This window comes from Moraxella sp. K23 (assembly GCF_041154765.1).
GTDB classification, from domain to species: Bacteria; Pseudomonadota; Gammaproteobacteria; order Pseudomonadales; family Moraxellaceae; genus Faucicola; species Faucicola tetraodonis.
The window spans coordinates 519,044-576,714 of sequence record NZ_AP031595.1 but is presented as its reverse complement, the minus strand read 5'-3'; the positions used below and the strand labels follow the sequence as shown (position 1 = coordinate 576,714).

General features: G+C 44.5%; 51 protein-coding genes (1 of these 51 cut by a window edge). 20 read left to right on the top strand and 31 right to left on the bottom strand.

Translation table 11 applies throughout. The annotated features are described in order from the left end of the window. Window positions 1-88 precede the first annotated feature (88 nt). Together fusA and tuf are read left to right on the top strand one after the other, a co-directional pair. Entirely contained in the window at window positions 89-2,215 is a 2,127-nt protein-coding gene (fusA, locus tag ACAM37_RS02560; protein WP_353551037.1) for an elongation factor G, read from the top strand. Window positions 2,216-2,403: 188 nt separating this feature from the next. Beyond that, window positions 2,404-3,594 (top strand): elongation factor Tu, encoded by a 1,191-nt coding sequence (gene tuf, locus ACAM37_RS02555; RefSeq protein WP_007117403.1) that lies wholly within the window; start codon window positions 2,404-2,406, stop codon window positions 3,592-3,594. 163 nt (window positions 3,595-3,757) lie between these two features. Here tuf and ACAM37_RS02550 read toward each other — a convergent pair whose 3' ends face one another. Next, window positions 3,758-4,426: a c-type cytochrome gene (locus ACAM37_RS02550; RefSeq protein WP_099808361.1), complete on the bottom strand. Its 669-nt coding sequence runs from the start codon at window positions 4,424-4,426 to the stop codon at window positions 3,758-3,760. A 489-nt stretch (window positions 4,427-4,915) separates the two neighbouring features. On the opposite strand from ACAM37_RS02550, the gene yihA reads away from it, so the two are divergent. After that, on the top strand, window positions 4,916-5,617 hold the full coding sequence (gene yihA / locus ACAM37_RS02545; protein WP_264755010.1) for a ribosome biogenesis GTP-binding protein YihA/YsxC: 702 nt from the start codon (window positions 4,916-4,918) through the stop codon (window positions 5,615-5,617). Window positions 5,618-5,620: 3 nt separating this feature from the next. Here yihA and ACAM37_RS02540 read toward each other — a convergent pair whose 3' ends face one another. Next, a complete protein-coding gene (locus ACAM37_RS02540) occupies window positions 5,621-7,240 on the bottom strand; it encodes a M48 family metalloprotease (RefSeq protein WP_369626468.1) in 1,620 nt (539 codons plus the stop codon). 287 nt (window positions 7,241-7,527) lie between these two features. Here ACAM37_RS02540 and ACAM37_RS02535 point away from each other — a divergent pair, with 287 nt between their 5' ends. The 4 genes from ACAM37_RS02535 (at window position 7,528) to thiS (ending at window position 9,783) form a co-directional block, all read left to right on the top strand. Then, window positions 7,528-7,890, top strand: a complete 363-nt coding sequence (locus ACAM37_RS02535) for a sulfurtransferase TusA family protein (RefSeq protein ID WP_369626467.1) — start codon at window positions 7,528-7,530, stop codon at window positions 7,888-7,890. A gap of 74 nt (window positions 7,891-7,964) precedes the next feature. Beyond that, on the top strand, window positions 7,965-9,161 hold the full coding sequence (gene rpoH, locus ACAM37_RS02530) for an RNA polymerase sigma factor RpoH (protein ID WP_369626466.1): 1,197 nt from the start codon (window positions 7,965-7,967) through the stop codon (window positions 9,159-9,161). Between the two features lie 5 nt (window positions 9,162-9,166). Further along, window positions 9,167-9,535, top strand: a complete 369-nt coding sequence (locus ACAM37_RS02525; RefSeq protein ID WP_159676581.1) for a DUF423 domain-containing protein — start codon at window positions 9,167-9,169, stop codon at window positions 9,533-9,535. A 47-nt stretch (window positions 9,536-9,582) separates the two neighbouring features. Continuing rightward, window positions 9,583-9,783, top strand: a complete 201-nt coding sequence (gene thiS, locus ACAM37_RS02520; protein WP_060995472.1) for a sulfur carrier protein ThiS — start codon at window positions 9,583-9,585, stop codon at window positions 9,781-9,783. A gap of 56 nt (window positions 9,784-9,839) precedes the next feature. On the opposite strand, the gene ACAM37_RS02515 is transcribed toward thiS, so the two are convergent. Continuing rightward, on the bottom strand, window positions 9,840-11,078 hold the full coding sequence (locus tag ACAM37_RS02515) for a cation:proton antiporter (RefSeq protein WP_369626465.1): 1,239 nt from the start codon (window positions 11,076-11,078) through the stop codon (window positions 9,840-9,842). 336 nt (window positions 11,079-11,414) lie between these two features. Continuing rightward, window positions 11,415-13,172, bottom strand: coding sequence for an RNA polymerase factor sigma-54 (locus ACAM37_RS02510; RefSeq protein WP_369626464.1), 1,758 nt, complete (start codon window positions 13,170-13,172; stop codon window positions 11,415-11,417). 228 nt (window positions 13,173-13,400) lie between these two features. Between ACAM37_RS02510 and ACAM37_RS02505 the strand changes: the two genes are divergently transcribed. Next, window positions 13,401-14,438, top strand: a complete 1,038-nt coding sequence (locus ACAM37_RS02505) for a nitrilase-related carbon-nitrogen hydrolase (protein WP_369626463.1) — start codon at window positions 13,401-13,403, stop codon at window positions 14,436-14,438. Between the two features lie 17 nt (window positions 14,439-14,455). Next, complete coding sequence (locus ACAM37_RS02500) at window positions 14,456-14,914, top strand: cyclic nucleotide-binding domain-containing protein (protein WP_096489230.1); 459 nt, start codon at window positions 14,456-14,458, stop codon at window positions 14,912-14,914. A gap of 85 nt (window positions 14,915-14,999) precedes the next feature. Here ACAM37_RS02500 and ACAM37_RS02495 read toward each other — a convergent pair whose 3' ends face one another. The 4 genes from ACAM37_RS02495 to lptM form a co-directional block, all read right to left on the bottom strand. Then, complete coding sequence (locus tag ACAM37_RS02495; RefSeq protein WP_369626462.1) at window positions 15,000-16,034, bottom strand: tyrosine recombinase XerC; 1,035 nt, start codon at window positions 16,032-16,034, stop codon at window positions 15,000-15,002. A gap of 24 nt (window positions 16,035-16,058) precedes the next feature. Beyond that, window positions 16,059-16,991, bottom strand: coding sequence for a diaminopimelate epimerase (gene dapF / locus ACAM37_RS02490; RefSeq protein WP_096489232.1), 933 nt, complete (start codon window positions 16,989-16,991; stop codon window positions 16,059-16,061). Between the two features lie 214 nt (window positions 16,992-17,205). Further along, window positions 17,206-18,513: a diaminopimelate decarboxylase gene (gene lysA, locus ACAM37_RS02485; protein WP_472826321.1), complete on the bottom strand. Its 1,308-nt coding sequence runs from the start codon at window positions 18,511-18,513 to the stop codon at window positions 17,206-17,208. Continuing rightward, window positions 18,503-18,814: an LPS translocon maturation chaperone LptM gene (gene lptM, locus ACAM37_RS02480; RefSeq protein ID WP_369626461.1), complete on the bottom strand. Its 312-nt coding sequence runs from the start codon at window positions 18,812-18,814 to the stop codon at window positions 18,503-18,505. The genes lysA and lptM overlap by 11 nt, the downstream gene beginning before the upstream one ends. 349 nt (window positions 18,815-19,163) lie before the next feature. Here lptM and ACAM37_RS02475 point away from each other — a divergent pair, with 349 nt between their 5' ends. From ACAM37_RS02475 to rsfS, 4 genes are all read left to right on the top strand, one after another. Continuing rightward, the gene (locus ACAM37_RS02475; protein ID WP_369626460.1) at window positions 19,164-20,339 is read left to right on the top strand and encodes an acetate/propionate family kinase; all 1,176 of its coding nucleotides are present in this window, start codon (window positions 19,164-19,166) and stop codon (window positions 20,337-20,339) included. A gap of 64 nt (window positions 20,340-20,403) precedes the next feature. Continuing rightward, complete coding sequence (gene pta, locus ACAM37_RS02470; protein WP_369626459.1) at window positions 20,404-22,548, top strand: phosphate acetyltransferase; 2,145 nt, start codon at window positions 20,404-20,406, stop codon at window positions 22,546-22,548. 322 nt (window positions 22,549-22,870) lie between these two features. Next, window positions 22,871-23,623: a nicotinate (nicotinamide) nucleotide adenylyltransferase gene (gene nadD / locus ACAM37_RS02465; RefSeq protein ID WP_369626458.1), complete on the top strand. Its 753-nt coding sequence runs from the start codon at window positions 22,871-22,873 to the stop codon at window positions 23,621-23,623. A 144-nt stretch (window positions 23,624-23,767) separates the two neighbouring features. Continuing rightward, a complete protein-coding gene (gene rsfS / locus ACAM37_RS02460; protein WP_050324756.1) occupies window positions 23,768-24,169 on the top strand; it encodes a ribosome silencing factor in 402 nt (133 codons plus the stop codon). A gap of 141 nt (window positions 24,170-24,310) precedes the next feature. Here rsfS and ACAM37_RS02455 read toward each other — a convergent pair whose 3' ends face one another. The 16 genes from ACAM37_RS02455 to ACAM37_RS02380 form a co-directional block, all read right to left on the bottom strand. After that, window positions 24,311-26,107 (bottom strand): FTR1 family iron permease, encoded by a 1,797-nt coding sequence (locus tag ACAM37_RS02455; RefSeq protein ID WP_369626457.1) that lies wholly within the window; start codon window positions 26,105-26,107, stop codon window positions 24,311-24,313. Between the two features lie 115 nt (window positions 26,108-26,222). Continuing rightward, on the bottom strand, window positions 26,223-27,563 hold the full coding sequence (efeB, locus tag ACAM37_RS02450) for an iron uptake transporter deferrochelatase/peroxidase subunit (protein WP_369626456.1): 1,341 nt from the start codon (window positions 27,561-27,563) through the stop codon (window positions 26,223-26,225). Between the two features lie 79 nt (window positions 27,564-27,642). Then, window positions 27,643-28,527, bottom strand: coding sequence for an iron uptake system protein EfeO (efeO, locus tag ACAM37_RS02445; protein WP_369626455.1), 885 nt, complete (start codon window positions 28,525-28,527; stop codon window positions 27,643-27,645). Between the two features lie 203 nt (window positions 28,528-28,730). Then, window positions 28,731-29,486: a phosphate ABC transporter ATP-binding protein PstB gene (pstB, locus tag ACAM37_RS02440; RefSeq protein WP_219299031.1), complete on the bottom strand. Its 756-nt coding sequence runs from the start codon at window positions 29,484-29,486 to the stop codon at window positions 28,731-28,733. A gap of 61 nt (window positions 29,487-29,547) precedes the next feature. Then, a complete protein-coding gene (gene pstA, locus ACAM37_RS02435; RefSeq protein ID WP_201665913.1) occupies window positions 29,548-30,417 on the bottom strand; it encodes a phosphate ABC transporter permease PstA in 870 nt (289 codons plus the stop codon). A gap of 17 nt (window positions 30,418-30,434) precedes the next feature. After that, the gene (gene pstC, locus ACAM37_RS02430; RefSeq protein ID WP_278932237.1) at window positions 30,435-31,385 is read right to left on the bottom strand and encodes a phosphate ABC transporter permease subunit PstC; all 951 of its coding nucleotides are present in this window, start codon (window positions 31,383-31,385) and stop codon (window positions 30,435-30,437) included. Window positions 31,386-31,523: 138 nt separating this feature from the next. Beyond that, window positions 31,524-32,684, bottom strand: a complete 1,161-nt coding sequence (gene pstS, locus ACAM37_RS02425) for a phosphate ABC transporter substrate-binding protein PstS (RefSeq protein WP_369626454.1) — start codon at window positions 32,682-32,684, stop codon at window positions 31,524-31,526. A gap of 386 nt (window positions 32,685-33,070) precedes the next feature. Further along, window positions 33,071-33,430: a fluoride efflux transporter CrcB gene (gene crcB / locus ACAM37_RS02420; protein ID WP_369626453.1), complete on the bottom strand. Its 360-nt coding sequence runs from the start codon at window positions 33,428-33,430 to the stop codon at window positions 33,071-33,073. Between the two features lie 19 nt (window positions 33,431-33,449). Next, window positions 33,450-34,511, bottom strand: a complete 1,062-nt coding sequence (gene tsaD, locus ACAM37_RS02415; RefSeq protein ID WP_369626452.1) for a tRNA (adenosine(37)-N6)-threonylcarbamoyltransferase complex transferase subunit TsaD — start codon at window positions 34,509-34,511, stop codon at window positions 33,450-33,452. Between the two features lie 50 nt (window positions 34,512-34,561). After that, entirely contained in the window at window positions 34,562-35,134 is a 573-nt protein-coding gene (locus ACAM37_RS02410; RefSeq protein ID WP_369626451.1) for a hypothetical protein, read from the bottom strand. Window positions 35,135-35,201: 67 nt separating this feature from the next. After that, entirely contained in the window at window positions 35,202-35,927 is a 726-nt protein-coding gene (locus tag ACAM37_RS02405) for an ABC transporter permease (protein WP_369626450.1), read from the bottom strand. Window positions 35,928-35,938: 11 nt separating this feature from the next. Continuing rightward, on the bottom strand, window positions 35,939-36,658 hold the full coding sequence (locus ACAM37_RS02400) for an ABC transporter permease (RefSeq protein WP_007117180.1): 720 nt from the start codon (window positions 36,656-36,658) through the stop codon (window positions 35,939-35,941). A 229-nt stretch (window positions 36,659-36,887) separates the two neighbouring features. Continuing rightward, window positions 36,888-37,820, bottom strand: a complete 933-nt coding sequence (locus ACAM37_RS02395; RefSeq protein ID WP_369626449.1) for a transporter substrate-binding domain-containing protein — start codon at window positions 37,818-37,820, stop codon at window positions 36,888-36,890. A gap of 90 nt (window positions 37,821-37,910) precedes the next feature. After that, on the bottom strand, window positions 37,911-38,717 hold the full coding sequence (locus ACAM37_RS02390; protein ID WP_369626448.1) for an ABC transporter substrate-binding protein: 807 nt from the start codon (window positions 38,715-38,717) through the stop codon (window positions 37,911-37,913). Between the two features lie 77 nt (window positions 38,718-38,794). Then, window positions 38,795-39,601: a transporter substrate-binding domain-containing protein gene (locus ACAM37_RS02385; RefSeq protein ID WP_353551057.1), complete on the bottom strand. Its 807-nt coding sequence runs from the start codon at window positions 39,599-39,601 to the stop codon at window positions 38,795-38,797. Between the two features lie 255 nt (window positions 39,602-39,856). Next, on the bottom strand, window positions 39,857-40,651 hold the full coding sequence (locus ACAM37_RS02380; protein ID WP_186303395.1) for an ABC transporter ATP-binding protein: 795 nt from the start codon (window positions 40,649-40,651) through the stop codon (window positions 39,857-39,859). A 231-nt stretch (window positions 40,652-40,882) separates the two neighbouring features. Here ACAM37_RS02380 and ACAM37_RS02375 point away from each other — a divergent pair, with 231 nt between their 5' ends. After that, window positions 40,883-42,178 carry a glutamate-5-semialdehyde dehydrogenase gene (locus tag ACAM37_RS02375; RefSeq protein WP_472826320.1) on the top strand — a complete coding sequence of 432 codons (1,296 nt, stop codon included), beginning with the start codon at window positions 40,883-40,885 and terminating at the stop codon, window positions 42,176-42,178. 77 nt (window positions 42,179-42,255) lie between these two features. On the opposite strand, the gene ACAM37_RS02370 is transcribed toward ACAM37_RS02375, so the two are convergent. From ACAM37_RS02370 to ACAM37_RS02360, 3 genes are all read right to left on the bottom strand, one after another. Beyond that, window positions 42,256-43,359 (bottom strand): RNA-guided endonuclease InsQ/TnpB family protein, encoded by a 1,104-nt coding sequence (locus ACAM37_RS02370; RefSeq protein ID WP_050324743.1) that lies wholly within the window; start codon window positions 43,357-43,359, stop codon window positions 42,256-42,258. A gap of 116 nt (window positions 43,360-43,475) precedes the next feature. Then, window positions 43,476-44,003: an META domain-containing protein gene (locus ACAM37_RS02365; RefSeq protein ID WP_369626447.1), complete on the bottom strand. Its 528-nt coding sequence runs from the start codon at window positions 44,001-44,003 to the stop codon at window positions 43,476-43,478. Window positions 44,004-44,097: 94 nt separating this feature from the next. Further along, window positions 44,098-44,724, bottom strand: a complete 627-nt coding sequence (locus ACAM37_RS02360; protein ID WP_369626446.1) for a GNAT family N-acetyltransferase — start codon at window positions 44,722-44,724, stop codon at window positions 44,098-44,100. Between the two features lie 316 nt (window positions 44,725-45,040). On the opposite strand from ACAM37_RS02360, the gene truD reads away from it, so the two are divergent. Continuing rightward, window positions 45,041-46,108, top strand: a complete 1,068-nt coding sequence (gene truD, locus ACAM37_RS02355) for a tRNA pseudouridine(13) synthase TruD (protein ID WP_369626445.1) — start codon at window positions 45,041-45,043, stop codon at window positions 46,106-46,108. A 29-nt stretch (window positions 46,109-46,137) separates the two neighbouring features. On the opposite strand, the gene ACAM37_RS02350 is transcribed toward truD, so the two are convergent. From ACAM37_RS02350 to ACAM37_RS02340, 3 genes are all read right to left on the bottom strand, one after another. Continuing rightward, window positions 46,138-47,487, bottom strand: coding sequence for a GGDEF domain-containing protein (locus ACAM37_RS02350; RefSeq protein ID WP_369626444.1), 1,350 nt, complete (start codon window positions 47,485-47,487; stop codon window positions 46,138-46,140). A 346-nt stretch (window positions 47,488-47,833) separates the two neighbouring features. Next, window positions 47,834-48,358, bottom strand: a complete 525-nt coding sequence (locus ACAM37_RS02345; protein ID WP_369626443.1) for a C40 family peptidase — start codon at window positions 48,356-48,358, stop codon at window positions 47,834-47,836. 425 nt (window positions 48,359-48,783) lie between these two features. Beyond that, a complete protein-coding gene (locus tag ACAM37_RS02340) occupies window positions 48,784-49,509 on the bottom strand; it encodes a YggS family pyridoxal phosphate-dependent enzyme (protein WP_369626442.1) in 726 nt (241 codons plus the stop codon). A 267-nt stretch (window positions 49,510-49,776) separates the two neighbouring features. On the opposite strand from ACAM37_RS02340, the gene ACAM37_RS02335 reads away from it, so the two are divergent. Further along, the gene (locus tag ACAM37_RS02335; protein ID WP_007117194.1) at window positions 49,777-50,826 is read left to right on the top strand and encodes a type IV pilus twitching motility protein PilT; all 1,050 of its coding nucleotides are present in this window, start codon (window positions 49,777-49,779) and stop codon (window positions 50,824-50,826) included. 49 nt (window positions 50,827-50,875) lie between these two features. Continuing rightward, window positions 50,876-52,027 (top strand): PilT/PilU family type 4a pilus ATPase, encoded by a 1,152-nt coding sequence (locus ACAM37_RS02330; RefSeq protein WP_309593249.1) that lies wholly within the window; start codon window positions 50,876-50,878, stop codon window positions 52,025-52,027. Window positions 52,028-52,097: 70 nt separating this feature from the next. Here the strand turns inward: ACAM37_RS02330 and ACAM37_RS02325 are convergent, their stop codons facing one another. Next, entirely contained in the window at window positions 52,098-52,622 is a 525-nt protein-coding gene (locus ACAM37_RS02325) for a GNAT family N-acetyltransferase (RefSeq protein WP_369626441.1), read from the bottom strand. Between the two features lie 125 nt (window positions 52,623-52,747). Between ACAM37_RS02325 and ribF the strand changes: the two genes are divergently transcribed. The 3 genes from ribF to lspA all read left to right on the top strand — a co-directional run. After that, window positions 52,748-53,761, top strand: coding sequence for a riboflavin biosynthesis protein RibF (gene ribF / locus ACAM37_RS02320; RefSeq protein WP_369626440.1), 1,014 nt, complete (start codon window positions 52,748-52,750; stop codon window positions 53,759-53,761). Between the two features lie 387 nt (window positions 53,762-54,148). Beyond that, on the top strand, window positions 54,149-57,538 hold the full coding sequence (gene ileS, locus ACAM37_RS02315) for an isoleucine--tRNA ligase, N-acetyltransferase domain-containing (protein ID WP_369626439.1): 3,390 nt from the start codon (window positions 54,149-54,151) through the stop codon (window positions 57,536-57,538). Further along, on the top strand, window positions 57,531-57,671 hold the 5' portion of the coding sequence (lspA, locus tag ACAM37_RS02310) for a signal peptidase II (protein ID WP_099808393.1). 408 nt of this gene lie beyond the right edge of the window; 141 of the gene's 549 nt are visible here — the first part of the coding sequence; its start codon is at window positions 57,531-57,533; its stop codon lies beyond the right edge, outside the window. Before ileS ends, lspA begins: the two co-directional genes overlap by 8 nt.

Sequence of the window (57,671 nt, the reverse complement as noted above, 5' to 3'; positions counted from 1 at the left end):
AACGTTAAAACTAATTATTATTCATTTTAAGACATAACTGTTTATTGATAATGGAATAATTTTAATCTTTAGTCCTTAGGAATTAACTATGGCACGTACAACACCCTTGAATCGCTACCGTAATATCGGTATCTCTGCACATATTGATGCGGGTAAAACGACAACAACTGAACGTATTTTGTTTTATACAGGTAAAAACCATAAGCTAGGTGAAGTGCATGAAGGTGCTGCAACCATGGACTGGATGGAACAAGAGCAAGAGCGTGGTATTACTATTACCTCAGCGGCAACGACTTGTTTCTGGTCTGGCATGGCGCATCAATTCCCAGAGCATCGTATTAACATCATTGACACCCCCGGTCACGTTGACTTCACCATTGAAGTAGAACGTTCAATGCGTGTACTTGACGGTGCCTGTATGGTTTACTGTGCGGTTGGTGGTGTACAGCCTCAGTCAGAAACAGTATGGCGTCAAGCGAACAAGTATAAAGTACCGCGTCTTGCGTTCGTAAACAAAATGGACCGTACAGGGGCAAACTTCTTCCGCGTTGTTGACCAAGTAAAACAACGTCTTGGGGGTAACCCAGTACCTGTAGTTGTGCCAATCGGTGCAGAAGATACTTTTGAAGGGGTTGTTGACCTTCTAGAAATGAAAGCCATCATTTGGGATGTCGCTTCTCAAGGTATGAAATTTGAATACGCAGAAATTCCTGCTGACTTAGCTGATACCGTCGATGAATGGCGTAACAACATGGTTGAGGCAGCTGCTGAATCTTCAGAAGAGTTGATGGATAAATACCTAGAAGAAGGTGATTTATCACGTGAAGATATCGTAGCAGGTTTACGTGGACGTACCCTAGCGGGCGAAATTCAACCAATGCTTTGTGGTACGGCGTTTAAAAACAAAGGCGTACAACGTATGCTTGACGCGGTTATCGAATTCTTACCAGCACCAAATGACGTTGATGCGATCAAAGGTGTGTTAGATGACAAAGCTGAAACTGAAGCAACTCGTGAATCATCGGATGATGCACCATTTGCTGGTCTTGCGTTCAAAATTATGAATGACAAATACGTGGGTAACTTAACTTTCGTACGTGTTTATTCAGGTGTTGCTAAACAAGGTGATTCTGTTTATAACCCAGTGAAAATGAAACGTGAGCGTATTGGTCGTATCGTTGAGATGCACGCTAACTCACAAAAAGAAGTGGATGAAGTTCGCGCAGGTGACATCGTTGCATTTGTAGGTCTAAAAGATGTAACAACGGGTGATACCCTATGTGACGAAAACAATATCATTACGCTTGAGCGCATGGAATTCCCAGATCCTGTTATTTCATTGGCAGTGGAACCAAAAACCAAAGCTGACCAAGAAAAAATGTCAATCGCGCTTAACCGTTTGGCAAAAGAAGACCCTTCATTCCGTGTTCACACCGATGAAGAATCTGGTCAGACTATCATCAGCGGTATGGGTGAGCTTCACTTAGAAATTCTTGTTGACCGTATGAAACGTGAGTTTAGCGTTGAAGCCAACGTGGGTGCACCACAAGTAGCTTACCGTGAAACGATTCGCACTACCGTTGAACAAGAAGGTAAATTCGTACGCCAAACTGGTGGTCGTGGTAAATTCGGTCACGTATGGTTACGTCTTGAGCCACTTGACACGGCTGACGGCAAAGAATATGAATTTGCTGAAGAAGTTGTTGGTGGTGTGGTACCAAAAGAGTACTTTGGTGCAGTAGACAAAGGTATTCAAGAACGTATGAAAAATGGTGTTCTTGCAGGTTACCCAGTCGTTGGTATTAAAGCAACACTGTATGATGGTTCATACCATGACGTTGACTCAGATGAGTTGTCGTTCAAAATGGCAGGTTCAATGGCATTCCGTAAAGGCTTTATGAATGCAAACCCTGTTCTACTTGAGCCAGTCATGAAAGTAGAAGTTGAAACACCTGAAGACTACATGGGTGATATTATGGGTGACTTAAACCGTCGCCGCGGTATGGTGCAAGGTATGGATGACATGTTTGGCGGTGTTAAACAAATCCGTGCTGAAGTACCACTAGCCGAGATGTTTGGTTATGCAACCCAATTACGTTCAATGTCTCAAGGTCGTGCAACCTACTCAATGGAGTTTGCAAAATACGCTGAGACACCGCGTAACGTTGCTGATGAAATCATCAAAAAATTCACTCATAAAGATGATGACGAATAAATTTGATGGGTAATTTGATTGTTAAAACCAGTCAAATTCTTCTATCCTATTCGACACTGAAAAAAATTATAAGTTAGCTAATTTGACCTGTTAAATTTAATGGGTCAAATTTTCATAACCTATAAGCGTTGATAATAAAGTAAATGACCTAAGACATTGGGTTAATATTAACAAAAGAGGATTAAATTATGGCAAAGGCCAAGTTTGAACGTACTAAACCACACGTTAACGTAGGCACCATTGGACACGTTGACCATGGTAAAACAACCCTAACAGCTGCGATTGCGACCGTAGCAGCAAAACACAACGGTGGTGAAGCCAAAGACTACGCGTCAATTGACTCAGCCCCTGAAGAAAAAGCCCGTGGTATCACCATCAACACCTCACACATTGAATATGACACCCAAGCACGTCACTACGCACACGTAGACTGTCCTGGCCATGCTGACTATGTTAAAAACATGATCACTGGTGCCGCACAGATGGACGGCGCCATCCTAGTCGTATCAGCCACTGACGGCCCAATGCCACAAACCCGTGAACACATCCTACTATCACGCCAAGTAGGTGTACCATACATCATGGTATTCATGAACAAATGTGACATGGTTGATGACGAAGAACTACTAGAACTTGTCGAAATGGAAGTACGTGAACTACTATCAAGCTACGACTTTCCTGGCGATGACACCCCAATCATCAAAGGTTCTGCCCTAGAAGCCCTAAACGGTGGCGAAGGCAAATACGGTGAACCAGCCGTACTAGAACTACTTGACACCCTAGACAGCTACATCCCAGAACCAGAACGTGCGATTGACAAACCATTCTTGATGCCAATCGAAGACGTATTCTCAATCTCTGGTCGTGGTACAGTCGTAACAGGTCGTGTAGAATCAGGCGTCATCAAAGTTGGTGAAGAAATTGAAATCGTTGGTATCAAACCAACCGCAAAAACCACCTGTACTGGCGTTGAAATGTTCCGTAAACTGCTAGACGAAGGTCGTGCAGGCGAGAACTGTGGTGTACTACTACGTGGTACCAAACGTGAAGACGTACAACGTGGTCAAGTATTGGCTAAACCAGGTTCAATCAAACCACACACCAAATTTGACGCAGAAGTATACGTACTATCAAAAGAAGAAGGTGGTCGTCACACCCCATTCTTAAATGGTTACCGTCCACAATTCTACTTCCGTACCACTGACGTAACTGGCGCAATCCAATTACCAGAAGGTACAGAGATGGTAATGCCTGGCGATAACGTTGAAATGAACGTAGAGCTAATCCACCCAATCGCAATGGACCAAGGCTTACGCTTTGCAATCCGTGAAGGTGGCCGTACTGTAGGTGCGGGTGTTGTTGCTAAAGTTAACGACTAATCGTTAGTAAGCACACAAAAGAGTCACTTCGGTGGCTCTTTTTTTATGCGTAAGCTTTTGTTAACCAGTTAATTTACCAATAAAATTCATTAGGGGTTTAGGTCATTTTAGACAATAAAAAAAGCCAAGCGCTAAGCTTGGCTAAATTATACCTCAATAGATGCTAGTGTAGACCGCTGATATAGTCAGACAATACTTTGATATCGTTATCCGATAATTTTGAGGCTACGATTTGCATCATGCCTTTATCGCCTTTTTTAGCGGCATCATTCACACGCACTTGTGATGGGTCGGTCACCTCGTCTTCACGACCTGCCGCACGGAATAGTTTTAATTGGGTCGCGATATAGGCTGAATGCTGACCCCCAATACGTGGAAAAGCGGCTAAATCGTTACCATTGGCTTTACCACCATGACAGCCTGCACAAGGAATCACACCGCGCGTGCTATTACCACCATAATACAATTTTTGTGCCACGGGAGCGTAAGCAGGATTGGCATAACCTACCCCCCAACGTGGTTGGCTTGCATAATAACCTGCCACATTTGCCATGTCTTGGTCATTCAATTTTGCCACTTGCGCTGACATGATAGGATTGACACGCGCGCCTGATTTGAATTCGGTTAGCTGTTTATAGAGATACTTAACGTTTTGTCCGCCAAGGTTAGGCTGTGCAGGAACACTACTAACACCATTGACGCCATGACAAGCACCACAAACTGATTCAGCAATAACCTTACCTTTGGCAATGTCATATTTTGGTACGGTAACAGCTGCAGAACCGCTTACGCTGGCAATTAAAAGGCTTGCGGCAGTGAGTATTTTTTTCATCGGTAACAATTCCTACTAAAGCGTGTTGGTTATGACTCACAATGAGCTAGCGACAAAGGCATTACTTATAATATCAAAGCAACACCCAGTTATCATCATACATATTTATTGCTTTAACACTGGTGAATGTATCTACTAAGTTACAATATTATAGCAAGACAACCATGCGCTTGTCTGCAAAATTTGTAGGCTACCCTACTAATGAACGCTAATCATATGACTAATACGACATTTAAGTTAGCTAAATAATTTTAAAACACCGAGGGTTTTGTCGATTACAGTGATGGTGATGATTAAAACCATAATCGAATAATTGATATGGCTGATTATTATGCCATAACTCGATAATCATGTAAAAGTCATTTGCAGGTTGGCAAGCGGGTTTCACTACAAAAAATATCTCACAAAACAGCGGTAGCAAGTGCTCAAAATTTTGGGTTATGGGTATTTGCTGATACAATAGCGCTTTAACATTAAGATTATGTGCTGATGATGGATTTTACTAACACCCTTGCGCCGACTGCGATTACTGACGATAGTGATGCGGCAAAACGCTGGTTGCATCAAACCCAATTTATGCTGTCTGCCCCTACCTTCAAACTGTGTCCTGCCGATACGGGTCGCGAAGTTGCTTTTGCTGGCCGCTCAAATGCTGGTAAGTCCTCTTGCATTAATGCATTGACCCAGCAGCGCCAGTTAGCCCGCTCCTCCAAAACCCCAGGTCGCACCCAAATGATTAACTTTTTTAATATGGGCAATTTGGATCAGCGGTTGGTGGATTTGCCAGGGTATGGCTATGCCGCCGTGCCCGAGGCGATGAAAAAAGAATGGCAGTCAGAGCTGGAAAAATACCTAATTTCGCGTAAAAGCCTCGCAGGTTTAGTGCTGCTCACAGACATTCGCCATCCACTAAAATTCTTTGATGAGCAAATGCTACACTGGGCAAAAGATGGTGAGCTTGAGGTTCATGTGCTATTAACCAAAGCCGATAAGCTCAAATATGGTGCTGCCAAAAACACGTTACAGCAAACCCGCAATCAGCTTAATAAATTAAAATTGCCGTTTAGTATTCAATTATTTTCCGCCCAAGATAGGATTGGGCTCGAAGAACTTTCACTGAAACTTGGCAACTGGTTGGCGCTACCCGAGCAGGATGAGCCAACAGATAATGAACCTACGTTAACCATCTAATCGTTAAGAGGGTTTAAACTGATTGGCGTCTTGTACTTGGTTGATTTGCTGGTTCAGCAGTGCCAGCAAAGATTGGTTACTAGGTAGCTGCTTTGCTAACAATTTGGCTTGGGTGAGTGATGTCACCGCGTCTTTTAGCTCATTGCGCCATAACTCGCCATACGCGCGATAGCGTAATGTATTGATGCGATGAATCAGTTGCTCATCGCCGCTACGATGTTTTGCAAGTAGTTGACTGGCTTGCTGCAATCGATCCCACAGCATGACATCACGGGGATTTTGCTTGGATAAGGGTTGAAGTAGCGCTAATACTTGTTGACCACTTTCTGCAGTAGGACGATATTTTAAATAAATATCACTCAGATAGCGTGGCACATCTGTGCGCTCAGGATACACAGAAGCGAGTTGCTGCAATTTAGCGATTGCCACATCGACATTGCCTTGCTGCGCAGCTAACTGACTAAATGTCACGACTGCCAGCGGATTGGCGAGTGTGTTGATGTCCTCGTCAAAATCCTGCATTAAGCTTTGTGCCGCTTTGGGTTGTCCGTTATCGAGATAATAATTAATCAGCGCAAGCTTGGCACCTTCACTCGTTTTTGCCCCTTGTTCCAAATCGGCTTTGTTGACTAGATAGCCATAGTAGCGAGCACGCCACTGGATTTGTTCAAACAGTTGCGCACGCTGCTGTTGAATAGATTGATAACGGTTTGATGCCATATTAGCCTGACTATCACGCTTATAAGTTGCGACTCGTGCCCTTGCTTCACTGATTCTATCTGCGGTGAGCGGATGGCTTAAAATAAAACTGGGAATCAAGGTGTTACTTTTAACAGGGTTTTGTTGGTCTAGGGTGGCAAAGAAACTGGGCATGGCATTGACATCATAGCCCGCTTGGTTCATGATTTGCATGCCAATACGGTCGGCTTCTCGCTCTTGACCGCGGCTATAGGAGGCAGCAGCGTTGGCTGACATCGCCTGAGAGCCTAGCATGACAGCGGCAGCGGCATCACCATCCCCGACTTTGGATGCTGCAACGCCCGCCAAAAGACCGCCTGCCTGCATCAGTAGCTGTTTGGTTTTTTCATCATTGCGATGTTGATAATGGCGCTGGCTGACATGAGCAATCTCATGCGCGACGACGCTCACTATTTCATCCAGACTTTTGGCTTTATCCAATAAACCGACATTGATGCCGATAAGTCCAGACGGTACTGCAAAGGCATTGATTTGCTTGTCATTGATAATCACCAGCCCCATGGGTGCGTTGAGACCCGCCACCGCATTGATTTGCCACACAATTTGTTCAAGCGATTGCTGCAACCAAGGGTCTTTTATCAGCGCTGCATTGCCGTTGATTTGTCGAAGCGCCCACTCACCGACTTGGCGATTTTGCTCGGTATCGATGAGCGCTTGCCCATTGTCCATAGAGGCTAATTGGCTATTGACCTGGGTAGGCTCAGCACTTGCAATCATGACTAGATTAAAAGCAGGCACACTTTGATAGGAAAAGTTATCGACAGCAAGCACGCCCGTTGATAGGGTACTTAATATAGCTACTATGAGCGTTTTTCTTAATAAATAACTAGCAGATAAATAACTAGCAAGTGGATTGATGGGCATGCGCGACCTTTGACAGCGAATTAGCTTAGAATGATGTTTAAAAAAATGGTGTTTAAAAAAAGGTAAATGCTAAATAATACTGCTCAATATACAAATTTCAGCAGCTTTAAAAAGCCAAATTTTGTAATGATATCTTGCTACAATCTACCGACCACTAAGGTAGGGTAAAGGTTAAATTTTCAAAAATATAATCCTAACTTTGATTTATCTCAATCGTCTACACTTGTAATTTAGCCTATAATAACCACCTAACACACTTTGAATTTTCGAGTAGCGATTTTATTACCATGACGGATTCTTCTCAGATTATGCTAAATCCTGCCTTACTCTCAGATGACGCTTTTTGCCAAGATTGGGGATTGTTTCGCTCAGGCGAACATAACAATCTCAACATCAATGCTCAAATTGAGCACTATGTAAATGGTAAAGGACTCGCCTGCCCGATGCCGCTGCTTAAACTTAAAATGGCACTAAAAAAGACTGCGTTGGGTCATGCAGTGTATGTGACTGCAACCGACCCTAACAGCAAGCGTGACATCGCAGCTTTTTGTCAACACGGCGGATATACACTGGTACAGCAGACATCAATCACACCGTCTGAAAATACAACAGACACAATCTTTCACTCGATCATAACCAAAAGTTGCTAAACGCCTCTTACAAAAAAGCTGGCTTTAGGGCATACTAAATAACAGAAATTAAAGGAAAATTGACAGGCTATTTCATGGCTACAAAGACCAAAACAACGACAATAAAAAAGACTGCCAACGCAAAAAAATCGACCGAGCTTGACGCTAAGCTGGGTGACGACCCACACGCTGCCTTTGATGACATCGACGATGACGAACTCGATGAATTTGACGAGCCAAACTTTGATAGCCCAGACTTTGATAGCTTAGATGACGACGATATTGACCTTGCACAGCTCCCTGATAGTTATGATGACTATGATGAGTTGGTGGACGAGGCTGATGACGACTATGATGATGAGTTTGTTGAAAAACCACGAAAGACTGCATCGCGATCCCGTCAAAAGAAAGCCATGACCAATGCGCTTGTTCCTACCATGCCGACTGCGTTATCTGCACCTGGGGTAAATTTAGGCGCGTATATCAATGCGGTTCATCAAATTCCTATTTTGACGGCAGAGCAAGAACAGGAGCTAGCGCATCGCTATACTGACGAAGGGGATGTAGAAGCAGCACGGCTGCTGGTTATGTCGCATCTGCGATTTGTGATTCACATTGCGCGCAGCTACTCTGGCTATGGCTTGCCACAAGGCGATTTGATTCAAGAAGGCAATGTCGGTTTGATGAAAGCAGTGAAACGTTTTGACCCAAACAAAGGTGTGCGTTTGGTGTCTTTTGCCGTGCATTGGATCAAAGCTGAAATCCATGAGTTTGTGATTCGTAACTGGCGTATCGTCAAAGTCGCAACCACCAAAGCGCACCGCAAGCTATTTTTTAACTTGCGCTCACTGAAAAAAACCAACAACCAGTTAACGCTCGAAGAAGCCGAAGCGATTGCCAAAGACTTAAATGTTACCGTCAAACAAGTGCTAGAGATGGAAAGCCGTCTGACTTCGTATGATGCATCGTTTGAAGCACAAAGTGATGATGAAGACGAAGGTCGCTATGCACCGCAGTATTTTTTAGAAGATGCGGCTGACCCTGCCGATATGGTAGAAGATGCTGATTGGGAAGAAAATAACAATTCAGCCTTGATGGAAGCGATGGAAGACTTAGACGATCGTTCGCGGGATATCGTACAGCAGCGCTGGCTCAATGAGCAAAAAGCGACCTTGCACGAGTTGGCGGCAGAATATAATATCTCAGCGGAACGGGTACGTCAAATTGAAAAAAATGCCATGGATAAAATCAAAGAAGCCATGCTAGCCAATACCCATTTGCAGTTGGATTAACTGTCATGAATTGGCTAAGTATTGGCGCGATAAATATGGCAGTGGCGGTCGCCTGTGGGGCTTTTGCGGCACATGGGCTTAAACCACGTTTGTCAGCCGAGCAAATGGCTTGGTGGCAGACGGGTACACAATACTTTTTTTATCACGCGCTTGGGTTATTGATTGTTGGTATGTTATTGCGTATAAATCTCACATCGCCTACTATCGCGTGGGTGATGCAACTGGGTATTGTGCTTTTTACAGGTTCGCTATATTTAATGGCTCTAGGTATGCCACGCTGGTTGGGGGCAATTACCCCGATTGGCGGCACGCTGTTTATTATTGCATGGATTTGGCTTGCGATCAGTGTTGCTAAGCACACTTCATCAGTTTAACCCTATTTAACCATGACAGAAAGCGTAACAAAACAGGAAGCGAAATAATGCCACAAGTGACTCTAAATGGTGACGTCAAACAAACGTTACATCAAAATCTCTTACAACTATTGGATGAAATGGGGCAAACCCAAGGTCGTTTTGCTGTTGAAATCAACGGTGAATTGATTCCAAAAAGCCAATTGGCAAATGTCACCTTGCAAGATGGTATGAACATTGAAGTGGTGCAAGCGGTGGGTGGTGGCTAATCTTAGCAGCGTAAAAAAAGCGGGTAACTTACCTGCTTTTTTGTTTTTGCATTCGACTAATTTTTGGTCATGGCTAATAAACGATTGGCGGTTAACCCATGTAAAAACACCGACATTGCAATCATTACCACACAAATCACCCAAATTTTTAGCGCTTCATCACTGGTAAATACGCCTTTATTCATCGCATAGGCGATATAATACAATGTACCAATCCCGCGAATGCCTAGTCCTGCCGTTACCCAGCGTTCATTGCGACTCATCCCCAGTTTACCTAGACTAAAATAACCTACGATGGGACGTATCAAAAATATAAACGCCAAACATATCACATACACTTGCCAGCTAAGAGTAACATCACTCGCTAACGCCTGACCCACGAGCAGTCCCAAGAATACCATCACGAGCGACATCAGCAAACCTTCAATTTGCTCAGCAAAATCATGCAAGCCTTCATGATATTCATGTTCACATTCTGAACGCCGAAAAGTTAAGGCCGCCACAAATACTGCAATAAAACCATAACCATGCACAAACTCTGTAATGCTATAAGCCAGTAACATCAAGGCTAATACCATATAACTTTGCTCGACTTTATCCGGATGTGTCTTGGTAAATAGCCAATTTGCCAAAAACTTACCAACACAGTAACCCGCAGCCACCCCTGCAATGATTCGCCATAACACGTCATAGCCCAACCAATGCAGCCAATCTTCTGCACCAAAACCCTGATTGAGTGACACTGCCGTAGCAATCGCTACGGCTAAATACACGAACGGAAATGCCAGTCCATCATTGAGACCTGCCTCTGACGTGAGGGTAAATCGGGTCACATCTTCCTGTCGTTTGGAGTTGGGTGGACCGACTTGGATGCTTGCCGCTAGTACAGGGTCGGTTGGCGCCAGCACCGCACCGAGCAAAATAGCCGCTGCCATACTGAGTCCAAAAATATAATGCCCCATCAATGCCATCGCGGCGATACCCACTGGCATCACAATCACCAACAGCCTTAAGGTCGGTTGCCATGTTTTCCAATTGAGCGGACTATCAAGTTTGATACCACAACCGACCAATGAAATCAGCACCACCACTTCTGTAACTTTTTCGATAGGAACGCCATAATTAAGCGGATTAATTCTAGGCAACCCCATAAAAAAATACCCTAGCAGTGCGCCAAAGGTAATTTGTATCATAGGCAAGGATAGCGAAAGCTTGCGCGGTAGTACAGGAAAGAATGCCCCGATTAAAAACGCCAACCCTAAAAAAAGTAAAATCAAATTATAGTGTTCAAGCATACCCGTGTACCAAGAGTAAGTTGCTAAAAGAGCCTTGCAACTTGGTTTATATCATTTTGGTTTATATCACTTCAAATAACTGGGAGTAAAAATAGTTGCTATTGAGCAATTATTGCTAAGCCACGTTACTGCGTAAAAGGTTTATCCCTTATGAATCTATTATGCAAAAAGGTGGGCATGCCATCAACCATTGCTGTTTAGCAAAATACCAAGAGATTTGTTAACAGTTCGAGCGTTGAGTTAAATTTGAAAGTTGAGTTATATTTGACGGCTTAGTTAAATTTGAGAATTCAGCTAGAAAAGATTTTGACTGACCATCTAATCACAACATTGCGGTCAAAACCGCACTTTACGCTGCGTGGAAGAACCGATGTTCATACCTTCCCGGTATTTGGTCACGGTACGACGGGCAATATCAATGCCTTTATCTTGCAAATGCTTCATAATACTACTATCAGATAGCGGTTTTTTGGGGTCTTCTGCCTCAATCATTTGCTTGATCATCGCGCTGATAGCGGTTGAAGAGACACCTTCACCCTCATCACTACTGACTTGACTTGAAAAGAAATATTTTAGGCTAAATAACCCTTTGGGGGTAAGAATGGTTTTGCTGGTAGTAATACGAGAAACGGTTGACTCATGTAAGCCGACTTCATCTGCCACATCTTTAAGTACCATCGGCTGCATTGCCATGACGCCTTGCTCAAAAAAAGCCTGCTGACGTTTGACGATACAGGTTGCAACTTTTAGTAGATTTTGATTACGCTCTTCGATACTACGGATAAACAGCCGCGCATCATACAACTGCTCTTTTAGATAAACGCCTTGCTCGCTGTTGTCATTGCGATTGACAAGCTTGGCATACACTTGGTTAATACGCAGTTTTGGCAAAGTCTCTGGGTTTAAGCTGACTTCCCAATGCTGTCCACGCTGCACGACAATGACATCAGGAATGTCGTAGCTTTCAATGCCATTATCTAGCTGGCGCTGTGATTTTTCATAAGACAGTGCAGGATTGGGGTTTAATGTGCGCAATAAGGCAAGCGCAGGCTGAATCTCAGAGACGTCGAGATTGGATGATTTAAGCAGGGCATTGATGTTATTGTTGGCAAAAAATTCTGAATGCATCAAGATTTGCTTGGCTGCTTGCCAAGAGGGAGTATCACTCGGTAATTTATTTAGCTGAATCAGCAAGCATTCTGCCAAATTTCGCGCACCAACGCCCAGTGGCTCGCAGTTTTGTATTTGCTTAACCACAAGTTCAATGTCTTCAAGCGCCAAGTCCACGTTTTCAACTTGATAAAATGACAACATGGTATCAAAACTTTGAAATAGCTCATCATTTGATAACGTGATAAAACCGCGCTCGTCCATGCTATCAATCAGATACTCCGCCATCAGCATATCAATGGTGGAGAGCCGTCTTAAATTTAGTTGCCAACGGACATAATCTTGAATATTTCCTTGCGTAGCAAGCTTATAATCATCCTGACTGTTTTCGCTATCAATGCCAGTGGCTGCCGAAGATTCATAGCTATAGATATCATCCCACTGTGCATCCACCGGCATATCGATTTGCTGGCTGCTAAGATGCTCGCTACTATCAATGCCGTCTAAGCCAAATTCCTCATCATAGCGATAATCGCTGTCTGCATAACTGTCACTATAACTATCACTTGCATACTCATGCACTGCCGAGGGTTCACTGTGCTCGGGATAATCTTGGCTAGCAGAAGCAGGATAAAAATCATCCGACGCTAGATAATCTTCCAACACCTCAGTTTCATGGCGGTTATAGTCATCCAAATCAGCTTCAGACAACTCAACACCTTCTACTTGATAGTCATCATCGTCATAGTCATAGTCGTTATCCATGTCTTGTTTTGGATAGTTTTCGCCATCGGGTAGGTTATCGGCGTCGTCATAAGACGTCTCCCACTCTTCTTCACGCTCAAGCAGGGGGTTGCTATCGAGTTTAAGCTGCACTTCTTGTTCAAGCTCAAGACTCGATAATTGCAGCAAGCGAATTGCCTGCTGCATTTGCGGGGTGAGTGTCATCCCCGTCGTTAGCTTTGCCCCAATACCAATTTTCATAACGCGTTTTTTTAAGCCTTACTCTAATGAGGTTAGTTTAGATGGTGTGTCTATGGTGTGTCTATGCTCTGCTAGGTTGCTAGTTTAGTATTGTTTCAACAAGATATGCTAGTATTTTTTGACATTCAGCCGTATATTAATTATCTGCACTTAGCTTAACTGTGCTTAGCTTTACTTAGCTTCAGTACCCACAAATTTTCCTAAATTTTTTGCTTACGAAATCACACCATGACAAAACTGAAAAAATTTGCGATTGTTGAACTCAATAGCCAGACCGATATCTTAGCAAATCTTCAATCTATTGAATTAGGTATTAAAATTGCCAGTGAACGCGGCACCCGCATGGTGATTCTACCAGAAAACGCTTTTTGTTTTGGCAAACAAGGTTTTGCCAGTCAATATTTTGATGCCTTAAAAGCTTGGTCGGCACAGGCTGCCCGCCACTATGGTGTGTATCTGCTGGCAGGTACCTTGCCCTGCCCGTATCGACCTGACGGTACGCCTGTGGCTGATGGCAAACTTCGGCAAAGCTCACTATTATTTGACCCTGCTGGCGACTGCTTAGCGCGCTATGACAAAATTCATTTGTTCAAAGCCACCGTCAATGATAGCACAGGCAACTATGATGAAGGTAGAACCTTCGAAGCCGGTAATGAGCTCATTGTGGCGGATACCGAGTTTGGCAAAGTCGGCATGATGGTATGTTTTGATATTCGTTTCCCCACCCTTGCGGTCAAACTACGCGAACTAGGCGCAGATATATTGACAGCGCCTTCGGCGTTTACTTACCAAACAGGTAAAGCACATTGGCATGCGCTACTCACCGCAAGGGCGCTCGATAGTCAATGCATGGTCATTGGCGCAGGTCAGACGGGTGACCATGTCGTCAATCCCTCAGCGCCTAGCAAAGTACGCAGCACTTGGGGGCATAGCGAATTTATCAGTAGTGATGGTGAGCGCGTTTTCACCCAAATAACCGACGCAGCAAATGATGCAGCAAACGATGCCGTAACCCGAGATGTTGATATCACCAACAATTTAGCTAATTTACCTTTATCTGCCAAAGCAGCAAGCTGGCTGCCTAAGTCAGATAGTCGCCCCGAGCTTGACAAAAATGCTGTCCAAAATACTAATAAAACAACCCTATTACAGCAAGCGCCGAGCGTGATTTTTGCCGACTTTGATGCGGATGCGCAGCAAATAACTCGGCAGAATATTGCGTTGCTCGAATGTCAAAAATTGACTATCATGGCAAATAATATCTAACGACCCTGAAGCGAAAAATGGATAATCCACTTTTTGAATATTTAAAGAATAGCCCAATTTTTAGCCGTCTTGATCCTTATATGTTTCAAGTGGTCGAAAACTCACTACATTTTAAACAGTTGAGTCCGCAAGAAGTGTTATTTACGGAAGGCGAGCATGGCGATTTTATGGCGTTTTTGCTGATTGGTGAGCTATCAGTCATTAAATACAGCCCTTCAGGGGCAGAAATTAAAGTCGGGGAGATTCGGGCGGGCGAAAGTACCGGTGAAATGGCACTGTTAGATTTACTAACTCGCTCCGCTACCATTAAAGCCGCCAGCCTGTGTGCGCTTGTCACCTTGTCTCGAGCTGATTTTGAGCGACTGTTATCAGATTATCCTCGTATCGGTGTTGAGATCCTGCGTGGCCTAGCGATTATCTTGAGCCTTAATCTTCGCCGTACTTCTGAGCATTTGACCCGCGCGGTAAATGCTTAAGATGGCTAAGGCTGATGTGGCTGGGCTCAAGCTTAATATTTTTTTCATGTTTAATATTATTGCTTAACCTGCCTATTATTGTGCGCTATCGCCGTGAGCGTGGATGCGCTTTGTCATACACTTGCGATAAATGCCCAAAATCCAAATGGGTATAAATCTGTGTGGTACTGATATCACTGTGCCCTAGCAGTTCTTGAACGCCACGCAAATCACCACTATCACTTAAAATATGTGACGCAAAACAGTGTCTAAGTAGATGTGGGTATAAATCTTGTGCGATACCGGCACGTTTGGCCTGTAGCTTGATACGCAGCTGCACGGTGCGTGTTGAGATACGCGTCCCATAACGCTCACTGACAAATACCGCAGGGTCTTGCTCTTCCACCCATAGCGAGCGATGCGGCAAATAGTTGATGAGTGCCTGCCAGGCTTTTTCGCCAATTGGTACGATGCGCGTTTTTCCACCTTTACCGAGTACTCGCAACAGCCGCTGTGATTTGTCGATATCAGACATATTAAGTCCCACGAGCTCGCCGACCCGTAAACCACTGCCATACAGCAATTCTAGCATGGCTTTATCGCGAATCCATAGCCGCGCTTCATGGCTATCTTCTGGCGCAGCTTGGTCTAATAACTGTGATAATACATCGATATCAAGTAACGTGGGCAAGGGTCTCGGGGCGCGTTTAAGGCGTATGGTTGTGGTGGGATTTAGTGTCATCAGCTGCTGAGCAATCAACCATTTATAAAGTTGACGCAACACGGTCAGTTCATATTGACTACTGGATTTGGATATTTTATCGACATCCAATCGGCGAATTAGGAAGTCTGATAATTGCTGACGGGTGATGTGACAAAGCGCGGTATGTTGCTCATAGCAATACGCCAAAAAAGGCTGTAGCGCTTGGCGATAACTTTTGATGGTCGCTGCGCTATAACGCTTACTGCTTAGCTCAGCCAGCCAGCGATCTACCAAAGCTTGGTCATCCGTGTTGAGCGGAGTCACTTCCTCATGCGGCGTTAAGTGCGTGGGCAAATCATCGTTTGCTGATTTGCCTACACGGTTGCCCTTTTTCCCTTGACTATTTTTCCCTTGACTCGGGATACGGCTAGTTGGCATAGTGTCGGTTAGCGAGGTTGGCTGCTATTCATGGTAAGGATGTCCCTCATCTGAGCGATGTTCCTCACTTGATTGTGCCGGCGCAAATTTCAGCCCCGCACCTGCCATCAAACCCTCAGGACTAAACACCCCTTCATACACAAAGGTGGCAGGACCCGTCATATACACAGGATAGCCTTCTTGCCACCGAATCACCAAACTGCCACCATACAACTGGGCTCGAATATCCACGCCTTCATCTAGCCAGCCTTCACGCACCCCTGTCGCAACGGCAGCACACGCGCCCGTGCCACAAGCTTGCGTTTCGCCCACGCCGCGCTCATACACACGTAGCCGGATATGGCGATTATTCATCACCTGCATAAACCCAACATTGACGCGCTCCGGAAATGCAGGGTGGCTCTCAATCGCTTTACCGAGTTTTTCCACCTCTGCTGTCAATACATCATCCACTTTGATGACGGCATGGGGATTGCCCATATTCGCCACATAGAGTGTCACAGGCGTACCATCCACATTTAGCCGGTATGAGTTTTGAACTTTAGTAATGGTTTTGGGGGTAAAAGGAATCTCATCGGGCTCGAATTTTGGTTTTCCCATATCCACTTTTACCCAGCCATAATCATCGGTGCTAAGGGTGATAATACCGCTGGCGGTTTCCACCCGAATACGCTGTTTAAATGACAATTTACGCGCCTGCACAAAGCGGGCAAAACATCTAGCGCCATTGCCGCATTGCTGCACTTCGCTACCATCTTTGTTAAAAATACGATAGCGAAAATCGACATCAGGGCGGCTTGGCGGCTCAACAATCAGCAACTGGTCAAAGCCAATGCCTAAGTGTCTATCCCCTAACAACGCTACCAACTCTTTGGTCAAGTGAAGTCGCTGTGTGACTAGGTCAATGACCATAAAGTCATTCCCCAGTCCATGCATTTTGGTAAATTCAATTAACATTGTTATTCCTTAAAATTATTTTGATTTATGCACGCTATCTTATCATGATAGCTGATTTTTTATAAGGTAATTGAGGAACAAAAAAACCTTAGCAAGTCAAGCAAATTTGGGCTCGGTTACTAAGGTTTTGGTTTCAGTTTCTAAGGTTTTGGGCTCAGCGGGACAAATAAGGCTTAGCGTTGCCAGCAAAGCCAGCAAACCTTATAGGATAGATTTAATCTACCAATTTTTCTTTTTGCCAAAGGCTCTCAACCGTTTCACGCTCGCGAATCACATGAGCGTGACCATCTTTGACCAAGATTTCACAAGCACGAGGGCGGCTATTGTAATTGCTCGACATTACAAACCCATACGCCCCTGCGCCTGTGATGGCTAGGATATCATTGTCAGCCAACGCTAACACACGGTTTTTTGCCAAAAAGTCGCCCGTCTCACAAATCGCCCCGACCATATCCCATACTTTGGGTTCAACCGGTGAGTTCAACTGTGTGGGGATGACCGCCATCTCTGACTGATAAAGTGCCGGACGAATCAAATCATTCATCGCGGCATCGACAATGGCAAAATTTTTGTGTTCGGTAGGTTTTAAAATATCCACGCGGGTCAACAATACACCTGCATTGGCAACGATACTACGACCTGGCTCTAGATACAGTGTTAAGCCTAAAGTTTTCAGTTTTGGTAAGAGTAACTGCGCAAATTCTTCAATACTTGCAACGTCTTCGTCAATATACTGCACACCCAAGCCACCGCCCAAATCAATATGCTCGAGCGCAATACCTTGCTTGGCAAGTGCGTGAATCATCTCAATGACTTTATCCAATGCATCCATAAAAGGCTGAACTTGGGTTAACTGCGAGCCAATATGGCAATCAATACCGACAACTTTTAGGTGCGGTAGGTCATGGGCAATTTGGTAGATACGGGGCGCATCTTCATGGGTAATGCCGAATTTATTTTCTTTGAGCCCTGTAGAGATATACGGATGGGTTTGCGCGTCGACATTGGGGTTGACGCGTAGCGAAATTGGCGCTTGCTGCTGTAGTTTGCCTGCCACTGCATTGATACGGTACAGCTCAGCTTCTGACTCGACATTAAAGCAAGCAATCCCTACTTCAAGGGCAGTGCGGATATCTTCGGCGGTTTTGCCAAGTCCTGAAAATACGATTTTTTTGGGGTCGCCGCCTGCAGCCAACACCCGCGCAAGCTCGCCCCCTGTAACAATATCAAACCCTGCCCCTGCTTTGGCAAGTGCGTTTAATACCGCAAGGTTACTATTGGCTTTTACCGCATAACAAATCTGATGCTCAATCTCAGCAAAACTATCATCATAAGCTTTATAGGCTGCCAAAATCGCCTGCTGACTATACACATAGGTCGGTGTGCCGAAGGTCTTTGCGATATCTGCAAGACTGACGCCATCCATCATCAAGGCATTACCGTCATAACTCAGACAATTGCTTGACTTGACGTGTTCGGTCGGGTTGATTGCTAAGCTTTTGGCTGCATCATTAGTAATCATTTTTACCTCCAACCGATGGCACAGATGGCACCGATGGCGTGGTCGCTGAGTGAGGCGCTGATTGCGGTGCTGGGGTTGCGTTATTGTCGATCATGACGTTGGGATCTTGGGTGTTGACATCGACTTTGGTATCAGAGGCATTGGCAGTGGTGCTAGTGGGTTTGGCGGCAGCATCGACTACTTGTTGGCTATGGTTGGTGGGTAGGTACAATGCCCCTTTTTGCCCACATCCTGTCAGCACATGGGTTGCCAACATCAACGTCAGCACGGCGATTGTTGGGGATAGTTTTGAAATTTGCATGAATGCCCTTAATTTTAAGAATAAAATAAGTGTAAAAATAAAATTTGCGATGGGGTTATTGTAGCTGTTTTTGCGTTTTATAAGCAATTATCTCACCTTATTTATCACCTTACTAAAGATGAGCATTAAATCCATGATTTTTGTTATTTTTTCATTTTGTTGAAACTATCGTTATTGTGATATGCTTTTTCGCTATAGTGATGACAACAAAAATTTGGCAAAAAATTACCACAATACAATTTTTTTAATCTACAATAAATTACTTAAGACAAGGATAGCTTAAATTTTAATCCAGTTAGGAAGGGGCTTGTTGCAAGGAATGCACAAGATCTTGTCTAAAGGAACAGCCATGCAAAATCCGATCTTAGTACTTAATTGTGGGTCTTCGTCAATCAAATACGCGTTATTAAGCAATGACAGCAGCGAGCGCGTTGCCGGTCTTGCGGAAAACTTGGGCTTAGATACAGCGCGTATCAAACACACCGACCTCAATGGGGAAAAAGTCGAAATCTCTTTGGCAGGCGCCAATCACCAATGGGCGCTGCAAAAAATATTAGGTTTATTAGCCGCTTACAAACCCGTTGCCGTGGGTCACCGTGTGGTGCATGGCGGACGTGAGTTTTCTCATGCCGAAAAAGTCAACGACCATGTCTTGGCGGAAGTCAAACGGCTAAAAGTATTGGCGCCCCTGCACAACCCTGCCCATGCCTTAGGTATTGAGGCGGTGGAAAAAATCTACCCAGATTTGCCGCAAGTGGTCGTGTTTGATACCGCCTTTCACCAAACCATGCCCGCCAAAGCCTACCGCTACGCTATTCCAAAAGATTTGTACAATGAGCATTATATCCGTCGCTATGGCTTTCATGGTAGCTCTCACGCCTATGTTAGCCACCGCGCTGATAGCCTAGCCCCTCATCACCAAGCCAATGGTTGGATTACCGTGCATTTGGGCAATGGTTGCTCGTTGACCGCCGTGTATGATGGCAAAAGCTTGGACACCAGCATGGGTCTGACCCCGCTGGAAGGTGTGGTCATGGGTACGCGCAGTGGTGATGTTGACCCAAGTTTGCATATTCACTTACACCGTATTTTGGGCTATAGCCTTGACCAAATTGATACAATTTTAAATAAACAAAGCGGGTTGTTGGGCATTTCAGGTATCTCAAGCGACATGCGCACGGTGGAGCAAGCCGCCAACGAAGGCAACGAAGATGCCAAACTTGCCATCGAAATTTTCTGTTATAAGGCAGCCCGTTATATCGCTTCACTCAGCTGTGCGTTACCGATTTTTACTGGCTTGGTATTTACCGGGGGTATCGGTGAAAACAGCGCCTCAATTCGCCAAAAAATCTTACAAAACTTGCCGCATTTTGGCATCAAAGCGAACCTTGACAAAAATGCCGAACTCTCTCGCGGCGTAGAAGGTAGCTTCCACCAAGCCGACAGCCTACTGCAATTGTGGGTGATTCCGACCGATGAAGAATACCAAATCGCCAAAGAAACCAAAGAAGTCTTAGGTTTATAAACCCTCTCACCCTGATGACCCATCAGGGTTTTTAGTTTGAATAAAATAACAAATAGGAACTATCATGCAAACTATTTTATTTGTGCCTACCAGTAGCGGCATTGGCTTGACCTCAGCTTGTTTGGGTTTTATCCGTGCGCTCGATTATATCGGGCTAAAAGCAGGATTTTTAAAACCTTTTAGCCAAAATACCACTGCCAATCATGAGAGTGATGACAGCTCAAGTGTGCTTGCAAAACATGCCTTTAACTTAAACCCGCCACCCTCCATTGACCGCAGCCGCTTAGAGCGCGTGATTGGGGATGGTCAGTTAGATGACTTGATGGAAGAAGTGGTTGCCAAACACCAAGCATTGGCTGAGCAATATGACGTTATCGTCTGTGAGGGTCTGGCTGCTGACAATGATTCAAGTTATGCAGAATTGGTGAATTTAGCCATCGTCAATGCGCTAGATGCCAAAGTTATCTTGGTCAGTAGTGGTGATATTGCAAACCCTGATAGTTTGGTAGACAAGCTAGATATTTTTGCCCGTGATTTTGGCGGTATGGCAAGCGAGCGTACGTTAGGCACGATTTTGATGCGCGTCAAAAACGTGGACAACCACTATGATGAAGCACCCGTCGCGCCTGGTAAAGCCAAAGTTGATTTGGCAGCGGAGCAGTTACAGGCGATTAAATCCCACTCGCCTTATTTTGACTCCGATAAATTTCGCTTGATTGGCGTAGTGCCTTTTAGCAATACCTTAAGTGTGCCCCGTACCTGGGACGTGGCTCGTGAGCTTGATGCCAAATGGCTCAATGAAGGCGACGCCAAAAACCGCCGTGTGCTCAATACTTTACTGGTTGCGCGTACCGTTGCCAATATTGAAGATTCTTTCACCCGTGGTAACTTACTGGTGACGGCAGGCGACCGAGACGATTTGATTTTGGCGACTGCGCTTAGCACCATGAATGGTGTACCGCTAGCAGGTCTTATTCTGACAGGCGGTATCGTGCCGAACCAAAAAATTATCAATCTGTGTCGCCCCGCTCTAAAAACAGGGATTCCTGTGATGCTGGTTGACACTGACAGCTTTGATACTGTTACCAAACTTAACCACATCAGCCATGAAATCCCCGCAGATGATACCACTCGCGCCAGTGAAGTCACCGATTTTGTCGCCGCGCATTTGGATTTGGACTGGATCAAAACCACTTTTAGTCAAGGCAACAACAACCGCAAACTCTCGCCTTCGGCTTTTCGTCATACCTTGGTCAAAAAAGCCCAAGCCGCCAAAAAAACCATCGTATTGCCTGAGGGCAATGAGCCACGTACGGTTGAAGCGGCGGTCATCTGTCAAAATCGTGGTATTGCCCATTGTATCTTACTTGCCAAACGCAGTGAGGTCGAAGAGGTTGCCAAGAACTTGGGGCTCACCCTACCTGAAGGCCTGCAGATTCTTGACCCAGAAAGCTTGATTGACAAGTACGTCAAGCCTATGGTTGAGCGCCGTAAAGGCAAACTCGATGAACTACAAGCCCGTGAGCAGCTCAAAGATACCGTCGTACTGGGTACCATGATGCTGCACTTGGGTGAAGTCGATGGTCTGGTATCTGGCGCCGTACATACCACCGCCAATACTGTCCGCCCGGCGTTTCAGTTAATTAAAACAGCGCCGCAGTATTCACTGGTTTCGTCTATTTTCTTTATGCTACTGCCTGAGCAAGTGGTGGTGTATGGTGACTGTGCCATCAACCCAGACCCTACCGCAGAACAGTTGGCTGAAATCGCCCTACAATCCGCCCAATCTGCCAAAGCGTTTGGTATCGAACCCAAAGTTGCCATGATTAGTTACTCGACAGGGTCATCAGGTGAAGGCGCAGACGTGGATAAAGTGCGTCAAGCCACCGAAATCGCCAAAGCCAAAGCGCCTGATTTGCTCATTGATGGTCCGTTACAATATGACGCTGCCAGTGTCGCAAGCGTGGCAAAATCAAAAGCGCCAAATTCGCTGGTGGCAGGTCAAGCCAATGTGTTTATCTTCCCAGATTTGAACACTGGCAATACCACCTATAAAGCGGTGCAGCGCTCTGCCAACGTGGTGAGCGTCGGTCCTATGCTCCAAGGTCTCAACAAGCCTGTGAATGACTTGTCGCGTGGCGCCTTAGTTGAAGATATTGTCTATACCATTGCGGTCACAGCCGTGCAAGCCGCTAGCAGTGAGTTTTAAGCGTTCATGTTTAAAAAAAGGTGAGTTTGACACTCACCTTTTTGTTGTCTGTCACACCATCATATTGGCTAGAATCAATCGGCTTAAATATGGCTTAAATATAATGCTAGGCAACTTTTAACAATTAAGCGTTTTTTTCACAATTAATCAATTTTCCCACAATCTGTTATCCCCAAAAATTGCTTTATGGTAAAATTCCGCACAAAGTGATTTTTGTGCGCCATGTACCAACCAATAAACCGCCAAACTAGCCGTAAGATGCGTCAATGATGATGAAGGATTTTAGTTTTCTTTGCCCTAAACTTGTGTTGGGCGTGTGGTTATGACAATGCCTCGCTGTATTCGTGTGTGGTTGGGTGGCTCATTTGATCCGATACATTTGGCGCATTTACAGATGATTACGCATGTGTACCATGAGCTCATGCGCGCCTTCCCCAATGTTGATATCATCGCCAAATTACTGCCCACGGCGGGTTCGCCCTTAAAAACCAAGCCAACTTCCAACCAGCAGCGCCTTCAAATGCTTTCGCTTGCGATTGACGATGTGCCTTTTTTGTCGATTGATGAAACTGAGCTACAGTGTCAGCCGCCTGTGTATAGCTTTCATACCTTGAGTGAGTTTAAACAGTGTTACCCCAATGACCTACTAATTTTTATCCTCGGACAAGACAGTGTTGAACAACTTGATAAATGGTATCGCGGCTTTGAGCTGCTTTCGCTGACCAATCTATGGGTGCTACCCCGTCCTGCCTTGGGCAGCCTTAGCCACAATTTAAGCCACACTTTACACCAAAACTTAAACCAAAATGCTTTGGCCAATACGGATAAACCCCCTAATATAAATATTGATAATCGGCTAGTGCCTTTTATCATTCATTCGCCAAAAGACTTGATAAATCAAACCACTAACCATATTTATATTGATAAGTTTGTCGTGCCTGATATCGCCAGTAGTGATATCAGAGCTTGGCTATACAGCGTAGAAGCTCGGCAACGACAGCAAGCGCGGCTAAGTTTACCGAGTCAAGTTTATCGGTATATTGTTGAGCATCAGTTATATGCCCCAGACGTTTAGCCTGATATTGATTTACATTTTTTGATAACCTGTGCGTTAGATTTTTGTTAAAATAGCGCACTTTTTTTAGGATTGTCATGATCCTATTTTAAGCTACCCTTATAACCCAATCATTATGACCCAATCCATGGAACCCACGCATTTATGACCGATACCCAATTTGCTAGTTTAGTCAATCAACACCCTGCCCACCAACAGTTAACAACCTGCCTTGACATCGTTCAAGATGCCTTGGATGATTTAAAAGCCAAAAACATTACCGTACTCGATGTTGCTGATATGACTGAAGTCATGGAGCGTATCGTGATTGCCGAAGGGACATCTACCCGCCACCTTAAAGCGGTTGCCGACCATGTCGCGATGAAAGCGAAGCAAGCAGGATTTAATCCGATTGGTGTGGAAGGTCAAGGCACCAGTGATTGGACCTTGATTGATTTGGGCGCTGTGGTGGTGCATGTGATGATGCCACAAGCACGCACGTTTTATGACCTAGAAGGCTTATGGCAAGGTCAATCGCAGCGCGAGCGTATGGAAAAAACGGCGTAGTGTAGTCTATAGCTTAGTTTAGACTACACTATTATATAAACTATGCTATGCGAACTATGCGTTATAAACTAGACGCTACAACCAAATGGGTAAATAAGTTTTACCCATTTTTTTATGGCGTTAATTATCTTTGATTAAAGGTTATGCCAATGCAGCCGTTTGCTGACGTTGATGGTTTTTCATCCAAAGATTGATACCGATAAGGATAATAATATAGCCGATTTGTGCCAAAAATGTCTGTAGTGTTGGGTAAAATCCTAGCCATTCAATCGCTGGCAAGCCGCTCATGGCAGTCATCGGTAGATACCCTGTCAATTGCAGCGCGTGCAAACTAACGCCTAAAATCTTAAAGCCCAGTAAGTAAATCACCCAAGTTAATAGTTTAAATAACTGTGGAATCGGTAATTTAACCGAGGTTTTTAGCATCACCCAAGCCACTGCTGCCAGTGCTACAAGCGCCAAACCAATCCCGGTTAAAAAATTACTCATGCTGATATTGGGTAATATACCGACGTAAAACAATATGGTCTCTGCGCCTTCTCGAAACACGGATAAAAAGCTCAATCCAAATAACGACACAAAGCTACCTGCCGTCATGGCTTGTCCCATATGACGCTTGATATAAGCATTCCATGATTGGACGGATGATTTGCTATGCAGCCACGCGCCAATGCCAATCATCATAATCACCGCAACGATGCCTATCACCCCTTCAAACATCTCACGATTTGCGGCAGAAGTCACCGCAGGGAATAGTAGCTGTAATGCCATCGCGCCTGCGATACTGGCAAGTAAGCCAAAAGCCACACCAGCATACACCCATTTTTTGGCTTTGACTTGTTTGGCAGCGGTTAAAGCCGATAACAGCGAGATGACAATCAATAAGGCTTCCAACCCTTCTCGAAGCAAAATCAGCATCGAGTCAACCGCGGTATATTGGGCTGTTGGATTGATTGCTGCCAATTCATTGATAATCGATTGCAGTGTTTGCTGCTGTTTAGGGTCTTGCCCCTTCGCCATCGCTAGCGGAATTTGACTTTCCACCCGATTATATAAACTGGGGTTACGCGTGCTGACATCGCCTTCCACCATTGGCCAAATACTAATAAACTCGCCTAACTTGGCTTGACCAGTCGCTTCATCGTTTGTTTTAAACGCCTGTAAACCATCGCGCAGTAACTGGATACTATCCGCCAGAGTGACAGTTTGTGTGGTTTGTACAGCGGCTACGTCACCTTTGTTATAACTGTCGATGGCGTCTTTTAGCGCAGCAGATTGGGTTTTGATTTGCGCCATATTGATGGGTTGGGTTTCAATCGCCACTCGCATCAGCGCCATGGATGTTTCGATTTTGCCATAGTGTCCCATACTGGTATTGCGTACGACCCGCTCATTACCTAGCCAAACTGCATTAAACTGGTTGTAAGCCGCCCGTAATGTTTCGACATCTGTCGCTGCTGCCCGTTGTATGACTTGATTAAGATTGTCATACGCAGGTACCATTTTTTTGGCAAACTCTTTTCGCTTCGCACTGTAATCTACAGGATTTTGTTCTTTTTCAAAGGCATATAACGCATTTGACACGGCTGATAAATTGGTTTCTGTGGGATTACTGATGGCTTGCCCAATCGCTTGGCTTGTCTGTTGCCCAAGCGTGGAATTTTTTGCCGTTGCATCTATTGCATCAAAGGCTGTTTGAATTTGCGCGAGGGTGTCCTTGGCTCTGGGCGTATCATTGGCTTTAATCGCTGCCATCGCGTCTGATAGCTTGATAAAAATAGGGCTTAAATTCAGCTTTTTGCTGGCTGGTTGACTGGCTTGCGTCGCTATCTGCGCACTTGCAGGCGTTGGTTGCTGCGCTTGTAAGCCTTGACTGGTGATGAGCAGCGAACTTGCTAGACCAAAACTTAGCAAGGTTTTTTGGGTGATGTTTATCATGAGTAACTTTTTAACCGTCTGTTTAACCGTCTATTTAACCGTCTATTTAACCGTCTACTTTTAAGCGTGTTTTTTGAACCGTCTATTTTTAACTGATGCTTGTTGCATTTTAACCTTAAGCTTCAAATAATGCTTGTCCAATATAGCCACCTTGCGGGATACCACCGAAGCAAGCAAATAGCCCACTGCCAATGTGGGTGGTGTATTCATTCATTTTATCAAGACGACCTAGGGCATTTTGGATGATGATAAATTGCTCGGGCGATTTTTGGAATGAAATAAACAGCAGCCCTGAATCAAACTGTCCAGTGGCTGGGTTAATGCCGCTACTGTAAGAATACGAACGGCGTAGCATCTCCACGCCTGTGCGTTTTGCCAGTCCCATATGGGAAATTTCAGGTATCACTGCTTTACCCTGCGCGTCTTTGGCGTGCACATCAAAGGTGTCAAATTCGCCTTTTTGTCCAATCGCCGCACCGCTGTCACGATGTCGACCAAAGGTGTCTTCTTGACCTTTAAGTGAGGTGCGATCCCAAGTTTCAAGATGCATCTGAATGACGCGGGTGACTAAATAAGTGCCGCCTTTCATCCAATCAGGCGCGTCCGCCCATAAGTTTTTGTCCGCAGCTTTGATAGTGCTTTGGTTGGCAGTGCCGTCTTTAAAGCCGAATAAATTACGGGGCGTATGGTTGCCAGTATCAAACCCAACAAAACCTGACTGACTCCAACGCATAGTAATATTAGAACGCGCTTGGCGAACCAGCTGCCGTACCGCGTGGAACGCCACTTGGGCATCTTCGGCGCAGGCTTGAATACAGATATCGCCCCCCGTCAAGTTTTCTCGTAATTGATCACGCGGGAATTTGGGCAAGTCTTGGAATTCTTTGGGCTGCTTATGGGCAAGTCCCATTTTTTTTAGAAAACTTGGGCTAATACCAAAGGTCAACGTCAATCCGTACGCGCCCATGCTGTCTGCTTCGCCTGTGTCGGTCGGGGGCACAAACGGGTTTTTTTCGTAGGCTTTGATGTTTTTACCTTGCGTCAAATTGGCCGCATAGGTTGTCCAGTCTTTGAACATCTGTTTGACATCGTCGAGCTTATCGGTATGTAAATCCATCACCAAAAAATAAATATTACGCTGTGACGGCGTGGTAATGCCTGCTTGGTGTTCGCCATAAAAATCATATTTGACATCCGCAAAACAATTTTTGGTAGTATTGGCATCACTACCGGCATGTTTAGGATTTTCGTTTTTATCGCTATCTTTGGACTGATTACCATCCAAAGCTTGCAAGTTAGGTAAGTTTTCACTTGGTTTTTGCTGACAGGCTGACACGGCTAAACCTGCGCCTGCGACACTGAGCGCACCAAATTGGCGTAAAAAACTGCGACGATTTGACATTTTTAATCCCACCCCTGTTTCTTGCGATTGCTTATCTAATTTACTATGTTTCATACTGCCCCTAACCTGCTACTTACCTTTTTATGCCACCCTAAAACCGTCAAGTGAAGCAACTTTTTGCTTCACCTTTCACTTATTGCAATACAATGCCCATCTGCGCTAAGGATTCGCCAAGTCTATTCACCGCTTCGGCTAGCGCTTTGGTATCTGCAGGGGTTAACTCTTTATAGGATTTATAGTCTTGTTGCCCGACTTGGTGTTTGGCAAGTAGTTGGTTGACTGCGTCAAATTTTTGCTCAAGCTCCGTGACTAACGCTGGGTTTTTGGCTTGGATTTTTGGTTTTAAAATGGAAAATATTTTCTCGGCGCCTTCAATATTGGCTTTAAAATCATACAAGTCTGTGTGCGAGAAAATTTCTTCTTCGCCGGTGATTTTGCTTGTTGATACTTCATTGAGCAAATCTACTGAACCTTGCACCATCAAATCGCCTGTCACCTCTGCCGTTGGAATTTTGGCGTGCAATTCTTTGACATCTGCAATCAGTTGTTTACCCAGTTGTTCGGTGCCTTTGGTGGTATTTTGTGTCCACAAGATTTTTTCAATCGCATGGAAGCCTGTCCATACTTCATTGGGCTCAAGGTCGGCTTCACGGTTATCGATACGCGGGTCAAGGTCGCCAAAACTTTCAGCAATCGGCTCTGATCGCTCAAAATACATGCGCGCTTTTGGATATAACGCCTTCGCCTCTTCTAATTTACCCGCTTCGAGCAGTGCGACAAATTTTTGGGTATCGGTAAGCAAGCTATCAATTTGGGTTTGTACCCAAGCTTTGTATTCCGCCGTTTCTTTACTCATATCAACTGAGCTCTGCGCTGACGCTGTGACTGCAGAAGCGTTAGTCGTTGCACTTGCAGCAGGTGCTACGTCGGTTTTTTGTTCGGTTTTTTGGCAAGCCGTCAATAGTAATGCAGATATCGCTAGAGGTAATATTGATAAGGTAAAAGTACGGCTCAACATAAAACATCCTTAAAAGTAAACACGAATAAATAATAAAAAAAATAATGACAATTTGCGAATTATAGTGTAAATGAGAATCGTTATCAATATTTATTTTACTTTGATTGTGCTTAGAAGTTTAGGCAAAAAAATACCCCGCAGCAGCGAGGTAGCGAGGTATTGTGATTGGCTATGACGCGCAGATCGCCTAATAACAAAATAGCCTAGCCGAATTTACCCGTGATGTATTCTTCAGTTTCTTTACGGTCTGGGTTGGTGAACATTTTATCGGTATCCCCCATTTCCATCATTTCGCCTAAGTACATAAACGCGGTATAGTCAGACACCCGTGCCGCTTGCTGCATGTTGTGGGTGACGATGGCGATGGTGTAATCATTTTTTAAGTCTGAAATCAAATCTTCAATTGAGCCTGTTGAGATAGGGTCAAGGGCCGAGGTGGGTTCGTCTAGTAGCAATACTTCAGGACGGGTTGCCACACCGCGGGCGATACACAGACGCTGCTGCTGACCACCGGACAATGACAGGCCTGATGCTTTAAGTTTATCTTTAACTTCAGTCCATAGTGCCGATTTTTTGAGCGCCCATTCAACGCGCTCGTCTAGTTCAGCGCGGCTTAAGCTTTCGTAAAGACGCACACCGAATGCCACGTTGTCATAGATTGACATCGGAAATGGCGTTGGTTTTTGGAATACCATACCCACGCGAGCGCGCAGCAAGTTGACGTCCACGGATTTATCCAAGATGTTTTGTCCATCTAGGTTGATTTCGCCCGTGGCACTCATGCCTGGGTAGAGGTCATACATGCGGTTAAAGGTACGCAGTAACGTTGATTTACCACAGCCTGACGGTCCGATAAACGCAGTAACTTTCTTGTCAGCGATATCGATGTTGATATTTTTAAGGGCTAAAAATTTACCGTAATAAAAATCTAAATTACGAATTTGCATTTTTGCGGTCATGATGAATACCTTAATAAAATTTGTTTGATACTAGCAAATAGCTTTAATCTTCTATTGATCATCAATGTGATGATTGCTCTTTACCACTGAGCGCACGTGCCAAAATATTCAATGTTAATACCGCCAAGGTGATGAGTAACGCACCTGCCCAAGCCAATTGGTTTGAAATAGGGTATGGTTGGCTGGCGTATTGATAAATCACGTTTGGTAAGTTGGCAATGGGTTGACCCATATCGGTACTAAAGAATTGGTTATTAAGCGCGGTAAATAGTAAGGGTGCAGTCTCACCCGAGATACGCGCAAATGCCAGTAAGATACCTGTTAATACCCCAGTTTTGGCAGCACGTAAAGTAACGGATGTTACCAGTTTCCATTTTGGCGTCCCTAACGCATAAGCTGCTTCACGCAATGTATTGGGAATTAGACGGAGCATATTTTCGGTGGTACGTACCACCACAGGAATAACCAATAGCGCTAAAGCCATTGCACCTGCCCAACCTGAGAAGTTACGACCTTGTACCATCAACGCAAAAATAAATAGGCCAATCACAATCGAGGGTGCGGATAGCAAAATGTCATTCATAAAACGGGTGACTTTACCAAGCCAGCTGTTTTCGGCAAATTCAGCAAGATAAATACCTGCCATGACACCAATCGGTGTGCCGACTACAAGCCCTAATCCTGTTACCATGATTGAGCCGATAATCGCATTGCGAAGACCGCCAATTTCGTTTGGTGATGGCGTGTCTTGAGTAAAAATAGGCATGGTCAATAACGCATGCGAGCCTGATAAAAACAATTTGAATAAAATTAAGCCTAAGAAGGTCAAGCCAAATACAATGGACAAACCGGCAAATATCAGTCCTAAAGCATTGCTTAGACGGCGGCGTTTGTAAATGGCATTGTTACGATTCATATTGGTAGTAGTCATAGTATTCCCCAGCGTCCTTATTTCGTACCCGCATTTTTATCCATACGACTGAGCATCAATTTTGAAATCACCAGTACAATAAAGGTAATGATAAATAGTAAGAAACCTAAATGTAGTAGCGATGATTGGTGCAAGCCTTCAGACTCTGCAAATTCATTTGCCAATGCCGAAGTGATTGAAACCCCTGACTGAAACAAACTTGGACTGACATTATAAGCGTTACCAATAACAAAGGTGACTGCCATCGTTTCACCCAATGCGCGACCCAATCCCAAAATGATACCACCCATCACACCAGCTTTGGTATAAGGCAACACCACGTATCGCATCACTTCCCAAGTGGTTGAACCCAAACCATAGGCAGATTCTTTAAGCATCTTTGGGGTAATGGAGAAAACGTCACGCATGACCGATGCAATAAACGGGATAATCATGACGGCCAAAATCAAACTTGCGGTGAACAGACCAATACCCATCGGCGCACCTTGGAATAAACGACCCACGTAAGGCACATCACCCAAATGGTCAATCAGCCAAGGCTGGATATGTTCTGAAAACCAAGGTGCAAATACGAAAAATCCCCACATACCATAGATAATTGAAGGGATACCCGCTAATAACTCAATGGCAATACCCAAAGGACGTTTTAAAAAATTTGGGCAAAGCTCTGTCAAAAACATAGCAATACCAAAACTTACAGGCACCGCAATCAAAATAGCAATGACAGAAGTCACTAGCGTACCATAGATTGGTGCGAGTGCACCGTATACATCCATCCCTGTATCCCAGTCTTTACTGGTATAAAAGTTAATGCCAAACGCTTTCATACTTGGCAATGCGCCAAGCAATAGTGAGATTAAGATACCACCTAACAACAACAGCACGATAAACGCAAAAAGACGAGTCGCGTTGACAAACAACCAGTCTAATTGTTTTTGCTTTGCGAGTTTTGCGTGTAAATCCGACATAAGAACCCAGCCATCAAAAAATAGTTTTAGTTTACTAATTCTATAAATTTAAAAAAAACGTAGAGCATTAACTTGTTTATTGCTCTACGTATCGTTTGACATGCTTAACCCTGTTAACTGTTAACCATCATCATGAGATTATTTTGCCGCTGACGCAGTTGCCGTGGCAGCATCTGAGCTAAATAGTGGCTTACCATCAGCCCCTACAACTTTTTTCCACTCTTCACGGAAGATAGCTTTGCTTTCTGCTGAGAATGGTACAAAGTCCAGTGATTTTGCTAGCTCGTCACCGCTTGAATACGCCCAGTCAAAGAATTTAAGGGTATTTTTGACGTTTTCTGGGTTGGTTGGTTTAGTATGGACTAAGATGAAGGTTGCCGCAGAGATTGGCCAGGCATTTGGGTCTGCTTGGTTAGTCAAGACAATGTTAAAGCCTGGTGTACCTTTCCAATCTGCATTACCCGCAGCGGCAAAGCTTTCAGCGGATGGTTGTACAAAGTTACCTGCTGCATTTTTCAACTGAGTATGCGACATTTTGTTTTGTTTTGCGTAAGCGTACTCAACATAACCGATTGAGTTTTTGGCACGAGCGACGTTACTTGCCACGCCTTCGTTACCTTTACCACCTGCACCTGTCGCAGCGGTTGGCCATTTAATGGATTTATCTACACCTGGACCTGCTTTCCATTCTGGTGATACAGCCGCTAAGTAGCTTGCAAAGTTAAAGGTTGTACCTGAACCATCTGAACGGAAAATCGTCGTGATTGGCGCATCTGGTAGTGTGACGCCTGCGTTTAATGCAGTAATCGCTGGGTCATTCCATTTAGTGATTTTACCCAAGTAGATATTGGCAAGGGTGGCACCGTCTAGTTTTAATTGACCGGGTGCAATGCCATCGATATTAACAACCGGTACAACACCCCCGATAACGGTTGGGAACTGGATTAAACCATTTTTATCCAACTCTTCTTTGCTTAAAGGCGCATCCGACGCACCAAAGTCAACGGTATTGGCTTGGATTTGTTTGATACCACCTGATGAACCGATTGATTGGTAGTTTACTTGACCGCCAGTGGCGTTTTTGAACTCACCTGCCCATTTAGCATAGATAGGTTGTGGGAAAGAGGCGCCTGCACCTGTGATGGTAAATACGGCGTTTTTGTCGCTACCTGCCGCGCCTGTAGTCGCAGTGCTTGACGTCGCTGAGGCACCCGCTGCTTTATTGTCTGCTTGCTTGTTGCCACAAGCGGTTAATGCTAAGGTCGATGCTACGACAACACTTAATAATGAATAACGCATGGATAGCTCCTAAAAACATTTTTTGAGTTTACAATGAAAATGCTTGAATAAAATAAATGTCACGAACCGTACAATTTAACTTTCTTTGATTATTTTCACTATGATAGCTCAATGCTGACCAATTTAACTGTCATGATAATAATCATAATTCGGTTTGTATAAAAATTGTGTATATGATTACAAAGAAATGTGACAGTATCATGACAATTTGATGACTGACCGATTGCGCACGTTATAAGTAGACTAGATAAGTGCATTTAACTCGCTTATTGATTGCCAAAGCCTTGAAAAGCTTTGCGACTTTTAGCGGTGCATGGGAAAGAAGCGATTAACCATTTAACTGCTTCTCAACTTAACAGCTTCTTAACTTAACAACTTCTTAACTCTTAACTTAGTAGCTTAAGACTATAAAAACCAATGGCAGTCGCAACCAGGGTTAAAAACACATGGATGCCAATCAAGGCTAAACCTTGCCATACCTTGCCAGTATTCAACAAAGTAAACACTTCGGCACTAAACGTACTAAACGTTGTCAGTCCCCCCAAAAACCCGGTGGTGATAAACAGTCGTAAGTTTAGGTGCATCTTTTGGGTAAGTATCAAGGCAAATCCCATCAACAGCCCACCTAGTACATTGGCAAATAGTGTGCCATAGGGCAACCAAGGATGTACGCTATTGATTCTGGCTAACCACCAGCGCAGCATTGCCCCAAATCCCGCCCCCAATCCTATCCACAACCATGGCATCTTCAAGTCCTTGTGGTGGTTATGATTTAGTTGGATTGACAGCAGGCAGCGTTGTCATATCCCACCGCGGCAAGCAGCTAACCGCTAGTTCATCGTGTTGACCGGCATTCAAGCGCTGCCACCCGGCGAAGGCAATCATGGCGCCATTGTCGGTACACAAGGCAGGCGGTGCATAATGCACAGTGGCATTGATTTTGGCTAATGCCTCAGCTAGCGACTCTCGTAGTTGTTGATTGGCACTCACCCCGCCTGCGATCACCAGACGTTTCATGCCCGTTTGCTGCAAGGCTTTGACGCATTTTTTCACCAACGTATCGACCATCGCATATTGAAAACTTGCTGCAATATCGGCGCGCGTCTGGGCATGCTCAGGATTATGGCTATCGGTTGGATGGTCTTTAATCAAATTATGCACGGCGGTTTTCATACCACTAAAAGAAAAATCCAATCCTTTGCCCAACATCGGGCGCGGTAATTCATAGGCTAACGGATTGCCTGTTTGCGCCAAGCGGGCAATATTAGGTCCACCAGGATAAGGTAACTCTAGCATTTTAGCGGCTTTATCAAAGCATTCGCCCGCGGCATCATCAATCGACTCACCTAATATTTCATATTGCCCGATGCCTTTGACGGCTACCAACATGGTATGTCCACCCGACACGAGCAACGCGACAAACGGAAAATCGGGCGGATTGGCGCCTAATAGCGGCGCAAGTAAGTGTCCTTCCATATGATGTACGCCAATCGCAGGAATACCCAATGCCATCGCCAAACTGCGCCCAAATAATGCCCCAGTCATCAACGCGCCCACCAGTCCAGGACCTTTGGTAAAGGCAATTGCATCGATATCGGTTTTTTTGAGTTGGCAGTCATCCAGGAGTTGCTGCAACAAGGGCACTAATTTACGGATGTGATCGCGGCTTGCAAGTTCAGGGACTACCCCGCCATAAGTCGCATGTAGCGCGATTTGACTGTATAGCACTTGCCCGACCAAACCTTGATTGGGTTGGTGACGTTGGTCACTATCAAAAATGGCTAATCCCGTTTCATCGCAGGATGTTTCCAGTCCTAGCACACGCATGGTATTTCCTTAAACGATAAATAAACGTCAACATACCGATGGCAACTTAGTTATTTTTTGCCATCATTGATAATTTTGACAGGAATGGTTAACCCTTTGGCAAAGGGCTCGGCAAAGACGTAAGTGTATTGGCTCGGGGCAATTTGCTGGGTGGTATGGATGACAAACGCGCTGTTTTTACCAGCTGTGAGTTCATGTGACACATACGCAGTACCCAGCTGGTCGAGCACTTTGGATAAGACTTCATTGACTGCCATACCCACCGTTAAATTGTAGCGGGAGGTTTCATTATCCACATGATACATTTCGGCATACGCTTTGACAGGCTCGCTATCGAGCTCAAAGGGATATTTAAAGCTAGCCTTATCGACTGGCTTAACGCCCGAATCCACCAATGCCCAGTTGATTTGTTTGGGCGCACCGTTTTGGGCGGCTTGGGGGGATACGGTACTGGCGACAGCTACACTGGCAACGTGATGCGGACTTTGAACGCTAGCCACTGTGGCGCTTACTGTGGCACTTGCTGTGCTGTTTTGCTCTGGCTTGTTATCACTGGCAGGTTGACAAGCCGAGAGTAACACCCCACCCATCAGCAAACTTGATATTATAACTGCTTGTCTCATTGGCACGCCTCCAATACATCCAAACTCTTTATCTAGCTTAGCCTAACTTAATCTAGCTTAGCCTAACTTAGGCAGTGACGCCCTCATTACTGACGGGCTGATAAGAAAGATGACGATTGATGCGTTTTTCAGCCAATCGAAACATCCCAATCAATAGCCAAGACAATAACAAATAAATGATACCTGAGGCAAAGAACAACTCAAAAACGGTATAAGTTTTTGACATAATCGTCGTTGCCACACCGGTGATATCCATCAAAGTGATGGTCGATGCCAGTGCACTACCTTTGAGCATAAAAATCACTTCATTGCCATACGCAGGCAGCATGATGCCAAAGGCACGAGGAAAAATAATTCGGCGCAATTTTTGGCTATACGACATGCCAATGGCGTCGGCAGCTTCATTCTCGCCCTTGGGTATTGACTTGATAGCACCGCGGATGATTTCTGCGGTATAAGCTGCTGTATTGAGGGTAAAAGCGATGATAGCGCACCAAAATGGACTCGCTAACACACCCGATTTCCACAGCACAGACTCGGTCACCCATTTAAATTGCGACAAGCCATAATAAATCAAAAAGATTTGCACCAGTAGCGGCGTACCACGAAAAAAGAAAATATACGCAAACGGCAATGCCTGTACCCAAGGTTTTTTCGACAGCCTAGCCAAGGCTAGCGGCACTGCCAACATAAACCCCAATAAACCCGACAACACCACAAGCTCAATGGTGATAATACTGCCTTGCAGCAGTTTTGGGATACTATCAATAATAATTTGCCAATTCCAGTTCATTGATGTATCCCCTATTTTGCCATGCCGATTTTTTGCAGACGTTTTGCATAACGCTCTGCTGGGTTATTGACCCACTCTAGCCACATAATCACACCCGTGATGATGACGGTCAGACTCAAGTACAACAATGCTGCTGCCATATAAAAAGTAAACGGGCTTTGCGTGGAAGTCGCTGCCGTTTTGGCGTGGCGCATGATATCTTCAAGCCCGACCACAGAAACCAACGCAGTATCTTTGAGCAGTACCAAAAACAAATTACCCAGTCCTGGCAGTGCAATACGCCACACTTGTGGCAACGTCACTCGCCAAAGGATTTGAAATTTTTTCATGCCAATCGCTTGCGCTGCTTCGGCTTGACCTTTTGGAATCTCTTGAAATGCCATACGAAAAGTTTCGGTCGCATACGCACCAAATGCCACAGACAGCGCTGTGACACCCGCCCAGAACGGACTGACATCCACATATCCCGTATTGCCAAATTGCGATAGAATAAGACCCATCAACATCGAGCCGCCAAAGTAAATAAACATGACTGACAGCAGTTCTGGAATACCACGGATAATCGTGGTGTAAGCGGTGGCGATGGCGTTGAGCACTTTAAACCGTGACATCTTAGCGGTCGCGCCCAATAATCCCAAAATCAGCCCAATGACCAAACTAGTCAATGCCAGTTTGATGGTGACCCAAGCGCCACTTAATAATAGCTGCCCAAAACCTTGTAGATCTAACACAATATCGATACCCTGTCTTTTTAACTCTGTTTGTTGACCTATTACCCAAAAAATGCTTAAAACGCAGTTTTACCGTCACATAGACAAAAGGTGATAATGGATATAACCTTTTGCTTTGTTTTTTGCAGGGTGCAATTTTACGTGATTGCCCTATCAAAAACCATCAAAAAAACAAAAAACTGAGTGACTTTTCACCCAGTTTTTGACTGAACCCAAGCGCTTGGTTGAGTTACTTGCTGGTACTTGCCACAGTCGTCGTGGTCGTTGTACTGCTAGAGACCGTAACGGCCACGTTGCTTGCCGCCGCCGTTGTAGTGGTTGCACTGCCAAAATATTGGTTATAGATTTTGTCATACGTGCCATTTGATTTTAACGTGGCAATCGCTTTGTTAAATTCTAAACGCAGTGGGTCACCTTTACGAACGATAATACCCATTTTGTCATTAACATCAATCTCTTTACCTTTGATTTCAAACCCTTTACCTTCTGGCGTGGTCAGCCAATAAGCGGCCGGGGCTTTATCCGAAATCATCAGATCCGAACGCCCTGCTGCCAAGTCCATAAAAGCATTGTCCAAACCTTCATACAGGTTTAGCTGGGCTTTTGGGTGATTTTTTTCCATCCACTGGGTCGATAGCGTTGAACGCTGCGCCGCAACTGTATGGCTGTCAATTTGGGCAGGGTCATCCGGATTGATAGGACTACCTTGTTTGGTCAAAAATACCAATGTATTGGTAAAATAGGGGTCGGTAAAATCGACCTGCGCTTGACGCTCTGGGGTGATAGACATGGCATCAATTACCACGTCATATTTTTTTGCCATCAAGCCTGGTAATAAACCATCCCAATCTTGTGGCTTGATTTCACAGTTGGCTTTCATTTCTGCACATAAGGCCCGAATAAAATCCACATCAAAACCTGTCAAACTGCCATCCGCTTTGGTGATGCTAAAGGGTTTATAGGTGCCTTCGGTGGCGATGCGAATGGTTTTGCCTGCCATACTGCTCGATGTCTCAGTGCTGCTACTGGCCGTTGTAGAAGCGGCTGTGCTACCCGTTGTTGCCGCCGTTTTTTCTGCAGTTTTTTCCGCAGGTTTTTGACAGCCCACCAGTGCTAGACCTGCCAATGCCAAGCTACCCAATAATGAAATATTTGCTTTCACCTGATACTCCTAATTTTTAACGTCTAACACATGACAAAATTTTACTTGTGAGTTGTAAGAAAACGAACACTTAATCAGTTATTTAACGGCTTATTTCGGCAAATCTGCAAAATATTTTTGGCTGATTTTATCGTAAGTACCATTGGCTTTTAACGCCGCCAGTGCGGTGTTGAATTTGCCAATCAATGGATCATTTTGACGAAGGGCAATGGCAATTTTGTCATCAATATTGATCGGTTGACCTTTGACTTCAAAGCCTTGACCTTTGGCAGTTTTTAACCATGATAAAGCTGGGGCGCTGTCAGAAATCATCAAATCCGTACGACCCGATTCTAGGTCAAGATAGGCATTATCTTGGGTGTCATACAGTTTTGGGGTTGCTTTTGGGAAGTTTTTGGCTAAGTACTCAGCGGCAGTTGTTGAACGCTGCGCGCCCACAGATTTGCCCGCTAGATCATCAGCGCCTTTTTCTACCCCTTTTTTGCCAATCACAACGAGGTTATTGGTAAAGTATGGGTCGCTAAATGCCACCACTTGGCGACGCTCTGCGGTGTCTGACATCCCCGCCATGATGGCATTGTATTTTTGTGCTTGTAGTCCTGGAATCAGACCATCCCAATCTTGGGAAATCACTTCACATTTTAGTTTGGCTTCAGTACATAACGCATCTGCCAAATCAATCTCAAAGCCGATTAATTTGCCATTGGCATCTTTATAACTAAAGGGGACAAAGCTTGATTCGGTAGCGATACGAATCTGTGGCATATCTGCGTTTGCTGCGGTGGTTGCGCTACTTGCTGCTGCCGTGTCTGCCGCTTTTTCAGCAGGTTTTTGACAGGCAGTTACCCCCATCAAAATGGCTAACGACGATATACCCAAAACCGATAACTGTTTCATAACAACACCTTTTTGTCAAAATTTGAGGGTCACCCGCATCTATTGTGTAAATCTTAAATCGCTCAATACAACGTCAATTAATTACCAAAATGTTGCTTTTGTAATTTTGCCAACTCGCCATTGCTTTGTAGCGCATCTAAGGCTTTGTCAAATTCTGCTTTTAGTGGATCGCCTTTACGAATGGCCATTGCGATGTTGTCACCATTATCCATCTCACTGCCTACGATTTGGTAGTTGCTGTTTTGTTTTAGCCATTCGCTTGCGGTTACTTTTTCAGACAGCACTGAATCGATACGACCTGATTTTAGGTCAATGTAGGCGTTGTCATAGTTGTCATACAATTTGATTTCGTTGGTTTTGCTCAGTTTATCTTGAAGGTACTGTGCCATAGTGGTTGAACGTTGACCGCCAATTTTTAACCCTGAAATCGCTTGTGGGTTGAATTTGCCACCTTTGGCAGCGACCCAAACCATGGTGTTTTTAAAATAAGGCGTGGTGAAATCCACTTGCGCTGAACGCTCTGGGGTAATTGACATACCCGCCGCCACCGCGTCGTATTTTCTCGCCATCAAGCCTGGTAAGATACCGTCCCAATCTTGCGCCACGATTTCGCAGTCGAGTTTCGCTTGAGCACACACGGCTTTGGCAACATCCACGTCATAACCGCCTAATGTGCCATCGGCATTGGTGTAGTTAAATGGTTTGTAGGCGCCTTCAGTGGCAATACGAATCTTTTTGCCCGTGCTGGCACTGGCAGCGGGTTGGCTGGCGGCTGCACCTTCTGTTTTTTCAGCAGGTTTTTGACAGGCGGTTAATCCCATGCTAACTGCGCATACCGTTGCCAAAGCAAGTTTTAAGTAGGTTGAATTCAAGGTTGATTGCATGGATGTTCCTTACAAATGAAATTTTTGAGTAAAAAGCGATTTAATATCAGGTTTCGCTTTCAGCGATTTCAATATTTAAAATCAATGCGACTAAAATAAATGCGAGTTTACAATTTAGTTAAAATTAACATAAATTAACATTTTTGCAAGTGAAAAACGTATGCAGCAACAATTAAATCAAATAAATTTTTTCTGATGCCTAAAATTACAAAACCGCCAATCGCATGGCAATTGACGGCTGATAGGTTGATTGGATTATTTCTGATGGCTTGCCATAAAGTCTTTCACCCGCGCTGATTGCGGATTGTCAAATACCTGCTCGGGTGTGCCTATTTCTTCGATACGTCCCTCATGCAAGAACACCACTTGGCTTGATACATCGCGCGCAAAACGCATTTCATGGGTGACAATCAGCATGGTGCGACCTTCTTCAGCAAGCGATTTCATCACCGCTAATACTTCATTGACCAATTCTGGGTCGAGGGCAGAGGTTGGCTCATCAAATAGCAATACTTGGGGCTTCATCGCTAGCGCACGAGCGATGGCAATACGCTGGCGTTGCCCACCCGATAAGTTTTCTGGGTAAGCGTCTTTTTTATCCAGTAGTCCTACGCGTTTTAGTAGCACTTCAGCTTCACTAATGGCTTGGTCTTTGGCGATTTTTAGGACTTGGGTCGGCCCTTCAATGATGTTTTGCAAAATAGTCCGGTGTGGCCATAGGTTAAAGTTTTGGAACACAAAGCCCATTTTTGAGCGAAACTGCTCAAGCTGACGCTGGTTGGCGGCAACCAAATCCCCGGATTTATTTGGTTTTAATACCAATGCTTCACTGCCCAAGAAAACCTCCCCTTGCGAGGGGTTTTCAAGCAAATTTATACAGCGTAGCAAGGTGGATTTGCCCGAGCCGCTCGAGCCCAAAATTGAGATGACATCGCCATCATAAGCGGTCAACGATACACCTTTTAGTACCTCAAGCGATCCAAAGTTCTTGTGGATATTGTTAAGTTGCAAGGCTACAGGACGCTGTAAGTTTGGCATAGCATCTGACATGATATTCAATCCAAAATTTGACGATAGGTGGAAAAAAACTGTCTATTTTCGCTTAAAATGCTACTAAAACGCAACTTTTTCTCTCATTTAACTTTATTTTATGGCGCCGGTCTTTAGCGCTTGTTTTTAGATTGAGTCATAACCATTAATTTTTGTCTGTCAAAACTTTCTAAATTCCATTTTTGGATTGAAGTTGTTATGATGAAGCGATGATTATATTAGGGACTTACTATGCAAACCATGACTGATACCAAACATTATATGCAAACCGTGGGACAGCAAGCGCGCGCTGCTTCAGCGATTTTGGCAAAAGCAGACACCGCGCTCAAAAATAGCGCCCTACTCGCTATCTATGATGCCCTGCAACAAGCCAAACCACAGGTGTTGGCGGCCAATGCCACCGATATGCAAAACGGTCAACAAAAAGGACTGGATGACGCACTACTTGACCGATTAGCGCTCACCGATGCGCGTTTTGAAGGCATGTTACAAGGGCTAAAAGATGTTGCCATGCTACCTGACCCTATTGGTGAGGTCACGGATATGACCTTTCGTCCATCGGGTATTCAGTTGGGTAAAATGCGCGTGCCGCTGGGCGTGGTCGGGATGATTTATGAATCTCGCCCCAATGTCACGATTGAAGCTGCGTCTTTGGCATTAAAATCTGGCAATGCGATTATCTTACGTGGGGGTTCAGAAGCGTTTTATTCTAACCAAGCATTGGCTGCGTGTGTCAAACAGGGTTTGCAGGCAGTTGGTTTGCCAGAGGCGGCAGTGCAAGTGGTCGAAACCACCGACCGTGCGGCAGTGGGGGAACTTATCACCATGAATCGCTATGTCGATGTGATTGTGCCGCGAGGTGGTAAAAGCCTGATTGAGCGTATCAGTAATGAAGCGCGCGTGCCTGTCATCAAGCATCTAGATGGTAACTGCCATACCTTTGTCGATCGCGATGCAAACTTGACTATGGCAACCGCTATTTGCGTCAATGCCAAAACTCACCGCTACGGCACTTGTAATACCATGGAAACGCTGCTGATTGATAGCCAAATCGCTGCGCAAGCCTTGCCGCCAATCGCCAGCGCCATTGTCGCTGCAGACAGTGCCATGCAATTACGCGGCTGTCCAAAAACCTTAGCCATCTTGAGCGATACCGCTGAATTAACCGCTCATTTGTCAGCGGCGAGTGAAGCAGATTGGGATACCGAATATTTGGCACCGATTTTGGCGATTAAAGTAGTCGCCGATATCGATGAAGCCATTGCCCATATCAATGCCCATGGCTCACACCATACCGATGCGATTATTACCGAAAACTACTCAAAATCGTTAAAATTCATGCGTGAAGTTGACTCTAGTAGCGTGATGGTCAATGCATCGACCCGCTTTGCCGATGGATTTGAATATGGTTTGGGCGCAGAGATTGGTATCTCTACCGATAAAATCCATGCGCGCGGCCCTGTGGGTCTTGAAGGTTTAACATCGCAAAAATGGATTGTGTTTGGGCATGGGGAAATCAGACAGTGACAGCTAAAACTTTTGGTAATCAAATGAATTGTTTTCACAAACCCACTTTAATTATTGGTATTGACTTCCTCCCCTCCCTAAAGTGAGGGGATTCCTGCTCCCAGACGGTCAAGCCCGACCGCAAGAATGTTCTTACTGGCATTAATATCTCTATCATGCCGTGTGTCACACTTTACACAAGTCCATTCTCTTATTCGCAAACCTGCTCTACCGCTCAAGCTACTGGACATATCGCCACAGCACGAGCAAGTTTGGGTAGTGTATCGTTCATTCACGATTTCAAAACGGCAACCTGCGTTCTCGCATTTATAGGTCAGTTGCCTTTTGAGTTCAAACCAACCTGCATCGTAAACCGACTTGGCTAGTTTGCCTTTTTTACTGTTAAACTGGGTGGTTTTAACGTCACCAACCACGATTAGGGCATTGTCCTTGACTAATTGGGTGGTGAATTTATGTATCAGGTCTTGGCGTGTGTTTTTGATTTTGGCATGGATTGCCTTTACATGCTGTTTGTTTTTGGCACGTTGGGCGGTGGCTAAATCTTTGGCATATTTTAACGTTTGCTTAATGGTGAGTTTGTCACCGCTTGAGGTAGTGGCACTGTCTTTTAAGCCCAAATCTATGCCAACGCTACCAGTTCCACAAGTGGTTTTAGGGTAGTCTTTAACGGTGATACACGCATACCAACGGTTACGGCTGTCTTGCACAATCTCGCAGGTGTTGATTTGGTAAAGCGATAGGTTGTAGCTGTCCCATAGGTCGATGATGAGTTTCTGCCCTTTGGCTAGACTTAGTTGCAGGGTTGATTTTAAGCCCTTTTTGCCTGTTTGGTGAGTGGCAATATGCTTAATAGCCGATTGTTTAAACGGTAGCCAGCCAAGCGATTTACGCTTGGCATTGGGGTTATTGGTTCGCCAGTTGAGTTTAGCCTTTTTGAATTGCTTACGGCTTTTAGCATGGGTTTCATTGATGGCTTGAATGGTTTGAGAGTGCAAGCCCAGTAATTCACCGCTACCTTTGGTGTATTCGTTCAAATCATAAGCTGAAAAGAATTTGCCTGTTTTTTGTAGATGTTTGTAACTCAAGTCATTGACGTAGTTCCATACGAAATTGACTGAACCGCTTAACTTATTAAGCTTTGCTGTATGTTTATCTCGTATGCGTAGCTTGAGTGTTTTCATGGGGTTATTTTAGCAAAATTTATGCAAGTATTATAGCGTGTAAGCATAGTTGCTTAAGTTGCCTTATATCCATTGCCTGAGGTCGGTGGTTTTACGGCAACGGAGGATAAAAACCATTATTTGGCAATCGCTTTATTGGCAATCGCTTTAAATAGACTGATTTGGCTATTATCGGTTACCGTCAACATCGGTGTGCCTTTGCTATTTTGGGTCAGTTTAAATTGCCCTTTTAGTGTGGATGGTGCAGCCGTATCAAATGCCATGCGCGATTCTGGCATACACATCATGCGCGTGGAAACGATATTTTTTATCAATACATTGTCATGGGTCAGGCTATAATTGCCCCACATACGATTGCAGGTGTTGTCAAAGCTGACACGACCTTTATCAAAGTCGACCAACAGTGGTTTGGCTTGGTTAAATAATTCAAGTTTAGTGGGTTTACCTGCCAAATCAGTCACCGAGACCAATTGCCAGCGATAATTTTGCAACGTGGCATCGGCTAACGGTAAGGTGACCGCTTGGGTCGGGTTCACGACCCTTGAGTTATTATCCGCTATGGTTTGACAGCCTGTCATTGCCAGCGTTCCTGCTATCAAGCAACTTAGCGCTAGTGAGTAGATTTTGGCACATCTTTTCATCATGATTTCCTTTTGTTTAAAATTATTGTGTAAAAAATTATTGCAACCATTATATAAAATACCCTTAAAACTTTATTGCTCAGCATGACGATTATTGTTATTCGATTGTATTACTAGATTTGATGGACGCTTCATTTGCTTGAATGGGTTTTTGCAAAAACTCTAAAAATACATCATCGCGTTTGGGGTCGCCATTGTTGCCGTCTCTTGGAAATGCCATCTTCTCCCCTGTCAGTAGATAACCGCGGCGCTGATAATAACTTAACAGCTCTGGTCGATGACTTAAAATCGACATAGACAAATGGGTTAAAGGTAAATGGGTTACGTTTTTGGCGTGGGCGTGTCTGATAGCAAACGTTTCTACCGCAGACAACATCGTATCACCAATGCCTTTACCTTGCAGAGCAGGATGAACCGCAAAAGTACCAATATACGCCGCTGGCTGATGGTTAATGGGTGAGAAATCCACAGAAATACACCCGAGCAAATCATCGCTATCGTGCGGATTTTCAAACACGAACAGATAAACGTTCGGGTTGTCTATCAGGGCTGTCATTTCCTCGGGCGTGGTACGAATCCCACCAATTAAAGCCGCTTCATTGGTCCAGCCTTCATCTGAGCGGTAACAACGATTGAGCAAAGTGACCAAAGTTTCGACGTCTTGTTGCGTGGCAACGCGTAAGTGCACGGCGTTTTTATCGATATCGCTATCAGGGTTTTTCATGTTTTTTCTCTTTTTATACTCACATTCGCTAAACATAGGATGCGTTAAACATTTTGCCAAGTCAGCTGACCGATTTTGCCACCCAATGCACCTAAATTAACCAACATACCTAACTTAGCAAGCACTACTTTATTGTCTATTACTTTGGCATTCAAGCCGTATTTGACGTCATTGTTGTTGCCGTCATATTTTTAACCTATTACCTTAAGACAATAAAGCATGGTTATAATAAAGCGCTGCTGTAATCGAATCTGTAATCGAGATGGTTTATTAATCATCCGTTTGTTAAAATAAACCTTTTGCAAGTAACCCTAGCATGCCAAAACTGCCTTCACCCTATACCCCTACGATTCAATCGGCGATTTATAAACAACAACCCACTGATTTTATTGTCCATGAAAAACTTGGCATTGAATGCAGCCATACAGGCGAACATCTTTGGCTTCATATTCAAAAAACCCGTATGAATACCAATTTTGTGGCAAAGTTGCTGTCACAATGGGCAGGCATCCCACTCAAGGATGTGGGATGCTCGGGGCTCAAAGATCGTCATGCGCTGACGACGCAATGGTTTAGTCTTCGCTTGCCAAAAAAAATTGCCCCTGAACAAAACTTTGAGCAATTTGTCCAGACCAAATTAGCTAGCGATGAAACCCTAGAAATACTGGCACAGCATTGGCATCATAAAAAATTGGGTCGCGGTACTCATCAGGCCAATCAGTTTATCATCACCTTACGCAATGTGGTGGGTGAGAAAGCCGCCATCGAGCAACAACTTGCGACTATCAAAACACAAGGTGTTCCCAATTATTTTGGCGAGCAGCGCTTTGGGCAAGATGCCAATAATATTGATGCCGCTATCGAACTATTTACCCATCATACAATTAGGGGTAAAAAAATTCATCGCAAATTTGACCAAGATAAAATCAGTCTGTATCTGTCGGCAGCGCGTAGCGAATTATTCAATGCCATCTTGGCAAAACGTATCGCATTGGGCATTTGGAACCAACCGCTTGATGGTGATGTGATGAATTTGGCGGGCTCAAACAGTATTTTTGTGGCACAGCATATAGATGAAACCATGCTATCAAGGCTACAAAGTGGTGATATCCATTTGACTGCACCGATGTGGGGCGCAGGTGAGTTAAAAAGCAGTGGTAAGGTTAACGCATTAGAACTATCCGTCATCACTGACAATCCCATTTATCAGCAGCTAAGTCAAGGTCTGATTGAGTTTGGTTTAAAGCAGCAGCGCCGCTCCCTGCGTATGCTGCCCAGTAACTTGCAATGGGTTTGGCAAGACGGTGAGACATTGGTGTTAGATTTTGAATTACCGGCAGGCAGTTTTGCGACGACGATGATTGATACGCTTGTTGAAAGCTAGGTACTCACCACTGAATTATGAAGGCTAAGTTATGACGGCTGATGGATTTGCGTCATCAGTAAATAACATTGACCTTTGACCACACAGTTGCGACCATTGGCTTTGGCTTGCTGCATTGCCAAATCGGAGAATTTGATAATGCGCTCAAGGGCAGGCGGCAGTGCAGGCATGGTTGGTAAACTATGCATATACTCGCGCATATATTCGATAAAACCGCGATTATCAATCGCACGCTCGCTATCTCTCCCATGATTTTGATAAAGGCTGGCAATACCTAAGCTTGCGGTAAATTGAATTTCTGTATCAAAAATCCCATATCTCACCACTTGCTTTTCAAAAGCCTGGCGCAGCTGCTCTGCCATATCGTAGGCTTGCTCAATCCCCATATTTGGCAAGATGATGCAAAATTCTTCCCCACCCACGCGTCCAAACATCGTCCCTGTCGGTAAGAAGTTTTTTAAGGTATTCGCGGTACAAATCAATGTCGCATCACCGGCGTCATGACCATATTTGTCATTGATATGTTTAAATTTGTCCAAATCAATATAAATCACACTAAGCGTGTTCCAATCGCTTTTACGTTGCCATAAATAACTCAAAAAACTATAAATGGTACGCCGATTGGCGATATTAGTGAGCGCATCGGCTTCTAGCAAATCATAAATCTTGCGGCGCTGAAAGTTCATGACTTTCATGCCCTGTAAAATACAATACAGCGTGATTGTTGCCTTGGCGGTTACCAAAAAGCTAAAAGACAATCCCCAAAGCCAATGACTACGCGCTGCTAAACTTGGATACAACCTAGGCAACAATTGCCACCAATTCATGCTATTACTCATATTAAAAATAAATAACGCAACAATACAACTGACAAATGACACCCAGACCAGTCGCCATCTTAATAGCACCATCCCAAGACCGGTGGCACTAATCAGCATTACACCTTCAAGCGCACTGTTGTTGCCAATCCAGACGATAAAAAGATTTTCATAAATCAAATAGATGATTACAAAAAAGATTTGGTACTCCCGCCAAAGTCTTGACTGTTCAGGAATGCGGGTGATGACCCATAGTGAATACCCGCAAAACAACACCATCGCCAGTCCCAAATAAGTGATATTTATCATTAAGCTGCGATTAAAGATTTGGTTAAACTTGTGGGCAAAGGGAAAGATATCTAGGGGCGATGTGATGACAAGAACTGTCGCATACCAAATTAAATGAAAAAATGTCTCAACCAACGCCAATATAATAAACAGCATGAATTTATTGGTATCGTTGACTCTTGGCGAATTGATATATAGCGAAGGTTTAAAGCTAAAAAATTTTAGCGTTTGTTGCAATTGTTCTTTAAAGCTTGGCAAGGCGGTTTGGGTCATAGGATTATTGCAAAATCAATAAATCTATTAAAAGAAGGCGTCACGCATTAAACCAATCAAGGCAGGTATGTCAGCTATTGTCAGTCATTGATTAGTTTTAGTCGTTTGCATTTAACTTACCTTAAAGATTATATAAGGTATTGTTGCTTCATTCTAATACTTTATTAATGATGAATGGGTAAATGTTTAATTTTTTTTAATTATTCTTGACTTATCTATTTTATCAAAATTTCTTCTACAAAATAAAAAAGGTAAGCCTAAGCTTACCTTTATCAACATTTTACAGCATTTTAACTTTATTGGTTTTTTCAACAATATTATTTAATAGTAACGTTCTCGATTACACTCAAGCGTCCAAGACACGGCGCGCTGTCACGAATTTATTTGCCCAATAGCCAGAATCTAAACTTGTAATAGAAATGCTTTTGCCGGTTGATGGGGAATGAATAAAACGACCTTCACCGATGTACATGCCCACATGAGAGATACGACCACCACCCTGAGAGAAAAACACCATATCGCCTGGTTTTAACTCACTACGGTTAATACGTTCACCCACTTGCGCCATGCTGCCTGAGGTACGTGGTAGATTGATATTGGCGGTTTGTTTATAAACATATTGCATAAAGCCACTACAATCAAAACCACTCGTTGGGCTCGTACCGCCCCAGCGGTATGGTAAGCCGATAAAGTTTTTGGCTTTTGCAATGAGGCTATCTACTTTTGAGCCACCCTCTGGATTTTGAGAAACAGTTGAGTTAAAGCTACCGAAATATTCTGTGATACCATTGTCGGCATTGGCAGCGGTTGGGGCTAGGCTGAACAAGACACAAGGTAGAGCGGTTAATAAAGTTTTTTGAAGAAAGTTCATAGGGCTTTAATCCGTTCAGAACTTTTATCCGTATATGGGCTATATCAAAATTGATTACTAGAAGCTAAAAAGTTGATATACGGATAAAAATTACATAACTATTGTATTGGTTACATTCTGTAAAACAACGCCATCATACCAATAAAGTTTTTTTAATGTGGATATCTTTTTTCCATAAAATGTTAAAAAATATTACAATGTAAGCTAATTTGCTTACAGAAAGCTTATAGAAAGCGTACAGCAATAATTGGGTAATAAAATCGTTAATTTAAGACAACATTGGGTTAAATAACGGCCTATTACCCGGTATTTATTTTGGTGTAATGTAAAAAAAGCAGGGTCAATATGTAACTGACCCTGCTTAATAATTGAGCAAAAACGGCTAAAAATTGTCAAATTGCTGTCTTTTTACCCCGTCATTCGCGCTAGTCTCTCGCCCCAAAAATGGCGGTGCCAATACGAACGATGGTGGCACCCGCGGTAATGGCTTGCTCAATGTCGCCGCTCATGCCCATTGACAAAGTATCCCACTGCTCAGGATGTGCATGATAGCGCTTGTTTTGCTCAAATAATTGCTGGGTTTTGACAAAGGCAGCGGCTGAATTTTTGGCGGGGATAATCATCAGTCCGCGTAATTGCAAGTTGGGTAATTGGCTAATCTCTGTCACCAATTCGGGTAACTGGTTTGGCTGGCAGCCTGATTTACTGGCTTCATCGTCAATATTGACTTCGATACAGATATTGAGTGGCGGAAGGTGTTCACCCCTTTGCCCATTGAGACGCTGGGCAATAATTAAGCGATCGACCCCATGCACCCAATCAAAATGCGCCGCCAACTCTTTGGTCTTGTTACGCTGGATATGACCGATATAATGCCACACCAATGGCTGCTCGTTGGCAGTAACGTCTTTGAGTGCTGCGATTTTTGCCACCGCTTCTTGCACATAGTTTTCACCAAAATCTTGCTGACCTTGCTGCGCTAAGGTGCGAATCATCCAGTTGGGTTTGGTTTTGGATACCGCAAGCAGTTTGACAGTTGGATTGAGCCTAGCAACGTCAGTTTTCACCTGTTGCCAACGCGCTATCAAGGCTTGGTTTTCAGCGTCTGTTGCGCTTGTCGCCAATGGCTGTTGTTCATCGAATGTTTGCATGGTTAACTTTTCCTGTTGAACTTTTCCTGTTGATAGTGGACTGGCTTGATGGCTACCGGGTTAAGGTAACGTTTTTTTTGCACTTGTGTGCCCAATTTTCCAATTGAGTTTAACATAAGCTAAAATCAACAAAAAACTATGACCCCTAGTCAGTTTTTTCTGTTTTTTTTGTGGACGTATGATTATAGTATAGCTATCTTTTTTTCCCGCGGCTTTTTTCTATTGCTGCTTTTGTATTTTCATTACCCACCTGTAGGATTCGCTATCATGGCAAAGGAATTATCGATTGACGATTTGTTGCGTTTTGCATTCAAAAATAAAGCCTCTGACTTACACATTTCAGCAGGCTTACCGCCGATGATTCGGGTAGATGGTGAAATCACCAAAATCAACATGCCGCCGCTTGATCACCAAAAAGTGCATAGTTTGATTTATGACATCATGAACGACAAACAACGTGCCGATTATGAAGAGTTTTTTGAAACCGATTTTTCGTTTGAAATTCCCAATGTGGCGCGCTTTCGTGTCAATGCCTTTAACCAAAACCGGGGCGCAGGTGCGGTATTTCGTACCATTCCATCTGAGGTATTGACGATGGAACAGCTTGGTATGGGACCGATTTTTGAGAAAATCTCTAACTACAAACGCGGCGTGGTACTGGTCACAGGTCCAACGGGTTCGGGTAAGTCAACAACCCTTGCGGCGATGATTAACTATATCAATGAAACCCGTAAAGAACATATCTTAACCATCGAAGACCCGATTGAATTTGTGCATCAATCAAAAAAATCCCTCATCAACCAACGTGAAGTCCACCGTGATACCTTAAGCTTTGATGCTGCGCTGCGCTCTGCCCTACGTGAAGACCCTGATGTTATTCTTGTCGGTGAGATGCGTGACCTTGAGACCATCCGCTTGGCATTGACGGCTGCTGAAACAGGACACTTGGTATTTGGGACATTGCATACCTCATCTGCTGCCAAAACCATTGACCGTGTGGTCGACGTGTTCCCCGCCGCCGAAAAAGACATGATTCGAGCGATGTTATCTGAGTCGCTGCAAGCGGTTATCTCGCAATCGCTACTCAAACGCCAAGCGGGTGGTCGTGTCGCCGCGCATGAAATTATGATTGGTACGCCTGCGATTCGTAACTTGATTCGTGAAAACAAAGTCGCCCAAATGTACTCTGCCATCCAAACCAGTGCAGGCGATGGTATGACCACACTCGATCAAAGCCTTCGCGAGTTGGTCAATAAAGGCGTGATTAGCAAAGAATCGGCGCGCCAATATGCCAAACAACCTGAAAATTTTATGTGATAACTGTTTGATAGAAACAATCTTATAAAAACAATGCGAGAGACGCGTTATGGATCTTGATAAATTACTGCAGCTAATGATACAAAAAAACGGCTCCGACCTTTTTATCACCGCCGATGCGCCCATATCAATGAAAGTCAATGGTACTATCGCGCCAGTCACCAAGTCAGCGCTGACCCCAGAGCAATCAATGACGCTGGTCAAAAGCGTGATGACGCCTGCTCAAAGCAAAGAGTTTGACGACACCCTAGAATGCCAGTTTGCCATTGTTGACAAAAACCAAACCGCACGCTTTCGTGTTTCTGCCTTTGTCCAAAAAGACTGTGCGGGCATGGTGCTACGTAAAATTGAAACCAAAATCCCAACGGTAGAGCACCTCAATCTACCACCGATTTTGAATGAAATTGCCATGAAAAAACGCGGCATCGTGCTACTAGTCGGCGCGACAGGTACAGGTAAATCTACCACACTGGCAGCTATGATGGGGTATCGCAACGAGAATTCGCGCGGTCATATCATTACCATCGAAGACCCGATTGAATACCTGCATGAACATAAAGGCTGTATCATCACCCAACGCGAAGTTGGCATTGATACCAAGTCATTTGAAGCAGGATTAAAAAACGCCCTACGTCAAGCACCTGATGTGATTTTGATTGGCGAGATTCGTACCCGCGAAACCATGGATTATGCCATTCAATATGCTGAAACAGGACACTTGGTGTTTGCCACCCTACACGCCACCAATGCCAACCAAGCACTTGAGCGTATTATTCACTTCTTTGAAGCAAACCATCACGAGCAGATTTTGATGGATTTATCATTGAACCTTCGAGCCATTGTGGCGCAGCAACTGATTGCTACCCCTGATGGCAAAGGTCGCCGCCCTGCGATTGAAATTTTGCTCAATTCGCAACTGATTGGTGATTACATCCGTAAAGGTGAAATCCACGAAATTAAGCCTGTCATGAAACGTTCCCGTGAAATTGGGATGCAAACCTTTGACCAAGCGTTGTTTGATTTGTATGAAAATGGCGACATCACTTACCGCGATGCCATCCAACACGCTGATTCACCCAACGATTTACGCCTACTTATTAAGCTAGAGAGTAAATCGGCCAATAAAACCGAGGAAAGCGAGCTGGAGCTCTCACTGCAATCTGATGATAATAGCGCAGCCAATGACAACGCAATATCCTAATAATACGTAATCGTCTGCTAGTAACAATAATTTTGTAACACAAACAAGGTTCAACATGCGCCTTGTTTATCTAAGCTACACTTTTTCCCAAAATCACCACATCAGCAATAAATCCGTTCATATCACAAACTTGCTTAAACTTGCCCCATGGCTCAAATCCTAGCTTACCAAACATCGCAAGGCTTGGTGTATTATGGGCAAAAATTAGCGCAACCACTTGCTGCACGCCACAACTTGGCGCAACTTGGATTAAATAATTGACCAACGCCTTGCCCACGCCTTGCCCTTTGGCTTCATCTGCCACATAGATACTGATTTCAGTACTGATATGATAGGCAGGACGCGCGTATAAATCAGACAAACTACCCCAACCGACTATTTCACCTAAGCTATTTTCGGAGCTAGTTTGGGCAACCACCAACGGACGATTGCCTGTATGAGCGTCAAACCAAGCTTGCCTATCTACCACGCTCACAGGCTGTAAATCTGCCGTGGCTTGCTTACCTGCGATACTTTGGTTATAAATTTCAACGATGCGCGGTAAATCATCAATCGCAGCTAGGCGAATACTAAGGTTGTGATGCGCTGCAGACATGGGTACTCCAAAATTAAACCAAAAAATGCGGCTAAAATTTGCCGAAAAATCTTATTAGCGCGTATGTTAACAACATTTTTACTTTATAATAAGCGATTTCATAAAATTGATAGTTTGCGATGCTCATGAACGTGATTGACTTATCTGACTGGCTAAAAAGTCCAACCCTATTACCTGATTCGGTACTGACGATTGGTAATTTTGATGGGGTACATTTGGGTCACCAAGCGATGCTGGATAAAGCCAAATCTTTGGCAAAATGTCAGCAACTTGCCAGCATGGTGATGATATTTGAACCACAGCCGCGTGAGTTTTTTAGCCCGCAAACCGCCCCTGCAAGGCTCACCAATTTGGCAGAAAAAACCCAATTGATTGCTGAACATCGTATCGATAGCTTGATTGTGGCAAATTTTGATAATGACTTTCGGAATTTATCGGCACACGATTTTGCCAAAATGTTGGTCAAGTTAAACGTGAAGCATCTGGTATTGGGGGATGATTTTCGCTTTGGGCATGACCGTACTGGCGATAGTGAGTTTTTGCGTGCGTTTGGCTTGCCTGTGCAAATTTTACATACTGTGACCGACCATGCGCATCAAGATGAGCGCGTCAGCTCAACCCGCATTCGAGACTGTTTGCAGCAAGGGGACTTGGCAACCGCAAAGCATCTGCTAGGGCGAGATTATGCGATTACTGGCATGGTGGAACATGGCGATAAAATCGGTCGCACACTTGATTTTCCCACCGCCAATATTGCGCTAAACCGCATCAAGCCTGCCCTACATGGGATTTTTGCCGTATCGGTGACCGCTACCGATGGCACAGATTTATCAACACTGGGGAGAAACAGTCAAACTGGCGTGCAAGGACTTACTAAAGGCAGTTTATTTGGCGCTTGCAATGTGGGTACTCGTCCTGCGCTAAAAAATAAGTATGGGGTAGAATGGCGACTGGAAGTCAATTTTCCGAAGTTTGATGGAGATTTGTACGGCAAAGAACTGACGGTGACGTTTTTGCATTTTTTACATGGGGAAAAAAATTATGCTGGGCTTGACGCATTAAAACAAGGCATTGCCCAAGACGTGGTGGATTTACTTAACTGGCGCGAGCAGCAAGCTTTTGCGAAATCAATCCCTTAATGACTTTGGCGTGTCAGCCTCCACCCTGCTACTCCTAAGCAACATACTAGACTTACCCAAGCTAGCCAAATTCTTTGAGTCGGTAGGGTTAAAAATAACCTGCCTATACTTCCTTATACGCTGCGCTGCCATTTGGCATTGACTGTAAATGCTTTAACCCTTGTAAGCTAGTGGAAAATTGTATCCTTCCCCAACTATCTTTAGCGTTTTCAACTATTTTCAGCATTTTATAGGTATTTTGGTGAGTGAGATTTTTTTGTGACAAACTTACCAAAATTAAGAGTGAGATAAGCCAAACCACGCTTTGTCAATCTGCCAATTTTAACATATAATACCCTGTTATCAATTTTTTACCTTTTGCACTTTTTATAGAATACCGAGAGTTACATGACCGACAACACTGACAATCAGTCAATCGACTATAAAGACACCCTAAACCTTGCCGATACCGTATTTCCCATGCGTGGCGACCTTGCCAAACGCGAACCTAAATGGCTAGAACAATGGTTTGCCGACGATGTGTATGCCCAAATTCGTCGCGCTCGTCAAGGTCGTGAAAAGTATGTATTGCATGATGGCCCACCCTATGCCAACGGTCAGATTCACTTGGGTCACGTGGTGAATAAAGTGCTTAAAGACATGATTGTCAAATACAAGACGCTTGACGGTTATGACGCGCCGTATGTACCGGGTTGGGATTGTCATGGATTGCCGATTGAGCAAAAGGTAGAAGGCATTATCGGTAAAGTGGGTCAACCCCATAAAGATAAAAGCAAAAACGGTGCCATCGTGACGTCAACCGAGTTTCGCGGCGCTTGTCGTGACTATGCCAAAAGCCAAATTGACCTGCAAATGGTCGACTTTAAACGCTTGGGCGTACTGGGTGACTGGGAAAATCCTTATCTGACCATGAACTTCAAGCAAGAAGCTGATACCGTCCGCGCATTGGCAGAAATCTACAAAAACGGGCATATTACTCGCGGTATGAAGCCGGTGAATTGGTGTTTGGATTGTGGTTCGGCGCTCGCAGAAGCGGAAGTGGAATATGAAGATAAAAAATCCGATGCGATTTATGTCGGTTTTGATGTCGTCAACCGTGAAGCATTAGCAGCGACTAAAGCGATTGATGGCGCTTTGCAGGCGGTGATTTGGACCACCACGCCTTGGACGTTGCCTGCCAATCAGGCGATTACCGCAAGCTCTGAGCTAGAGTACTCAGTGGTCAGAGTCACATTTAATAAACAAGCATTTGCTATTCCTACCACCCTAGACACGCCTAATTATTTACTTCGCCGTTTAACCAAAGACGATAAAACCGCTTTACAGGCAAGTGCATCTGACCCTTTGATTTGGGAAGCGTTACCGGAAAAACGCCACGAACCTGCCGTATTTGAGCCGTATTTCAAAAAAGCCCTTGAGCAAAAAGCCTTTGCGATTGTCGATAAAAAAACCAATAACATTATTGGCACGACCCGTTTTTATGATGATAATGTTGCAGAAAATTCGATTGCAATTGGCTATACCTTTTTAACCCGTGAGTATTGGGGATCAGGGGCCAATGCTGAAATTAAATCGGCGATGCTAAGTCACGCCCAACCGCAGCGAGAAACGATTTGGTTTCATGTTGCCCCCGATAATCAGCGTTCTGCCAAAGCGTTAGAAAAAATTGGCGCAACTTATCAAAAAACCGCTGACAACGGTTTAGGCGAGCGCTTGTTTTATCAAATGGCAGGCGAAAAACCACAGCCGAAAATCAGCCATTTGATTGTCGCTTATAATTTAGTTGCGCATTTAATGAGTGTGTTTAACGCCAAAGAATACAGCGTTGTTGCCACTGTGAAAGGCGATGCATTAACTGTACTTAAAGCCCAGCATCCACTGATTGCCGAGCGCCAAGTGCCAATCATTACAGGCGACCACGTGACGGCAGATAGCGGTACGGGTTTGGTACACACTGCGCCCGCGCACGGCGTCGATGACTATATGGTCGGGCAAAAATTTCACTTGCCTACCGAAAACCCAGTCGCAGGTAATGGCGTGTATTTGCCTGAAGCCAAAGTTTTTGTCGGCGAGCATATTTATAAAGCGCAACCAAAAATTATCGAAACGCTCAAAACCAGTGGCCATTTGCTCAAGCATGACGTGATTACTCACAGCTATCCGCATTGCTGGCGACACAAAACGCCGATTATTTTCCGTTCAACGCCACAATGGTTTATCAACATGGAAAGCCAAGGTCTGCGTGAACAGGCGTTGACCGATATTCCAAAAGTGGTATGGACACCCAGTTGGGGACAAAATCGTATCGAATCGATGATGCATGGTCGCCCAGATTGGTGTATCAGCCGCCAACGTACTTGGGGTGTGCCGATTGCCTTTTTCATTCATAAAGACACGGGCAATTTGCACCCAAATACGGCTGAGCTGATGGAAAAAGTCGCGCAAGTGATTGAGCAAGGTGGTGTAGAAGCGTGGTTTGATGCCGCGGCTGAAGACTTTATCGGAGATGATGCTAAAGAGTACCAAAAATCGACCGATACGCTAGACGTGTGGTTTGACTCAGGGTCAACCAATTTTGCCGTGCTCGCCAATCGTCCTGACTTAGCCAATCCTGCGGATTTATACCTTGAAGGCTCTGACCAACATCGGGGCTGGTTCCAGTCGTCGCTTTTGGTGAGTGAAGCGATTTATGGTCGTCCACCGTACAAGCAAGTGTTGACGCACGGGTTTACCGTAGATGCCAAAGGCTATAAATTATCAAAATCCAAAGGCAATACCAAAGGTTTTGAGCCGCAAGAACTTGCCAATAAATATGGTATTGATATCGTGCGTCTATGGGTCGGTTCAAGTGACTACCGTTACGAGATGGCGGTATCGACTGAAGGCTTTGCGCGCACCACTGATATGTATCGCCGTATTCGTAACACCATTCGTTTTTTACTGGCGAATACAGACGACTTTGACCCAGCCACCGACATGGTGGATGCTAGCAATATGGTCAGCCTTGACAAGTACATTTTAAAACGCGCTGAAGCGGTACAAGCTGACATTCGTCAATCTTATACCAACATGGATTTTCACCAAGTGTGTCAAGCGGTAGTGGGTTTTTGTTCACAAGATTTGGGCGGTTTTTATTTAGACATCATCAAAGACCGTCAATACACTACCAAAGCCAATGGTGAAGCGCGCCGCTCAGCACAAACCGCGATTTATCATATTGCCCATGCGTTACTGCGCTGGATTGCACCGATTTTGTCGTTTACCGCACAAGAAGCCTGGGAAATCTTAAAAGGGACGCATACAAGCCATGGCAATGGTTACATCTTTACCGAAGAGTGGTATGAATTCCCACCAGTGGTATTGGATGACGTGAGCGAATCGGATTGGCAAGCGATTTTGAATGTCAAAGAAACCGTTAACAAAGCCTATGAAATTGCACGCACCGATAAAGTGATTAACGCCAATTTATCGGCCAATGTCACCGTGTATGCACCAGATACTACCATGGCGTCACTCAATCGATTAGGCGATGAACTCAAATTTGTGTTGATTTCAAGCCAAGCCAATGTAGCGGCATTAACCAACCAACCAAGCGATGTGACCTATACCGATGAAGACAGCCAAGTTGCGGTAGTGGTCAAGCCTGCCACGGGTGAAAAATGTATCCGCTGTTGGCACATTCGTGAGGATATCGGCATCAATCCTGCCCATCCAGAAATCTGTGGTCGCTGCGTCGAGAATGTCGAAGGTCAAGGCGAGGTGCGTCATTATGCCTAATACACAGGCAACGACTACTGCCACTCATTCATCCACTACCCTACCCATCAACGGCAACAAAGCTATGATGTGGTATGCTATTGCGGTTTTGGCAATGATTATTGATCAACTGACCAAGTTGTACTTTGAGCAC

What these genes read in the sequence shown, in the direction of transcription:
- ACAM37_RS02455 (WP_369626457.1), bottom strand. Translation starts at nt 26,107, where the DNA reads ATGATAAACATCACCCAAAAAACCTTGCTAAGTTTTGGTCTAGCAAGT.
- ACAM37_RS02500 (WP_096489230.1), top strand. Translation starts at nt 14,456, where the DNA reads ATGGATAATCCACTTTTTGAATATTTAAAGAATAGCCCAATTTTTAGC.
- ACAM37_RS02535 (WP_369626467.1), top strand. Translation starts at nt 7,528, where the DNA reads ATGACGGATTCTTCTCAGATTATGCTAAATCCTGCCTTACTCTCAGAT.
- ileS (WP_369626439.1), top strand. Translation starts at nt 54,149, where the DNA reads ATGACCGACAACACTGACAATCAGTCAATCGACTATAAAGACACCCTA.
- pstA (WP_201665913.1), bottom strand. Translation starts at nt 30,417, where the DNA reads ATGACTACTACCAATATGAATCGTAACAATGCCATTTACAAACGCCGC.
- ACAM37_RS02345 (WP_369626443.1), bottom strand. Translation starts at nt 48,358, where the DNA reads ATGAACTTTCTTCAAAAAACTTTATTAACCGCTCTACCTTGTGTCTTG.
- ACAM37_RS02475 (WP_369626460.1), top strand. Translation starts at nt 19,164, where the DNA reads ATGCAAAATCCGATCTTAGTACTTAATTGTGGGTCTTCGTCAATCAAA.
- pstS (WP_369626454.1), bottom strand. Translation starts at nt 32,684, where the DNA reads ATGCGTTATTCATTATTAAGTGTTGTCGTAGCATCGACCTTAGCATTA.
- ACAM37_RS02340 (WP_369626442.1), bottom strand. Translation starts at nt 49,509, where the DNA reads ATGCAAACATTCGATGAACAACAGCCATTGGCGACAAGCGCAACAGAC.
- ACAM37_RS02325 (WP_369626441.1), bottom strand. Translation starts at nt 52,622, where the DNA reads ATGTCTGCAGCGCATCACAACCTTAGTATTCGCCTAGCTGCGATTGAT.
- ribF (WP_369626440.1), top strand. Translation starts at nt 52,748, where the DNA reads ATGAACGTGATTGACTTATCTGACTGGCTAAAAAGTCCAACCCTATTA.
- tuf (WP_007117403.1), top strand. Translation starts at nt 2,404, where the DNA reads ATGGCAAAGGCCAAGTTTGAACGTACTAAACCACACGTTAACGTAGGC.
- ACAM37_RS02330 (WP_309593249.1), top strand. Translation starts at nt 50,876, where the DNA reads ATGGATCTTGATAAATTACTGCAGCTAATGATACAAAAAAACGGCTCC.
- ACAM37_RS02360 (WP_369626446.1), bottom strand. Translation starts at nt 44,724, where the DNA reads ATGAAAAACCCTGATAGCGATATCGATAAAAACGCCGTGCACTTACGC.
- ACAM37_RS02515 (WP_369626465.1), bottom strand. Translation starts at nt 11,078, where the DNA reads ATGCTTGAACACTATAATTTGATTTTACTTTTTTTAGGGTTGGCGTTT.
- thiS (WP_060995472.1), top strand. Translation starts at nt 9,583, where the DNA reads ATGCCACAAGTGACTCTAAATGGTGACGTCAAACAAACGTTACATCAA.
- ACAM37_RS02525 (WP_159676581.1), top strand. Translation starts at nt 9,167, where the DNA reads ATGAATTGGCTAAGTATTGGCGCGATAAATATGGCAGTGGCGGTCGCC.
- lysA (WP_472826321.1), bottom strand. Translation starts at nt 18,513, where the DNA reads ATGATTACTAATGATGCAGCCAAAAGCTTAGCAATCAACCCGACCGAA.
- rsfS (WP_050324756.1), top strand. Translation starts at nt 23,768, where the DNA reads ATGACCGATACCCAATTTGCTAGTTTAGTCAATCAACACCCTGCCCAC.
- nadD (WP_369626458.1), top strand. Translation starts at nt 22,871, where the DNA reads ATGACAATGCCTCGCTGTATTCGTGTGTGGTTGGGTGGCTCATTTGAT.
- rpoH (WP_369626466.1), top strand. Translation starts at nt 7,965, where the DNA reads ATGGCTACAAAGACCAAAACAACGACAATAAAAAAGACTGCCAACGCA.
- pstC (WP_278932237.1), bottom strand. Translation starts at nt 31,385, where the DNA reads ATGTCGGATTTACACGCAAAACTCGCAAAGCAAAAACAATTAGACTGG.
- ACAM37_RS02495 (WP_369626462.1), bottom strand. Translation starts at nt 16,034, where the DNA reads ATGCCAACTAGCCGTATCCCGAGTCAAGGGAAAAATAGTCAAGGGAAA.
- ACAM37_RS02405 (WP_369626450.1), bottom strand. Translation starts at nt 35,927, where the DNA reads ATGAACTGGAATTGGCAAATTATTATTGATAGTATCCCAAAACTGCTG.
- yihA (WP_264755010.1), top strand. Translation starts at nt 4,916, where the DNA reads ATGATGGATTTTACTAACACCCTTGCGCCGACTGCGATTACTGACGAT.
- ACAM37_RS02510 (WP_369626464.1), bottom strand. Translation starts at nt 13,172, where the DNA reads ATGAAAATTGGTATTGGGGCAAAGCTAACGACGGGGATGACACTCACC.
- ACAM37_RS02380 (WP_186303395.1), bottom strand. Translation starts at nt 40,651, where the DNA reads ATGTCAGATGCTATGCCAAACTTACAGCGTCCTGTAGCCTTGCAACTT.
- ACAM37_RS02390 (WP_369626448.1), bottom strand. Translation starts at nt 38,717, where the DNA reads ATGAAACAGTTATCGGTTTTGGGTATATCGTCGTTAGCCATTTTGATG.
- ACAM37_RS02410 (WP_369626451.1), bottom strand. Translation starts at nt 35,134, where the DNA reads ATGAGACAAGCAGTTATAATATCAAGTTTGCTGATGGGTGGGGTGTTA.
- ACAM37_RS02370 (WP_050324743.1), bottom strand. Translation starts at nt 43,359, where the DNA reads ATGAAAACACTCAAGCTACGCATACGAGATAAACATACAGCAAAGCTT.
- efeO (WP_369626455.1), bottom strand. Translation starts at nt 28,527, where the DNA reads ATGTTGAGCCGTACTTTTACCTTATCAATATTACCTCTAGCGATATCT.
- dapF (WP_096489232.1), bottom strand. Translation starts at nt 16,991, where the DNA reads ATGTTAATTGAATTTACCAAAATGCATGGACTGGGGAATGACTTTATG.
- ACAM37_RS02365 (WP_369626447.1), bottom strand. Translation starts at nt 44,003, where the DNA reads ATGATGAAAAGATGTGCCAAAATCTACTCACTAGCGCTAAGTTGCTTG.
- pta (WP_369626459.1), top strand. Translation starts at nt 20,404, where the DNA reads ATGCAAACTATTTTATTTGTGCCTACCAGTAGCGGCATTGGCTTGACC.
- tsaD (WP_369626452.1), bottom strand. Translation starts at nt 34,511, where the DNA reads ATGCGTGTGCTAGGACTGGAAACATCCTGCGATGAAACGGGATTAGCC.
- truD (WP_369626445.1), top strand. Translation starts at nt 45,041, where the DNA reads ATGCCAAAACTGCCTTCACCCTATACCCCTACGATTCAATCGGCGATT.
- fusA (WP_353551037.1), top strand. Translation starts at nt 89, where the DNA reads ATGGCACGTACAACACCCTTGAATCGCTACCGTAATATCGGTATCTCT.
- efeB (WP_369626456.1), bottom strand. Translation starts at nt 27,563, where the DNA reads ATGAAACATAGTAAATTAGATAAGCAATCGCAAGAAACAGGGGTGGGA.
- lptM (WP_369626461.1), bottom strand. Translation starts at nt 18,814, where the DNA reads ATGCAAATTTCAAAACTATCCCCAACAATCGCCGTGCTGACGTTGATG.
- ACAM37_RS02550 (WP_099808361.1), bottom strand. Translation starts at nt 4,426, where the DNA reads ATGAAAAAAATACTCACTGCCGCAAGCCTTTTAATTGCCAGCGTAAGC.
- ACAM37_RS02505 (WP_369626463.1), top strand. Translation starts at nt 13,401, where the DNA reads ATGACAAAACTGAAAAAATTTGCGATTGTTGAACTCAATAGCCAGACC.
- ACAM37_RS02335 (WP_007117194.1), top strand. Translation starts at nt 49,777, where the DNA reads ATGGCAAAGGAATTATCGATTGACGATTTGTTGCGTTTTGCATTCAAA.
- pstB (WP_219299031.1), bottom strand. Translation starts at nt 29,486, where the DNA reads ATGACCGCAAAAATGCAAATTCGTAATTTAGATTTTTATTACGGTAAA.
- ACAM37_RS02375 (WP_472826320.1), top strand. Translation starts at nt 40,883, where the DNA reads ATGCAAACCATGACTGATACCAAACATTATATGCAAACCGTGGGACAG.
- ACAM37_RS02385 (WP_353551057.1), bottom strand. Translation starts at nt 39,601, where the DNA reads ATGCAATCAACCTTGAATTCAACCTACTTAAAACTTGCTTTGGCAACG.
- crcB (WP_369626453.1), bottom strand. Translation starts at nt 33,430, where the DNA reads ATGCCATGGTTGTGGATAGGATTGGGGGCGGGATTTGGGGCAATGCTG.
- ACAM37_RS02540 (WP_369626468.1), bottom strand. Translation starts at nt 7,240, where the DNA reads ATGCCCATCAATCCACTTGCTAGTTATTTATCTGCTAGTTATTTATTA.
- ACAM37_RS02350 (WP_369626444.1), bottom strand. Translation starts at nt 47,487, where the DNA reads ATGACCCAAACCGCCTTGCCAAGCTTTAAAGAACAATTGCAACAAACG.